Genomic DNA, 55,932 nt, shown 5'->3' with positions numbered 1-55,932 from the left:
TTTCCTTAAAGACGAACGACTATGTGTGGAGGCGCTCGGATGACGACGCAACTCAAGGACGAGGCGCCGCTGGGCCGGATCGTCGTGATCACCTCGGGCAAGGGCGGGGTTGGCAAGACCACCTCTGCCGCCGCGATCTCGGCAGGGCTGGCACAGCAGGGCTACAAGACCGTGGTGATCGACTTCGATGTCGGCCTGCGGAACCTCGACATGATCATGGGATGCGAACGCCGCGTGGTGTTCGACTTCATCAACGTGATCCAGGGCGATGCCCGGCTGAAGCAGGCGCTGATCAAGGACAAGCGCCTTGATACGCTGTTCATCCTGCCGACGTCGCAGACCCGCGACAAGGACGCGCTGACGCAGGAAGGCGTCGAGACGGTGCTGAACGAGCTCAAGGAAGAGTTCGACTACATCATCTGCGACAGCCCGGCAGGCATCGAGCGCGGCGCCCAGCTGGCGATGTATTTCGCCGACGAGGCGGTTGTGGTGACCAACCCCGAGGTGTCCTCGGTGCGCGACAGCGACCGCGTGCTTGGCCTTCTCAGCAGCAAGACCCAGCGCGCCGAGAAGGGCGACAGCGATCCGGTCAAGGCGCGCGTCCTGCTGACCCGTCACGATCAGGGCCGCATCGACCGCGGCGAGATGATGACCGTCGACGACGTGCTCGAGATCCTCGCCGTGCCGCTTCTGGGGATCATCCCCGAGAGTCAGGCGGTGCTGCGGGCGTCGAACGTCGGCACGCCGGTGATCCTCGACGAGCCGTCCTCGGCCCAGACCGCCTACAAGGACGCGGTGTCGCGCCTGCTTGGCGAGGAGATCGAGATGCGCATCGAGAGCGAGCGCAAGCCGGGCCTGTTCCAGCGGCTGTTCGGACGGTCGGCATGAGCCTGTTCGGTTTCTCTCTCAACCGCCGCCGTCCCAAGACGGCCCAGACCGCGCGGGATCGCTTGCAGCTTCTGCTGGCGCATGAACGCGGGCAGGGCTCGGGCACGCCCGACTACCTGCCGCAGCTGCAGAACGACCTGATCGCGGTGATCCGGAAATATATCGACGTCGCCGATGACGAGGTCGATATCCGGATGGAGCGCGACGACGACGTCTCCAGCCTCGAGATCAACATCGATCTCCCCTCGGCCGAGGAGAAGGCGGACAAACCCGCCAAGAAGCGCTGAGATCAGATCTTCGAACCGCCCGCGTCGCAGCCCGACGCGGGCGGTTTTTCTTTCGCGCCCCACGAACGGACTGCCCTGCTCAGGGCGCCAGATCGATCAGGCTGATGCCCCCGAGCACGAGGGCGGCAAGGAACAGCGTCTCGGCCACGATCAGGGCGATGGCGCCGCCGCCGACCTGGATGATGTTGCGCAGGTCGGTCTTCATGCCCACCGCGGCGATGGCCGCGAGCAGCGCCCAGCTCGAGATCCGCGCCAGCACCTGGCCGAGGCCCGCGGGGATGAGTTCGAAGGAGTTCAGCGCCGCCAGCACCAGAAAGCCAAGCACGAAACCCGGGATGAGCGGCGGGCGCTTGCCCCCGGTCACGGCGCCGCGCGGCTGCGAGAGCGCGATCACCACCACCACGGGGGCGAGGAAGGAGACCCGGATGAGCTTGACCAGCGTCGAGGTCTCGCCGGCGGTCTCGGAGATCGAGAAGCCCGCGCCCACCACCTGCGCCACGTCATGCACGGTGCCGCCGATGAAGGCCCCGGCGGTGAGATCGTCAAAGCCCAGCGAGCGGGTGAGGATCGGGTAGAGGATCATCGCCGCGGTCGAGAGCACGGTGACGCCGAGCACGGTGAACAGCAGGTCTCGTTCCGAGCGCTCGTCTTTTGGCAGGACCGCCGCGATCGCCATCGCCGCCGAGGCGCCGCAGATCGCCACAGCGCCAGCGGTCAGCACGGCGAAGCGGCTGCGCTGACCGATCAGCCGCGCCAGCCCGATGCCGAAGAGGATCGTGAGACCCACCCCCGCCACCAGTAGCGCGATCATGCTCCAGCCGAGCGACAGCAGCATCTCGACGCTGATCCGTGCGCCCAGCACCGCCACGCCGAAGCGCAGAACGGTGCGGGCGGTGAAGGAGATGCCGGGGGCGGTGGGGCCCTCGTCGCCCAGGAAGTTGAGCGCGATGCCGAAGAGAAGCGCCATCAGCATCGCCGGGGCACCGTAATGCTCGGCCACGAATTGCGCCGCGAGCGCCACGAGGATCGAAACCATGACCCCGGGAAAATGGTCCTTGAGGCGGCCGGCCAGACGCGGGCCGGACGTCAGGGCTCCAAAGCTCTCGCGCATGGGGTCAGCCGGGCCGGTCGATCATGTCGGCAGCATCGATCCCGGCCACCTCGACCGGCTTTTTCATCGCGTCGCGGCGGAAGGGCTCGCCCAGTTCCTGGTTGATCATCGCCTCGATCAGCGTGGTGGTACCGGTCTCCATCTGCTCCCGGATGGCGGTGTTCAGCGCTTGGGTGAGCTCCTCCATCGTGCGCGCGACCACGCCCTTCAGGCCGCAGGCCTTGGCGATGCCGGCATAGCTCACCTGCGTGTCGAGCTCGGTGCCGACGAAATTGTCGTCGAACCATAGCGTCGAGTTCCGCTTCTCGGCGCCCCACTGGTAGTTGCGAAAGACGATCTGGGTGATCGCCGGCCATTCGCCGCGGCCAATGGCGGTGAGTTCGTTGACCGCGATGCCAAAGGCGCCGTCGCCGGCAAAGCCCACCACCGGCACGTCGGGGCAGCCGATCTTGGCGCCGACGATGGCCGGCAAGCCATAGCCGCAGGGGCCGAAGAGGCCGGGAGCGAGGTATTTCCGCCCCGCCTCGAAGGCCGGGTAGGCGTTGCCGATGGCGCAGTTGTTGCCGATGTCCGACGAGATGATCGCGTCGGTGGGCAGGGCGGACTGGATCGCGCGCCACGCCATGCGCGGGCTCATCCAGTCGGGCTTGTCGGCGCGGGCGCGCTGGTTCCACGTCGTGCCGGGGTCGTCGTCCTCGTGGTCCATCGACGAAAGCTGCTGCGCCCATTTCGACTTCGTCTCGGCGATCCGCGCTTTTCGGGCCTCGCGGCCTGTGTCGCCGGCGCTGTCCGACAGCTGCGCGAGGATGCCGCGGGCGACCTTGGTGGCATCGCCCACGATGCCCACGCTGACCGTCTTGGTCAGGCCGATGCGGTCTGGGTTGATGTCGACCTGGATGATCTTGGCATCCTGCGGCCAGTAATCGATGCCATAGCCGGGCAGGGTGGAGAACGGGTTCAGGCGGGTGCCGAGGCAGAGCACCACGTCGGCCCCGGCGATCAGCTCCATGCCGGCCTTGGACCCGTTGTAGCCCAGCGGGCCGGCAAACAGCGGATGCGAGCCGGGGAAGGCGTCGTTGTGCTGGTAGCCGACGCAGACCGGCGCATCGAGGCGCTCGGCCAGCGCCATCGAGGCACGAATGCCGCCGTCGCTCAGCACCACGCCTGCGCCGTTCAGGATCACAGGGGTCTTTGCCTCGGAGAGCAGCGCCGCGGCGCGGCTGACCGAGCTCTCGCCGCCGGGGGACAGCTCGAACTCCATCGGCTCGGGCAGCTCGATATCGACGACCTGGGTCCACATGTCGCGCGGAATGTTGAGCTGGGCCGGCGCCGAGAGCCGCTGGGCCTTGGCGATCACGCGGGTCAGCACCTCGGCCACACGCGTCGGATCACGGACCTCTTCCTGGTAGGCGACCATGTCCTCGAAGAGCTTCATCTGCTCGACTTCCTGGAAGCCGCCCTGACCAATTGTCTTGTTCGCGGCCTGCGGCGTGACCAGCAGGAGCGGCGTGTGGTTCCAGTAGGCGGTCTTCACCGCGGTGACGAAATTGGTGATGCCGGGGCCGTTCTGGGCGATCATCATCGACATCTTGCCGGTGGCGCGGGTGTAGCCGTCGGCCATCATGCCCGCCGAGCCTTCGTGCGCGCAGTCCCAGAAGGTGATGCCGGCCTTCGGAAACAGGTCCGAGATCGGCATCATGGCCGAGCCGATAATGCCGAAGGCATGGCGAATGCCGTGCCGCTGCAGAACCTTCACGAAGGCTTCCTCGGTTGTCATCTTCATGCGCGTCGCTCCCCCCGGGCGTTGGACGGTGAACCGTCATCTCTCTGTCTGGTACGGTGTCTCAGATCGCGAGATCCGGGAAAGGTCAGCCATCCCGGACCTTGGACCCGCCGCATCTCGTGCTCAACAAGCCGGGACGCGCGGAAAATGATACTCCTCGTCTCATTTGGTAGTCAGTCGCTCTGGACGCGTCAACGCGCCTTGCGCAGGGGCCGCACACCGCCGGAGGCTCGGCTTGACTTGCGAGAGGGCACATTCGGGGCAAGGCAGGTCGCGGTGGTGCGAACGGGAAAAATCCCATGGATTGAAAGGGATGGGCGAAGGGGCGCCTGAAGCGCGCGGTTGTCGCCGAACTGGCCCGCGTCCGAGAGCCGGCCCGCGCTCGCAGTATGAGCACCCGCAAGGGCCGGGGCGCGGTCTCGTCAGTACAGGTCCACCCGGTGTGCTTGGCTGTCAGTCCGGCTGACGAAAAGCTGTTGCGGCTCGGAATGGTTCCATGACATTGACGCGGCCCGCCGTGGCCTTTCGTAGCGCTTCCGGTGTCTTGATTGATTTTGATAGGAGGCCCACAGTTGCCAGGACAGCCCGAGAACGAGAGGCGATCGTGCCAGACATGCTGACAATCACAAGCGGGGGCGACCTGCGCACCCTGCTTCAGGACGCCGATCTCGGGAAGCTGCACCTTGCGCTCGACGAGGGCGAGGGCACGTCCGCCTTCGCGTTGCTCGACACGTTCGACGCGCAGGTCGCGGCGGCGGGTCTGCTGCTGGTACTGACGGATGCGGGGCTGCACCTGCTGGGCGGGACCGAGGCACTGGTGCAGGAGCGCGCCGAGCCCGACTTCATCGCGCAGATGCCCGCCGGCCCGGTGACCAAGCGCCTGTCCGGCATCGTCTCGCCGCTGCGCACGTTGATGACCGTGGCCGAAGGCACGCTCTCGCGGCACGGGCTGCGGGTGCTCGACGACAACGAGAAGACCCACCTGCGCGGCACGCTCTGGGTGCTCGACGCTGGCAAGGCGGGGGCGGTCTCGGTCTCGGCGCTGACGCCGTTGCGCGGCTATGACAAGACGCTCGGCAAGGTCAAGGCGGCGCTGTCCGCGGCGGCCGGCAAGGGCAAGGTCGGCACCATGCTCGAGGCCAGCGCCGCGCTGCGCGGCGAGGATCCGGCGCTGATCGGCAAGACCCGCATCGTGATGTCGGCGGATGAAAAGGCCTTCAAGGCCGCCAATGACATCATCCGCGCCCAGCTTGTCGCCGCCCGGCGGCAGGAAGACGGCATCGGTGCCGATCTCGACAGCGAGTTCCTGCATGAATACCGCGTCGCCCTGCGCCGCGTCCGCTCGGTGATCTCGCTGTTCAAGGGCGTCTACGACGAGAAGCAGACTGCCGATCTCAAGGCCCGGTTCGGCGCCATCATGGCGCGCACCGGCCGGCTGCGCGATCTCGACGTCTACCTGATCGAGCGTGACCGCTATCTCGCGCTGGTGCCCGAAGGTTTCCGGCCCGGCATCGGCAAGCTCTTTGACATGTTCGCCGCACAGCGCGACCTCGAGCACGCCAAGCTGACCGCCTATCTCGACAGCAAGGCCTACGAGAAGGAAATGGCCAGGCTCGAGAAGCTGTTCGACAAGACCAAGGCGCTGTCGAAAGGGCCCGAGGCCAACCGCCACGCGCTCGACTACGCCAAGGCACTGATCTGGAAGCGCTACCGCAAGGTCTGCAAGATCGCCCGAGGCATCGACGAAGCGACGCCGGACGAGCAGGTTCATGAGCTGCGCATCGAGTGCAAGAAGCTGCGCTACCTGATGGAGTTCTTCGCGCCCCTGTTCGGCGATGCCGAGGTGCGCAAGCTGATCAAGGCGCTGAAGAAGCTTCAGGACAACCTTGGCAACTTCAACGACTACTCGGTGCAGCAGGCCGCCCTCCAGGAGCAGGCCGATGCGCTCGCCGGCAGCTCTGAGCCGGACACGGTCGAGATCGCCACCGGCATTGGTGGCCTGGTCACCGTGCTCCACAACAAGCAGCTCGAAGAGCGCGCCCGCGTCACCGCCTCCTTCGCGGCGTTCGACAGCGAGGAGACGCAGGCGCAGTTCCGCACGCTCTTCAAACCCGAAGGAGAGGCGAAGAAATGAAGATCGTCGCGTGCTATTCCAACAAGGGCGGCGTCGGCAAGACCGCCAGCGCGGTGAACATCGCCTACGGGCTGGCCAAGGCCGGCCAGCGCGTGCTGCTCTGCGATCTTGATCCGCAGGGGGCCTCGGGCTTCTACTTTCGCGTCAAGCCGTCGAAGAAGTTGACCGACGAGCGGTTCTTCACCGATGTGAAGCGCTTCACCAGCGCCATCCGGGGTAGCGATTTCGACAATCTCGATATCCTGCCCGCGAACATGAGCTTTCGGGATTTCGACGTCTTCCTGTCGCGCATGAAGAACTCGCGCTCGCGGCTGAAGAAGGCGCTGAAAAGCGTCGACAAGGATTACGACGTGGTGCTGCTCGATTGCCCGCCGAATATCTCGACCTTGTCGGAGAACGTGTTCAAGAGCGCCGACGCGATCCTCGTGCCGGTGATCCCGACGACCCTGTCCGAGCGGACCTTCGAGCAGCTTCTCGCCTTCTTCGACGAGAATGGGCTGCCGAAGAAGAAGATCCTCGGCTTCTTCTCTATGGTGCAGGGCACCAAGAAGCTGCATTCCGAGACCGTCGCGGCCATGCGCAAGGAATACGGCAAGCGGCTGCTCGACGTCGCGGTGCCGTTCAGCTCCGAGGTCGAGAAAATGGGCGTGCATCGCGCGCCGGTGGGCACCTTTGCCCGGAACAACGCGGCAGTGAAGGGATATGACCTGCTGTGCAAGGAACTGCTGGAGCGTCTATGACCGACAACCCCGTTGAAATCGAACGCAAGTTTCTGGTGGCGGAGCTGCCATCGCTGGACGGCGTCGACAGCAAGAAGATCCGGCAGGGCTATGTCACGGAGCCGTCGGACTCGGTGCAGGTGCGACTGCGCCAGAAGGGCAAGAAGTTCTTCATCACGGTGAAGGGCAAGGGCAAGATGATGCGCTCCGAGCGCGAGAGCGAGATCGACGCCGCCACGTTCGACCGGCTCTGGCCCGCCACAGGTGACCGCTGCATCGCCAAGACCCGGTGGACCGGTCTGCTCGAGGACGGGCGCACCTTCGAGCTCGACCTGTTCGACGACCGCGACCTGCGTCTGGTCGAGGTGGAGTTCCAGAGCGTCGAAGAGGCCGAGGCCTTCGTGCCGCCGGCGTGGTTCGGCGAGGATGTGACCGGCAACCCGTCTTATTCCAACAACGTGCTGGCCAGCGGCGGGGTCGGGGTCGCCTGAGTGCTCCGCGGCCCCCGGAATGGGCTGTCGAAAACGACAAGCGCCGCGATGGTCCCATCGCGGCGCTTTCTTGTTCTCGGGCAGGTTTGCTCTGCGCAGCCTCACTCGGTGGGGCTGAGGCCCCTCAGGACATCGTCCTTGCCCAGCTGGCCGACGAGTTGGCCGTTTTCAGTGACGCCCACCGGTGCGTCGCTGCCCAGAAGCGTGTCGAAGCCATCGCGCACGAGGCTGTCGGCCTCGATGGTGCGGCTCGGGCTGGTGGTCAGCGGGGTCATCAGGTCCCGCGCCCGCAGAACGCCGAGCGGGTTCATATGCTGCACGAACTCTGCCACGTACTCGTTGCGCGGATCGGTGAAGATGTCCTGCGGCGCGCCGCTCTGGACGATCCGGCCGCCCTCCATGATCGAGATGTGGTTGCCGAGCTTGAAGGCCTCGTCGAGATCGTGGCTGACGAACAGGATGGTGCGCTTGAGCCGCTCCTGCAGTTCGAGAAGCTCGTCCTGCAGCTTGGTGCGGATCAGCGGGTCGAGGGCCGAGAACGGCTCGTCCATCAGCAGGATCGGCGCCTGCGTGGCGAAGGCACGGGCCAGGCCCACGCGCTGCTGCATGCCGCCCGAGAGCTCGCTGACCTTGTTGTCGGCCCAGTCGGCCAGACCGACCAGCGCGAGCTGCTCCTCGACGCGGTCACGCGCCTCCTTGCCCTTCATGCCCGAAAGCTCGAGGCCAAGGCCCACATTCTCGCGCACCGAGCGCCACGGCAGCAGGCCGAACTGCTGGAAGACCATGGCGACGTTGTGCATGCGGATCCGCCGCAAGGTGGCGGCGTCGCAATGGGTGACGTCGACCATCCGGTCGCCGTCATTGACCTCGACCTTGCCGCGCACCACCGGGTTGAGCCCGTTGACCGCGCGCAAAAGCGTCGACTTGCCCGAGCCCGAAAGGCCCATGAGCACGTGGATCTCGCCCTGCTGGACCTCGAGGTTGCAGTTGTGCACGCCCAGAACCTGGTCCGTCGCGGTCTGGATTTCGGCGCGGTCCTTGCCCTCGTCCATCAGGGGCAGGGCGCGCTTTGGGCGATCGCCGAAGACGATCGAGACGTTGTCGATATTGACGGCGGTGCTCATTTGCGGCCTCCGACGTTGAGGATGCGGTCGAGCATGATGGCGACCACCACGATGACGAAGCCGGATTCAAAGCCGAGCGCCGTGTTCACCTGGTTGAGCGCGCGAACGACCGGCACCCCGAGTCCGTCTGCACCGACCAGCGCCGCGACGACGACCATGGAGAGCGACAGCATGATGGTCTGGTTCAGACCGGCCATGATCTGCGGCACCGCGTAGGGCAGTTCGACCTTGTAGAGCGTCTGGGTCGGCGTGGCACCGAAGGCGGTGGCCGCCTCGAGCAGCGCCTTGGGCGTCGAGGAGACGCCGAGATAGGTCAGGCGGATCGGCGCGGGCAGCACGAAGATCACCGTGGCGATCAGGCCCGGCACCATGCCGATGCCAAAGAACACGATGGCCGGGATCAGGTAGACAAAGGTGGGCAGGGTCTGCATCAGGTCGAGAATCGGGCGCAGGTAGGTATAGACCTTGGGCCGGTGCGCCGCGTAGATGCCGATCGGCACCCCGATGGCCATGCAGACGAGGCAGGACGAGAGCACCAGCGTCAGGCTTTCGGTGGTCTCCTCCCAGTAATCCTGATTGAGGATGAAGAGGAAGCCCGCGAACACGAACAGCGCGGTCTTCCAGTTGCGCTGCAGCGCGTAGGTGACGGCGACGAAGGTCAGGATGACGATGAGCTCGGGCGGCTCCTGCAGGATCCAGAGGATCGCGTCGATCATCGCTTCCATGAAGGTGGAGAGGGCATCAAGGACAACTTCTCCGTTGTCCCGAACCCATTCGAAGACGGCACTGGCCGCGTCGCCTACGGGAATCTTGTAATCGGTCAGCCACTGCACGGCGCCGGGTCCCCCTTGGGTTTTATTTTTTGAAATTTGCGAGGCCCGTCAGAGGGCCGGGGCAGGGGCGTCGCCCGCGCGCGGTCGCGCGGACGACGCAAAGGCCTTACATCCCCAGATGGCCTTTCACCGCGGCGACCGCATCGCCACCGTCAACGGTGGTCACACCGTCGAGCCAGGTGTCGAGAACGTCGACGTTGTCTTTCAGCCACGCTTCGGTGGCATCGGCCGGGTCGGCGCCATCGTCGAGGATCTGACCCATGATCATGTTTTCCATGTCGAGGGTGAAATCCATGTTCGAGAACAGCGTGCCGAGGTTCGGGCACTCTTCCGAGAACCCGGCGCGGGTCACGGTGTGCACCACGCCTTCGCCACCGAAGAAGTCCTCGCCGCCCGGCAGGTACTTCAGGTCGAAGTTGGCGTTCATCGGGTGCGGTTCCCAGCCAAGGAAGACGACGGGCTCCTCGTCCTTGTAGTAGCGGGCGACCTGCGCCAGCATGCCCTGCTCGGAGCTTTCGACCACGTCGAACTCGCCAAGGCCGAACTTGTCTTCCTCGGTCAGGCTCACGAGATAGGCGTTGCCCTCGTTGCCCGGCTCGATGCCGTAGATCTTCTCGTCGAGCTCGTCGGCGAACTTGGCGATGTCGGCATAGCTCTGCAGGCCGGCCTCATAGGCGTAGGTCGGGGTCGCGAGCGTGTACTTGGTGCCCTCGAGGTTGACGTTGATCTGCTCGATCTCGCCGCTGTCGAGATAGGGCTGGATGGCGCCGCTCTGGGCCGGCATCCAGTTGCCGAGGAACACGTCCACGTCATCGCTTTCCAGCGAGGCGAAGGTCACCGGCACCGACAGGACCTTCACGTCAACTTCGTAGCCGAGGCCCTCGAGCACGTGCTTGGCGGCAGCGGTGGTGGTGGTGATGTCGGTCCAGCCCACGTCGGACATCGAGACGGCGTCGCAGTCGGCAAAGGCCGCGCCCGCGCCCGCGGCAGTGAGTGCGATGGCCGAGATTGCTGTGCGGAGTTTCATGTAGTTTCCCCTGTGCTTTTGGTTGCGCGTTTTATTGATTGACCAGTCAAACAGTGCCTGATTATCTGAGCATTGCAACCCTTTTTCTGAGAAAGGCCCGCGATGTCCGCGCAGGCACACCGTCGAACGCAACTTATCGAGGCAACGATTCACGAGATCGGTGCGACCGGTACGTTGTCGGTCACCGTTGGCCAGATCGCCAAGCGCGCAGGCGTGTCTCCGGCGCTGGCGTTTCACTATTTCGGCGACAAGGATCGACTGTTTCTGGCCTCGATGCGGCACATCCTCTCGTCCTACGGGGAGGATGTGCGCGCCGCCCTGACAGGGGTCGAATCGCCCCGTGAACGGCTCGAGGCGGTGATTCGTGCCAGCTTCAGCGAGTCGAACTTCCGCCACGACGTGATCGCGGCATGGCTGAATTTCTACGTTCTCGCCCATCGCTCCTCCGAGGCCCAGCGGCTTCTGGTGGTCTATCACAGACGGTTGCACTCGAACCTGACACGTGACTTGCGGCCGCTCGCGGGCGACGCCGCAGCGCCCGGGATCGCCCGACGCATAGCGGCGCTGATCGACGGGATCTACCTGCGCTACGCGCATTTCCCCTCCAACGAGCCCGAGCAGAACGCCTCGGCCCACGTGCTCGCCGCACTGGACAACGAATTGAAGGCTCTCGCATGACCCGACCGAACATCCTCATCCTGATGGTGGACCAGCTCAACGGCACCTTCTTCCCGGACGGTCCCGCCGACTGGCTGCACACCCCGAACCTCAAGAAGCTGGCGGCCCGCTCTGTGCGCTTCCGCAACTGCTACACCGCCTCGCCGCTCTGCGCGCCCGGGCGGGCGAGCTTCATGTCGGGCGAGCTGCCCTCGGTCACCGGCGTCTATGACAACGCGGCCGAGTTCCCCTCCGATTTGCCGACCTACGCCCACCATCTTCGCCGGGCAGGGTATCACACCTGCCTGTCGGGCAAGATGCATTTTGTCGGTCCCGACCAGATGCACGGCTTCGAGGAGCGCCTGACCACCGACATCTACCCGGCCGATTTCGGCTGGACGCCCGACTACCGCAAGCCCGGCGAGCGCATCGACTGGTGGTATCACAACATGGGCTCGGTCACCGGCTCGGGCGTGGCCGAGATCTCGAACCAGATGGAATATGACGACGAGGTCGCCTACCACGCCACCCGCAAGGTCTATGACCTCGGCCGCCGCAAGGATGACCGCCCGTGGTGCCTGACGGTGAGCTTCACCCACCCGCACGACCCCTATGTTGCGCGGCGCAAGTACTGGGATCTCTACGAGGATTGCGAGCACCTGCTGCCCGAGGTGGGTGATCTCGGCTACGAGAACCAGGACAAGCACTCGAAGCGCATCTTCGACGCCAATGACTGGCGCAGCTTCGACATCACCGAGGAAGACATCCGCCGGTCGCGTCAGGCCTATTTCGCCAACATCTCCTATCTCGACGACAAGATCGGCGAGATCCTGGAGGCGCTGGAAGGCACCCGGCAGGATCAGGACACCATCATCCTCTTCGTCTCCGATCACGGCGACATGCTGGGTGAGCGCGGGTTGTGGTTCAAGATGAGCTTCTTCGAAGGCTCCTCGCGCGTGCCGATGATGATCTCGGCCCCGGGGCTCGAGCCCGGTCTCTGCGAGATGCCGGTCAGCAATATCGACGTCTGTCCGACGGTCTGCGATCTCGCCGGCGTCAGCATGGACGAGGTTATGCCCTGGACCGCCGGCGAGACGCTGGTGCCTGTCGCCAAGGGCGCGCCGCGCGGGCCGGTGGCGATCGAGTACGCCGCCGAGGCGTCCTATGCGCCGCTCGTCGCGCTGCGCGAGGGCGACTGGAAATACACCCGCTGCAGCCTCGATCCCGAGCAGCTTTTCGATCTCGCGAACGACCCGCACGAACTGACCAACCTCGCAGAGGATCCGGCCCATGCCGATACGCTGGCCCGGTTCCGCGCCATGGCCGACGCGCGCTGGGATCTCGAGCGCTTCGATGCCGAGGTCCGCAAGAGCCAGGCCAAGCGCTGGGTGGTCTACGAGAGCCTGCGCAACGGCGCCTACTACCCGTGGGACTACCAGCCGCTGCAGAAGGCCAGCGACCGCTTCATGCGCAACCACATGGATTTGAACGTGGTCGAGGAAAACGCCCGCTACCCGCGCGGCGAATGACCTGACGACAAGGAAAGACCGATGACTTACGAAATTCAGCCCGCCGGGAGCCACTATATCGGCGGCGCCTATGTCGAGGACACCGCCGGCGCCGAGATCCCGGTGATCTACGCCGCCACCGGCGAGCGCATCGCCACGCTGCACGCCGCAACGCCCGCCATCGTCGAGCAGGCGCTCGTTGCCGCCGAGAAGGCGCAGGCCGAATGGGCCAAGCTCTCCCCGCGCGAGCGGGGCCGGGTGCTGACCCGCGCCGCGGCGATCATGCGCGAGCGCAACCACGACCTGTCGGTTCTGGAAACCTACGACACCGGCAAGCCGCTGCAGGAAACACTGGTGGCCGACGCCACCTCCGGTTCGGACGCGCTCGAGTATTTCGGCGGCCTTGCCGCCAGCCTCACCGGTGAGCATATCCCGCTCGGCGAGGACTGGGTCTACACGATCCGCGAGCCGCTCGGCGTCTGCGTCGGCATCGGCGCGTGGAACTACCCCACGCAGATCGCCTGCTGGAAGGCCGCCCCGGCGCTGGCCTGTGGCAACGCGATGGTGTTCAAGCCCTCCGAAACCACCCCGCTCTGCGCCCTCAAGGTGGCCGAGATCCTGACCGAGGCCGGCGCGCCGGCGGGCCTGTTCAACGTCGTGCAGGGCATGGGCGAGGTCGGCGCCTCGCTGGTCACCGACAGCCGCGTTGCCAAGGTCTCGCTTACCGGCTCGGTGCCGACCGGGCGCAAGGTCTATGCCGCCGCCGCAGATGGCATGAAGCACGTCACCATGGAGCTTGGCGGCAAGTCCCCGATGCTGGTCTTCGATGACGCCGATATCGACAACGCCGTGGGTGGCGCGATCCTCGGCAACTTCTATTCCTCCGGCCAGATCTGCTCGAACGGCACCCGCGTCTTCGTGCAGAAGGGCATCAAGGAGGCTTTCCTCGCCCGCTTGAGCGAGCGCCTGAAGGGCGCGGTGATCGGCGATCCGCTCGACGAGGCGACGAGCTTCGGCCCGATGGTCTCCGAGCAGCAGATGACCATCGTGCAGGGCTTCATCGAGAAGGGCGTGGCCGAGGGCGCTCGCCTTGTCGCCGGTGGCAAACGCATCGATCGCGACGGATGGTATCTTGAGCCCACGGTGTTTGCCGATGTCACCGACGACATGACCATCGCCCGGGAAGAGATCTTTGGCCCGGTGATGAGCGTGCTCGATTTCGACACCGAGGAAGAGGCCATCGCCCGTGCCAACGCCACCGAGTACGGTCTGTCCGCCGGGGTCTTCACCTCCGATCTCAGCCGCGGTCATCGGGTGATCGGCCAGCTGAAGGCGGGCAGCTGCTTCATCAACTCCTACAACGACGCACCGGTCGAGGCGCCGTTCGGCGGCGTGAAGATGTCAGGCGTCGGCCGTGAGAACTCCAAGGCCGCGATCGAGCACTGGAGCCAGATGAAATCCGTCTATGTCCGCATGGGCGACGTGGAGGCACCGTTCTGATGCAAGCCGAATACGTCATTGTCGGCGCTGGCAGCGCCGGCTGCGCCATGGCCTACAGGCTGGCCGAGGCGGGCAAGCGGGTGCTGGTGATCGAGCATGGCGGCACCGATGCCGGCCCGCTGATCCAGATGCCCGGCGCGCTCAGCTACCCGATGAACATGAAGCGCTACGACTGGGGCTTCCAGTCCGAGCCCGAACCGTATCTCGGCGGCCGCCGCCTCGCCACGCCGCGCGGCAAGGTGATCGGCGGCTCGTCCTCGATCAACGGCATGATCTACGTGCGGGGCCATGCGCGCGATTTCGATCACTGGCGCGATCAGGGGGCAGATGGCTGGGGCTATGCCGATGTGCTGCCCTATTACCAGCGGCAGGAAAACTGGCACGATGGCGGCCACGGTGGCGACCCGGCGTGGCGCGGCACCGATGGCCCGCTGCATGTCAGCCGAGGGCGGCGCGACAACCCGCTGACACAGGCCTTCGTCGAGGCCGGCCGCGAGGCGGGCTACCCGGTTACCCCCGATTACAACGGCCACCAGCAGGAGGGCTTCGGCCCATATGACATGACGGTCTGGCAGGGCGAGCGCTTCTCGGCGGCCAAGGCCTATCTGCGCCCGGCGCTCAAGCGCGAGAACTGCGATCTGGTGCGCGCTTTCGCGCGTCGCGTGGTGATCGAGGAGGGCCGGGCGGTCGGCGTCGAGGTCGAGCGTGGCGGCAAGATCGAGGTCATCCGCGCCGAGGCCGAGGTGATCCTCGCGGCGTCGTCGCTGAACTCGCCCAAGCTCTTGATGCTCTCTGGCATCGGCCCGGCGGCGCATCTGGCCGAGCACGGCATCGAACTGGTCGCAGACCGCCCCGGCGTGGGCCAGAACCTGCAGGACCATCTCGAGCTCTATATTCAGGCGGCGGCGAGCCAGCCGGTGAGCCTGTTCAAGTACTGGAACCTGCTCGGCAAGGCCTATGTCGGCGCGCGCTGGCTGTTCTCCAAGACCGGGCCGGGGGCCTCGAACCAATTCGAGAGTGCGGGCTTCATCCGCTCCGAGGCAGGCGTCGACTATCCCGACATCCAGTACCACTTCCTGCCCATCGCGGTGCGTTACGACGGCCAGGTGGCCGCCGAGGGGCACGGCTTTCAGGCCCATGTCGGCCCGATGCGCAGCCCCTCGCGCGGCGAGGTCACCCTGCGCTCGTCGGACCCGAAGGACGCGCCGCGCATTCTGTTCAACTACATGGCGCACGAGAAAGACTGGTCGGATTTCCGCAAATGCATCCGCCTAACGCGCGAGATCTTTGCGCAGGACGCGTTCAAGCCCTACTACAAGCACGAAATCCAGCCGGGCGCGGAGGTTCAGAGCGATGACGAGCTGAACGATTTCATCCGCCAGCATGTCGAAAGCGCCTATCACCCCTGCGGCACGGCCCGCATCGGGCGACGCGACGACCCGATGGCGGTGGTCGATCCCGAGACCCGGGTGATCGGTGTCGAGCGGCTACGGCTCGCCGACAGCTCGATCTTTCCGCGCATCACCAACGGCAACCTCAACGCGCCGTCGATCATGGTGGGCGAGAAGGCCAGCGATCACATTCTCGGCCGCACGCCGTTGCCGCCGAAGAACGATGCGCCATGGATCAACCCGAACTGGGAAAACGCGCAGCGCTGAGCGCAGGGCGCCAAGATTTTTCGTACGAAAAATCTTGGCGCAAAGAAAATTCGCAGAATTTTCTTCGGCGCGCCGTTCAGGCGGTCTTCTCGTAGGGGATCTGGCGCGCCAGCCAGCAGCCGAGCCGCGCGCCACTGACCGAGCCATCCTCGCGGCGGGTCACGATCAGTGTCCAGTCGCCGGGGGCAGGGGCGTCCATCGCCCGGCGTGTCGCCAGCCGCCAGACATCCCTCGCCAGCGGCGCCATGCGCTCGAAACGGCCCGTGCCGAGCAGCCCGTCGAACCGGGCATAGACGCCACCGTCGCGCGCCTCGATCTGCATCTCCGCCTCGAGCTCTTCCGAGCGGTAGCGCCCGGCGATCTCGCGGCCATCGGCGGTGTCGATCGGCACCAGAGGCGTGAGCGCCCGGATGGTGTTCTCGCCCGGGCGCGCCATCGCGAGCCCCGCGCCATCGCGGGTGATCCTGACACCGGCGGCTGCAAGCGCGCCGTCCTGGCCAGCCTCGGTCGGCTGCGGTCCGACCGCGTAGCCCAGCTCGACCGTACGCCGCCCGGTCTTGAGCGTGGCGGTCAGCCCGCGCGCCTCGTCGAGCCAGAGCCCATCCCACTCCTCGGCGATGAAGGTCGGCTCGGACGCAGGCGTGCCCATCGCCGCGCGTGCCACCATCTCTGCCGCGCCGTGGGCGTCGGCCTCGTGGTTGAACAGCACCACCACCGAAAGCCGCTCCGAGCGCGCGTTGAGCCGGTGGGCCCGGAACCCGCGCAGCGCGCCGGCATGGCCGGTGAAGGCCACGCCGCCGATGGTTTCGTGTGACAGCCCGTAGCCATATTGCGCCGGTGTGCCGTCGACGAAGCGAGGCGGCTCGGAGAGCCGGCGGTAGAGGCTCTGCGGGTCCTCGCGTTCGGCGTCGATCCACGCCTCATAGGCCAGCATGTCATCGAGCGACGACGAGATGCCGGCATCGCCGATCCAGAAGATGCCATTGTCGGCGGGGAAGAAACCGGTGGCGTCGCTGCCCTCGTATCCGATCACGCCGTCTTCCGGCTGTCGCGTGTCCGAGGTCAGCACCGCCGTCGTCATCCCCGCAGGCTCCCAGATATGGCGGCGGTAGAGATCGGGCAGGGCCTGTCCGGTCTCGCTCTCGATGATCTCGGAAATGATGCGGAAATTGCAGTTGCAGTAGGAATACTCGCTTCCGGGAGTGAAATGCCCGGTCTTCATCCGGGCAAGCAGCGGCAGCGCGTGCTCGCGGGCAAAGGTCTGCTCGGCCAGCCCGCCTTGCAGCACGGTCAGTGCCCAGTAGTCGCGAAGCCCGGACTGGTTGTCGCAAAGCTGGCGCAGGGTCGGCATCGGGCCTTCGTAGCGCGGCAGGAACTCGGCAACGCGGGCGTCGTACTGCTCGGGTTCGCCGAGGGCCGCCAGCAGCACGCCGCAGGTGAACTGCTTCGAGATCGAGCAGATCGGCATCCGGGTCGCGACGGTGAGCGGAGCGCCTGCGTCGAGATCGGCGTACCCCCAGGCGCGGCTGGCGACGATCTTGCCGTCCTTCACCACGCCAACAAGGCCGCCGGGGCCGGGAAAGGCCTTGGGCAGGGCGTCGAGCGTGGTTTCGAGCGCGGCAAGGTCGATGGCTGTCATGGCAAGAGGTCCTTGGGATCGGTCATTCGGCCGTGGAAACGGGCCGTTTTGTGGGAGATGCGCCAAGGCGTAGCGAAGCGGATGATGACGTGGAAGCCATGGCGCCGGAAAACGGCTCTTGCGCCCGGACGTGGGTGAAAAACCGGGCACTGGGCGGGGCCCAAGAAAATTCGCAGAATTTTCTTGTCACGTCTTGCCCGGTGGCTCAGTCGAGCGAGACCAGAACTTCGGCCACGCGCTGCGCGTCATATTTCTTGTCGTCCGAGCGGCGCAGGGGCAGGCGGATGCAGGGGATGCCGAAGCGCTCCGTCACCGCGGCGCAGTCGCTCTTGGGCACCGCGCTGTCGCAGATCACGTGGGTGAGGAAGCGTGCCGGCTTCAGCGTCTCGCCGGCATCGGCCCGCAGCGGGGCCAGAAGCGCCGCCACCTGATCGGCGAGCCCGTGGCCAAGCGCTTCCGGGTCGCGGCCAAGGCTCGGCAGGTAGACCTTGGGCACATTCCGTGCGGCGATGGCGGTGCCGGTGCCAGCGGGCAGCAGGTTGGCGATGACGCTGGAATAGAGGCTGCCCGGAGGGTAGCAGATCAACTCTGCCTGACCGATGAGCTTACGGTTGCGCTTCGGCAGCGTCACCTCGGACGGGGCAAGCTCCTGCGCGCCGTCGCTCAGGAAACAGCGCCGGATCGGGCTGTCGAGCGGCGCAACCTCCTTGCCGCTGATCGCGCGCTGGCCGATCACGCGCCGCCCGTCCGCGAGTTCGGCGCCGAGCTGCAGGTTGGCATCGACCGCTGCGCGCACGGTGCCGCGCACGTCGACCATCTTGGACATCAGGAACAGCACCGGCTCGAGCGCGCGCTCGTTGCGCAGGTAGCCCCCCGCAAGGATCAGGTTGCCGATGCTGGCGTGGCGATAGTCGAAGCCCTCTGGCACGGCCTCGGCAAAGGCGCGCAGGGTGGTGCGGATGAGCTTGCGCATCGGCTGAGAGATGGCGGAAATCAGCGGGTGCCTGCCCGCGACCATTTCGTCCACCTCGGCGCGCAGCGCCGCCTGCGGGGCATCGGACGGCAGCCGATGGTTGAACAGCGCGTAGATGTCGGGCTGGCCCAGCACGGTTTCGTCGGCCAGCGCCATCAGCCGGCTGCGCAGGTCGCCCACTGCCGGCATACCGAAGGCTTCGCGCAGGACCTGGCTGCTGCCGCCGCTGTCGAAGGGCGTGATCAGGTGGACCGAGTTGAAGGTATAGCGCTTGAGCTGCCGCGAGATCCCATTGAGCGCGCTGCCGCCGCTGAAGAACAGCAGGCGCGGCCCGAGATGCGGCGCGCTGCGCGCCCGGGCAACGCGGAGATCGTCGGGCAGCGTGATCTCGCGCTCGATCCGTATCGCTGTCATCGTCGCTGTCCTTGCCCGTCGTCCGCGTCTTTCAATACGCCAGCAGTCGGGCCCTGTCACCCACCGCCAACGGTCTCTGATGCGGGACGTTCGGGAGAGCGGCCGCGAGACGAGAGGGAAAGCCCGGGCAGGGCGCGGCGAGGCGACTGGACACAGGCTCGGTGCTTTGCGAAGTCACAACCAAAGCGGGATAATTTTGCACCGCTTCGCATGGCGCGAGGATCCGTCACCTTCTTAGGATCGTGTTTCGGGCGTAGGCTTATTCCATTGTTGAAGCACCGATGCCGGTGCCGACTCGCGCATTCCGAGGGTGAGACCATGCAACAGACCGTTTCCAAATTCCTCTCCGCCAGTGCCGCCGCCGCTGCCCTGATGCCTGCCGCGGTTGCCGCGCAGGACGCCGACGAACTGGCCCGTCAGCTCGCCAACCCGATTGCCAACCTCTACAGCCTGCCGTTCCAGCTCAATTACGACGAAGGCTATGGCGCCGATGGCGAGGGCAGCCGCTACACGCTGAACATCCAGCCGGTGATCCCGATCTCGCTCACGGATGACTGGAACCTTGTGTCGCGGACCATCATCCCTGCCATCAGCCAGACCGATGTCGTCCCGGGCTCGACGCAGAAAGGCTATGGCGACATCGTCCAGAGCTTCTTCTTCTCGCCCAAGGAACCGACCGCCGGCGGGTTGATCTGGGGCGTCGGTCCGGTCTTCCTGCTGCCCACCGGTTCGGAGGAGTTCAGCGCCGACCAATTCGGTGCGGGCTTGACCGCGGTTGCCCTGAAGCAAGCCGGCCCGTGGACGTTCGGCAGCCTGATCAACCACATCTGGGATGTCGGCGGCGAAGATGATGGCACCGATATCGACACCACCTTCTTCCAGCCGTTCGCGACCTACGGGTTCAGCGGAGGCTGGTCGGCGACGCTCAATTCCGAGCTGAGCTATGACTGGATCAGCGAACAAGCCTCGGTGCCGATCAACTTCAACGTCGCGAAGGTCACGACCATCGGCGACACGCCGGTCAGCATCGGCGCAGGTGTGCGCTACTGGGCCGACTCGCCCGAGAACGGGCCCGATGGCTGGGGGGCGCGGTTCACCGTCACCTTCATGTATCCGAAGTAACGATCAGCGTTCGGGGCGCGCGCCGGTGAGCGCCGCGCGCAGTTCTGACATCGCATCTTGAGCCTTGCGCGCCGCCTGAGCCAGTTCGGCGGCGATATCGGCAATCAGCTTGTCGTCCTTGGCGCGCGGCAACATGCGCGAGCTCGACTGGCTGACGGTGGCGATATTGGCCATCGCGTGCAGGGTCTCGTTCAGCGACTCGAGAAGGCCCGTCTGGTCGCTCTCGCGCTCTTGTTCGGCGCGTTCGGTAACATCGACCGACAGGGCGAGAACCGAGCGGACGCCGTCTTCACCACGCTCGAGCGGCAGGATCTCGATCTCCCAGACGGTGCGCGCCCCGGAGCCGAAGAAGTCGCCGGTGAAGGCGCTCGGGCGCCCATCGAAAGCCGCCGCAAGCGCGTCCTGCGCCTTGACGGCCTCGCGCCCCTCCCAGAAGTCGACCCAGACCTTGCCGCAGATATCCCCGCTCTCGACGCCTAGCATCTCGAGTCCGCGACGGTTGATGCCGACGACCTTTCCGTCGCGGTCGATGACCTTGGCGCAGACGGCCGAGCGTTCCGCCAGATGGCCCTGCATCAGCGCGAGGGCTTGCAAGCTCACCTGTTCAGCACTGAGAATCATCCGGACGCTCCTCGACACAACTTTGACGCGTGCGAGTATAGGCGATTTTGACGGCTCTGCCGAATAACAATTTGGTCTTGCTGGAAGATTTCAGGCGCCGCTCATGGCTTGCCGCAGCGCCTCCTCTAGCGAGGTCGAGGTGAACGGCTTCTGCACGATGGTGCAGGGCGGGTAGGTGGCGACCAGTTCCTCGGCCGAGCCGTAGCCGGTGGCGAGCACGAAAGGCACGCCGGTCTCGTGCAGGCGGCGAGCCACTGGCAGCGATTGCTCCTCGCCCAGATTGACGTCGAGGATCGCGAAGTCGACCGCGTTGTGGTCGAGCCAACGCAGCGCCTCGGGCACCGACGAGAGGATCTCGACCTTGGAGGCGCCGAGATCCTCGAGCGAGGCGGCCGCATCCATCGCGATGATCAGAGAGTCTTCGAGCACCATGCCCTGACCCGAGAGCCGGAGCGCGCCGACGGTTTCGGCCGCGCGGGCAGGGGGCGGCGCCGCGGTTGTGCCGTGCTCGGCCACGACCTGCGAGATCACCGTCGGCGGCAGGCGGAAATGCGCCTCGAGCCCGGTGACCTTGTAGGACACCTCGGCATCACCCCTGAGTTCATGCGGGATCGAGCCCTCGATGATGGTGGTGCCGAAGCCGCGCCGCTTGGGCGGGGTCACCGGCGGGCCGCCGCGCTCGGCCCAGTCGATCAGCAACCCGCCGCTGCTGTCCTCGGTGAGCTGCACCTCGACGGTGCCGCTCTGGTCGCAGAGCGCGCCGTACTTGATCGAGTTGGTGGCCATCTCGTGCAGCACCAACGCCATCGTCGTGTAGGCGTTGGGGGCGATCATCGCGTCGGGTCCGGTGATCTGCACGCGCGCCGATTTGTCCGAGGCATAGGCGGCGAACTCGCACTGGATCAGGCTCTTGAGCGAGGTTGGCTCCCACTGTTCCGAGGTGAGCTGATCATGGGCGCGGGCCAGCGATTGGATGCGGCCGTCGAGATTGGCGGTGAAGCCCTCGAGCGTGTCCGACGAGGCGCGCGACTGCGACAGCAGCCCGCGCATCAGGTTGAGGATGTTGCGCACCCGGTGGTTCAACTCCGAGATCAGCAGCTGCTGTTGCTCCTGCGCGCGCTTGCGCTCGGTCTCGGAGGCGTCGAGCACCTTGAGATAGACTTCGAGCAGGATGGTGCGCAGCTTGTTCGCCGCGTGTTCCTGCTCCAGCGACCAGGGCTGGCTGCGGCCCTCGACCGTCTCGCGCCAGGTCTCGAAGCTCTGGCGCGGGGTGAGGCGGTGACCATTGGGGCCGACGTTCACCGGCTTGGTGGGATCGCCCGCCCAGGCAACGGTTTCCTGGATCTGCTTGCGGAACAGCACGAGGTAGTCGCGCGGGCGCTTTGAGATCGGGATCGCCATCAGCCCGGCGGCGCGTTGCGGGTAGTCGCGCGCGGACTCGAGATAGCGGCCGATATGGTCGGTGTGGAACACGCCGGCGCCGATCGAACGGTCGAGGAAGCGGGCGATGCCGCGAAACTCTTCCTCGCTGGGCACGGTGCCGGTGGCGTGGAACGCGTCGTTCTCGAACAGCACGACCCCGTCATGGGGGATCACAGATGCGATGTCCTCGGAGATCGACAGCAGGCCATCGGCGACCTGTCTGCCATCAGCCATGTGGCCCATCAGGAGGGTTTGCAGGCGGCTGGTCTCGTCCTCGACCTTCTTGCGCTGCTGGTCCTCGAAGCGCGACAGCTCGTAGGAGAACATGTGCGCGAACATCTCGAGCGCGGTGCGGCGCTCGTACTCGATGTAGCGCGGGCTGTGATGGTGGCAGGCGAAGAGGCCCCAGAGCTCGCCATCCTTCATGATCGAGACCGACATCGAGGCCTCGACCCCCATGTTCTTCAGGTACTCGATATGGATCGGCGAGACCGAGCGCGTCACCGCCAGCGACAGGTCGAGCGGCTGGCCGTCGAGGGTGGTGCCCGGCAGGATCGGGCTGCCGGGATCGTTCACGTCCGAGATCAGCCGCAGCAGAGCGCGCTTGTAGAGCGCACGGGCCTGCACCGGGATATCGGAGGCGGGAAACATCAGCCCGTCATATTTCGACTGCCCGTCCTTGCGCACCTCTGCCACCACCTTGCCCGACTGGTCGGGCTGGAACTGGTAGACCATGACGCTGTCGAAGCCACAGAGCCCCTGCAGGCCGCGCGCCGCGGCGCGAGTCAGCGAGCGCAGGTCGCGGTTTCGGCTGAGCGCAGAGATCTGCGGATAGACCTCGGCCAGCATGTCGCGGCCGCGGGTGGCGACCTTGGGTTCGAACTCGATGATCAGGTGGCGGCCCGAGCCGTGGACCGAAACGTCGAAGGCCTTGCCGCTGGCCTGCATCGTCACGTTGAACAGCCGCAGCACGCCATCCTGAAGCTCGACCACGCGCAGGTTCTGGCGGATGCGGTCGAAGCCGTCCGACACGATCAGCTCGTGCAGCGGGCGGCCGAGCGCCGCCTCGGCGGGTATGCCGAGGATCGCTTCCAGGTTCTCCGATGCATGCTGCACGATCCAGTCCGTCGACAGCGCCAGCAAAGCACCATAGGACTGCACCCGTCCAAGCTGATGGATGGGCTCGCGGTCGCAATCGGTGAGATCCACGGTCCGCTGCGGGGCAGGGAACGGCGGCGTTGTCGTCATATGATCGGGTCTTTCGTCTTCATGCCTGGGTAAGGGCCGCGCGTGCAAAGATCGCGAAGCCTGCCTTGGTGTCTTGAACGACCGTTGCGGCGCGGTCGGAGCCCACGTCAATGTTGTTGAGCTCGGCGCAGTGGCGCTGCCAGAGCTCCGGCATCGTGCCGATAAGGAAATACTGCGGGATCGCCTCGCGCTGGTGGTCTGCGAAGAGCCGGCGGCGCATGGTTTCGGTCCCCAGCCGCGAGCCCAGCACAAGGTAGTCGATGGCCACGCCATCAAGGCTTTCGTCCGCGCTCTTGATCGCGGGTGCGATCACGCCGCGGTTCTCGAGGTCGAAGCGCAGCCGGCCGACAAGCTCGGTCAGCAAGAGCCCGGACAGCATCCGCTCGGCCTCCACCGGGCGGCTCGCCAGCAGTGCGCCGAGGGCGGCGTATTGGGTGGCGAGGAACCAGGACAGGTGGCGTTCGGGCGCGGTCATGAAGGGCGCGAACTGCGCTTCGAGCGCGTCGTGCTCGGATTTCGTGTCCCGCCGAATGGCATGGCGGAAGGTCGGCGCGCAGTCGGCAAGACGCTCTGCGCTCGGAGCTGTCGTGGTCAAGTTCTGGTTGCCTTCAAGATACCTGTCGTCCCAAGTGCTTTAAACGCAAGGAAGACCGATAGGTTCCCGAAAAAGATTAACGACTTGTGAATTCCTGCTCTGCCGAGTTTCTACCAAGCCGGCATGAGCGTTCTGCATGTCGGGGTTTCGTATCTGTACATTGTTCTGTTGTCCTTGCGCCCCGATATGAGGGGCACCAAGGCGATGCGCTGCTCCGTTGCGAGCCCGCCACGCCGCATCCAGACATTTCGGACCGAAAGGACAGACACATGGCTCATGTGACCGAACATTCCGTACATGACGGGCTTGCCGCCCAGTTCCACAACGCCGTCGCCGCGGTGAGGCACTGGAACGCGCGCCGCAACGAATATGCCCGCATCCATGACGAGCTTGCCACCTATAGCGACCGCGAGCTTGCCGATATCAACCTGACCCGCTCGCAGATCCCCGAAATCGCCCGCGCCGCCGCCCGCGCGGTCTGAGCGGTGCGGAGGCGCCAGAGCGGCGCGCTCCGTTCCCGCAGGCTCAGGCGGCGCTTTCCAGCAGCCGCTTGCCGGCCCGAGCGATGACCAGCTCCTCATTGGTGGGCACCACGAGGATCCGCGCCCGGCTCATTTCGGTGGAGATCAGGGTGCCGTTGCGGGCGTTGCGCTCGCGGTCCAGCTCCAGCCCGATCCAACCCATTCCCTCGCAGACCCGCTCGCGGATCAGCCGCGAATTCTCTCCGATGCCGCCGCAGAAGACCAGCGCGTCGAGCCCGCCGAGCGCGGCGGCCAGTCCGCCCAGCTCACGACGGATGCGGAAGACGAAATAGTCGATCGCCTCGTTGGCCTCGACGGTGCCCGCGGCCTCGAGCGTGCGCATGTCGTTCGACAGGCCAGACAGCCCCAAAAGACCGGATTTCGAGTAGAAGAGCTGGCGCACCTCGTCGATGCTCTTGCCCTCCTGCTGCACCAGATAGAAGATCACGCCCGGGTCGATCTGGCCCGTTCTGGTGCCCATCGGAAGCCCGTCGAGGGCGGTGAAGCCCATGGTCGAGGCGATGGAATGCCCGCCGATCATGCCGCACATCGAGGCGCCGTTGCCCAGATGCGCCACGATCACCCGCCCGTCATGCACCAGGGGCGCCAGCCGCTTCAGCTCGCCCGAGATGTAATCATAGCTCAGCCCGTGGAAGCCGTAGCGCCGCACGCCCTTGTCGTAATACTCGCGCGGCAGGGCGAAGACGTCGTTCACCTTGGGGTGGCTGCGGTGGAAGGCGGTGTCGAAGCAGGCCACCTGCAGCGCGTCGGGGAAGGCGGCCATGGCGGCCTCGACGCCCGCGAGGTTGTGCGGCTGGTGGATCGGCGCGAAGGGAGAGAAGCGGCGCAGCTCCTCGAGAACTTCGGCGGTGATCTCAACCGGCTCGGCATAGACCGGGCCGCCATGCACCACGCGGTGGCCGACCACGGAGGCCTTGGCGTTGGGAAATTTCTGTCGCAGCTCGCTGAGCGCGGTGTTGAGGGCGCTGACATGATCGCGCGCCTCGGCGGCGGTCAGGTCACGCTTGAGGGACGGGGCGGCGGCGCCGAAATCGGCCTTCAGCCGAGGCGTGGAGCCGATCGAGTCCACCAGCCCCGAGGCCAGTTCCACCGGCGCGCCGGAGATGTCGTAGAGGGCGAACTTGAGCGAGGACGAGCCCGCGTTCAGCGTCAGGGCGACGGGGGTCTTGGTCATGGCAGCGGGCGCCTTTCTGTCTGGTCCGGGGGCGTCAGGGGCCGGCATGGCGCAGAGATCTCGCCGCGGGCGCCCAGCGTTACCGGCATCTTATCCGTCGGGGATGTGGCGACCACCCCGTTTTTTGAGAGGCTGCCATGCCTTAGCCGCCGTTGCTCATCTGTCGCCGCAGGGCTTGGTTGCTCAGGCAATGATCGAGTATCCGCCATCGATCTCGTGCACGCCGCCGGTCAGGTTGCGGGCCTGAGGTGAGGCGAGGAAGGCCGCCATGCCGCCCACGTCCTCGATGCTCGCCAGCACGTGCATCGGAGCGCGCGCGGCGGCGGCGTTGAGCATCTCGTCGAAATGGCTGATGCCGCTGGCGGCGCGGGTCTTGAGCGGGCCGGGAGAGAGCGCGTGCACCGAGATGCCCTTCTCGCCGAGCTCGGCGGCAGTGTAGCGCACGGCGCTTTCCAGCGCCGCCTTCACCGGCCCCATCATGTTGTAATCCTTCACCACCCGCACCGAGCCGAAGAACGACACGGTGAGGCAGGTGCCGCCCTCGTGCATCAACGGCTCGGCCAGCCGGATCATGCGCAGGAAGGAATGCACCGAAACATCCATCGCCATGGTGAAGCCCTCGGCCGAGCAGTCGACGACGCGGCCATGCAGGTCGTCGCGCGGCGCGAAGGCGATGGAGTGCAGCAGCGTGTCGAGCCGGCCCCAGCGGGCGGTGATCTCGTCGAACACCGCCTCGAGCTGGCCGGGCTGGCTCACGTCGAGCGGCAGGATGATCTCGGCGCCCAGCTCCTCGGCAAGGGGGCGCACATGCGGCTCGGCCTTGGCGTTGAGATAGGTGATCGCGAGATCGGCGCCCTGTTCGCGCAAAGCCTTGGCGCAGCCCCAGGCGATGGAATGCTCGTTGGCGATGCCGACGATGAGCGCCTTCTGTCCTTCTAGTGAAAATAACATGTTACGTCTCCAGATGCGCCTGCCACTCTGCCGCAAGCTGTGCGTGCTGTCGGTATCAAAGCAATGACAAAAAGGCGGATTTCGCTGCGCTGCGGCAATTCGCGCCGTGGCGGCGACAATTTCAGCGTGTCGTGAACGTGGGCCCATGTCCGAAGCGCTTCGGGGAAATCGTGATCGGCAGTGGCCTTGGTAACTGATGCGTGAAAGCCGGTTCCGCGCTATGATTCCCGCATAACGAGCAGGACAGTGCAGGCAGGATACAGGCATCATGAACGACAAACCCTTCGCGGGTCGCGTCACCGCCGCGGCCCTCTTCCTCGCAGCAGCAGCGGCGCTTGCCGCCTGCGGCAGCGCGCCCCCGTCATCGCAGGATTTCGCCACCTCCGGCGTCAGCCAGATGTCGATCCGGGCCAACCGGGCCGAGGGCATCCCGGTGCGCTTCGGCGACACCAAGCCGCACGCCTGGGGCGCGCGCAGCCCGGCGAGCTACCCGGTGCACGGGCTCGACGCGGCGCGCTACCAGGGGCGCATCGATTTCCGTGAGGCGCGGCAGGCCGGCATCAGCTTCGCCTGGCTCAAGGCCACCGAGGGCGGCGACATGGTCGATCCGGCCTTTGCCGAGAACGCCGCCGAGGCGCGCCGCGCGGGCGTGCCGGTGGGGGCGTATCACTTCTACTATTTCTGCCGCCCGGCGCATGAGCAGGCGGCGTGGTTCATCGAAAACGTGCCGAAGGTGCGGGGCGATCTGCCCCCGATCCTCGACATGGAGTGGAACCACCTCTCGCCGACCTGCACGCTGCGCCCGCCGGCGGCGGAGGTGCGGGCTTCGATCCGTGAGTTCAGCCGCATCGTCGCGCGCCATTACGGCACCGCGCCGCTGATCTACACGACGCCGGACTTCTATGAGCGCAACGATCTGGGATCGCTGCGCGGGGTGGAGTTCTGGCTGCGCTCGGTCAAGGCGCACCCGAACGAGCGCTACCCGAACGAGCGCTGGAGCTTCTGGCAGTATTCCGGCACCGGGCTGGTGCCCGGGGTGGGTAGCCCGGTGGATCTCAACGCCTTTGGTGGCAGCCGGCAGGCCTGGCAGGTCTGGCTGTCGCAGCGCAGTCAGGGCTGACGATCCGGGGGAGGGCGGGGCGCCACGTCAGGCGCTTCGCGCTTGCCCGCGGGGATGCAGGTGATACCTCTGTCGGCAATCCACTGACAGAGCGAGGACGCCTCATGACCGACAGCCCCATCGACCCGACCCTAGTGCAGCGTCTTGCGGATGTGGCGGTGCGCACCGGCCTCAACCTTCAGCCGGGGCAGGAGCTGGTGCTGACAGCACCGATCGACGCGGCGCCGCTGGTGCGCGCCGTGGCCGCCGCCGCCTACGAGGCCGGCGCCAGCCTCGTGACGCCGATCTTCGCCGATCCGGGCGTGTCTCTGGCGCGCTATGGCAAGGCCGGCGATGAGAGCTTCGACACCGCCGCAGGCTGGCTCTACGAGGGCATGGCCGAGGCCTTCAAGCGCGGCGCCGCGCGCATGGCCATCGTTGGCGAAGACCCGATGCTGCTGGCCGAGCAGGACGCCGCCAAGGTCTCGCGCGCGGGCAAGGCGAACTCCGCCGCCTACAAGCCGGCGCTCGAGAAGATCGCCAATTTCGAAATCAACTGGTCGATCTGCGCCTGGCCGGGGCAGGCATGGGCGCAGCGCATGTTCCCCGATCTCGCCCCGTCCGAGGCGCAGGCCAAGCTGGCCGAGGCGATCTTTGCCGCCTCGCGCGTCGACCGCGACGATCCCGTGGCCGCCTGGGCCGAGCACAATGCGACGCTGCGCACCCGCACCGAGTGGCTGAACGAACAGCGCTTCTCGGCGCTGCATTTCAAGAGCCCGGGCACCGACCTGACCGTGGGCCTCGCCGATGATCACGAGTGGCATGGCGGTGCGTCCGAGGCACAGAACGGCGTGGTCTGCAATCCGAACATTCCCACCGAGGAGGTGTTCACCACGCCGCACGCGCACCGCGTCGACGGCACCGTGCGCTCGACCAAGCCGCTGTCGCATCAGGGCAGCCTGATCGACGGCATCGAGGTGACCTTCAAGGATGGCCGCATCATCGAGGCCAAGGCCGAAAAGGGTGGCGACATCCTGCGCGAGCTGATTGCTACCGACGAGGGTGCGGCACGGCTGGGCGAGGTGGCGCTGGTGCCGCACAGTTCGCCGATCTCGCAGTCGGGGCTGCTGTTCTACAACACCCTCTTCGACGAGAACGCCGCCTGCCACATTGCGCTCGGCCAGTGCTATTCCAAGTGCTTCCTCGACGGCGCCAGCCTGTCGGCGGAAGAGGTGGCCGAGAAGGGCGGCAATGCCAGCCTGATCCATGTCGACTGGATGATCGGTGGCGCAGATACCGACATCGACGGTATCACGCCCGACGGCACCCGCGTGCCGGTGTTCCGCGGCGGCGAGTGGGCCTGACCTCATCTTGCGAGACTAGGAAAAACGGCCCCGGTGCTGGAGAGCACCGGGGCCGTCCCGTGCCGGAGCGGGCTCCGGGAGGCGTCAGGCCGGCTCCAGCGCGTCTTCGGGCACGGCGGCGCCGGTCATGTAGGCCACCGCGTCGGACATGGTGTGGTTCTTCGGGTCGATGACGCAGAGGCGCTTGCCGAGGCGGTGGATGTGCACCCGGTCAGCAACCTCGAACACATGCGGCATGTTGTGCGAGATCAGGATGATCGGGATTCCGCGCGAGCGCACCTCCTGGATCAGGTCGAGCACCCGGCGGCTTTCCTTCACGCCGAGCGCTGCGGTGGGCTCGTCGAGGATCACCACCTTGGAGCCGAAGGCGGCGGCGCGGGCCACGGCCACGCCCTGACGCTGACCGCCCGAGAGCGTCTCGACCGGCTGGTGGATGTTCTGGATCGTCATCAGACCCAGCTCGGCCAGCTTCTGGCGCGAGAACTCCTCCATCGCCTTCTTGTCGAGCTTGCGGAAGAGCTTGCCCATGATGCCGTCCATGCGGATCTCGCGCCCCATGAACATGTTGTCGGCAATCGACAGGGCGGGGGACATGGCGAGCGTCTGGTAGACCGTCTCGATGCCGTAGCCGCGGGCGTCGTTGGGGCTCTGGAAGGCGACCGGCTTGCCATCGAGCTTGATCTCGCCGGCGTCGGGAATGATGGCCCCCGACAGTGCCTTGATCAGGGTCGACTTGCCGGCGCCGTTGTCGCCGATCACCGCGAGGATCTCTCCCGGCATCAACTCGAAGTCGCAGTGGTCGAGGGCGGTCACGCGGCCATAGCGCTTCACGAGTCCGCGGGCTTGGAGAACAGGCTGGGTCATGCGGTCACCTTTCTGATCCACTGGTCGACGGTCACGGCGGCGATGATCAGCACACCGATAAGGAGGTAGGTCCATTGCGGGTCGGCCCCGGCCATGCGCAGGCCGAGCTCGAACACGCCGACGATCAGCGCGCCGAAGAAGGCGCCGAGGATCGAGCCGCGCCCGCCGAAGAGCGAGATGCCCCCGATCACCACGGCGGTGATCGCCTGGATGTTGCCGATGACGCCCGTGGTGGCGGAAGGCGAGACCGAGCCGAAGCGTCCGATCATCACCCAGCCGGCGAGGCCGCAGATGAAGCCCACCAGCATGTAGACCGACATCAGCGTCTTGTGGCGGTCGACACCGGCGAGCTGCGCGGCCTCCGGGTCGTCGCCCACGGCATAGACGTGGCGGCCCCAGGCGGTGGAGCGCAGCGCATAGGCAAGGATCAGCACGGTGCCGAGCATCACCACCACGCCCAGCGTGATCACCGCGCCGCCGATGGTGAACTTGGTGCCGAGGAATTGCAGTGCCGGGGCGAGCTCCTCGATCTCTTGCGAGCGCAGGGTCTCGTTGCGGGAATAGAGGTAGTTCACCGCCAGCACGATCTGCCACATGCCGAGCGTGACGATGAAGGGCGGCAGCTTGACCTTGCTCACAAGCCAGCCGTTCATCGCGCCGATGGCGGTGCCGCAGGCAAGGCCGATGGGGATTGCGAGCGGGGCGGGGATGCCGTAGCGAAAAGTCACCTGGCCCATGATCACCGAGCACAGGACCGCCACGGCGCCGACCGAGAGGTCGATGCCGGCGGTCAGGATGATCAGCGCCTGCGCCGCGGCCAGCACGCCGACGATCTGCACTTGCTGCAGGATCAGCGTCAGCGCGAAGGGCGAGAAGAACTTCGAGCCCAGCACGATGCCGAAGACCACCAGCGCCGAGATCAGCACGATCAGCGGCACCAGCGCGGGCGTGCTGTGCAGCGCATCGTGGAAGCGGCCCATGAGACCTTTGTGGGTGGTCTCGAACTCGGCGAATTTCTCTTCGCCTCGGGTCTTCACCACGTCTTCGTAACTGTCGGTGTTCGCCATGGTGCCATCCTCCGGTGGCGGGCGCATCTCGCGCGCCCGCGTTTGGCAGTTGAAGGGGAAGGGGGCCGGCCCTCAGTCGGGGGAGAGGGCCGGCCGTTCGGGGCGGTTCAGCCCCAGCAGAGGTTCAGGCCCTCTTCGACCGAGATCGACTCCACGCCGTCGGCGGGCTGGTCGGTCACCAGCGCGACGCCGGTATCGAAGAAGTCCTTGCCCTCGGTGGCTTCGGGCTTGGTGCCGTCCTTGGCATAGGCGGCGATCGCCTCGATGCCCTTGGAGGCCATCAGCAGCGGGTATTGCTGCGAGGTTGCGCCGATCACGCCGTCGGCGATGTTCTGCACACCCGGGCAGCCGCCATCGACCGAGACGATGAGCACGTCGTTCTCGCGCCCGATGGCCTTGAGCGCCTCGTAGGCGCCGGCGGCAGCGGGCTCGTTGATGGTGTAGACCACGTTGATCATCGGATCCGATGCCAGCAGGTTCTCCATCGCCTTGCGGCCGCCTTCCTCGTTGCCTTGGGTCACGTCATGGCCCGCGATGCGCGGGTCGTCCTCGTCGCCCCACTGGTTGGGGTCCTTGATGTCGATGCCGAAGCCTTCCATGAAGCCCTGGTCGCGCAGCACGCCCACGGTGGGCTGCGACACGTCGAGATCGAGGAAGCCGACGCGTGCATCGGCGGCGCCATCGCCAAGCTTGGCCGCGGCCCACTGGCCGATCAGCACGCCGGCCTTGTAGTTGTCGGTGGCAAAGGTCATGTCCGCCGCCTCGATCGGGTCGAGGGGTGTGTCGAGCGCGATCACCAGGATGCCCGCGTCACGCGCCTGCTCGATCACCGGCACGATGGCCGAGGTGCTGGACGGCGTGATCAGGATACCGCTGGCGCCGTTGGCGATGCAGGTCTCGACCGCCGCCACCTGCGTTTCGTTGTCGCCGTCGACCTTGCCGGCATAGCTGTTTAGCGAGATGCCGAGCTCTTCGGCCTTGGCCTCGGCGCCTTCGCGCATCTTCACGAAGAACGGGTTGGTGTCGGTCTTGGTGATCAGGCACGCGCTGACCTCCTGCGCAGCCGCGCCAAGCGTGGATGCGGCAAGCGCGAGGGCGCTGATCGACAGCAATTTCATGGTGGTCTTCATCTAGTCGGTCCTCCTCCCGAAGCGGCGCCGATGTCGCTTGGCACCGCTGAACTCTCCGCCCTCCGACGGATTGGCGTTAGGGATAACAGCGATTCCGGGATCCGGTCAATAAATAATTCGAATTGATTTATTAACCTGCCGAGCGTAGATTTCGGCATGGCAGGAGGACAGGACATGGATGGGAGCGAGATCCACAGGCTCAGCAACGGGGCCAACCTGACGGGCGTGCGCGCGCACAACGAGCGGCTGATCCTTTCGATGATCCAGCGCAACGGTGCACTGCCCGGAAGCGACCTCGCCAAGCACACGGGCCTTTCGGCGCAGACCGTCTCGAACATCCTGCGCAAGCTCGAGGCCGAGGGGTTCCTGCTGCGCGGTGAGCCGCAGCGTGGCAGGGTGGGAAAGCCCTCGGTGCCAATGGCGCTCGATCCCGACGCGGCGCTGACCTTCGGGCTGAAGATCGGGCGGCGCTCGGCGGATCTGGTGGTGATGAACATCATGGGCGAGGTGCTCGACGCGTCGCAGATGACCTATCGCTACCCGATGCCCGACCTGATCTTCGGCTATCTCGACCGCGAGATGCAGCGGCTCGGCGCGGGGCTCACGCCTTACCAGCGCGAGCGCCTCTGCGGCATCGGCATCGCTGCACCCTCCGAGATCTGGAGCTGGACCGAGGTGCTGGGCGCACCGCAGGATTTCACCGTCTGGCGTGACATCGATTTCGTCGAGGAGGTGGGGCGGATCAGCCCGCTGCCGCTTTTCGTCGAGAACGATGGCACCGCTGCCTGCCGGGCCGAGCACATCTTCGGGCGGGGGCGCGAGTTCACCGATTACGCCCATGTCTTCATCGGATCGTTCATCGGCGGAGGGGTGGTGCTGAACTCCGGCGTCGCGGCGGGCGCGCATCACAATGCCGGTGCCTTCGGCTCGCTGCGGGTGCCGGGGCCGGAGGGCGGCGAAGTACAGTTGATTGACGCGGCCTCGCTCTACCTGCTCGAGGCGGCCATCGTGGAGGCCGGCGGCGACGCGGCGGCGATGTGGGAGATGCCGCAGGACTGGCGCGACTACGAGCCGATGCTGAGCGAATGGATCGATGCCACCGGGAAGGCGCTGGCCCATGCCACGCGCTCGATCGGCTCGGTGATGGATTTCGAGGCCATCCTGATCGACGGTGCGTTCCCGGCGGACGTACGCCACCGGCTGGTCGAACGCACCCGCGAGGAGCTCGAAAAACTCGACACGCGGGGCATGGTGCCGCCACGCCCCGAGGCGGCGCTGGTCGGCGCGAATGCACGGGCACTGGGCGCCGGCTGTGCGCCGATCTACGCGCAGTACTTCTTCCAGTAGGGGGCGCCTCAGGCGAACCCGAGCAGCCAGAGCATCAAGGGGATTGTGAGCACCGCCGCCAGCGTCTGCAGCGTCACGAGCCCCGCCATGAGCGTGCCGTCGCCGCCAAGCTGTCGGGTCAGCACGTAGGCGGTGGGGGCGGTGGGGATCGCCATGAACACCACCAGCACCAGCGCCTCGACCCCGTCCAGCCCGAAGATCATGGCGACCCCCGCGCCGAGCGCCGGCATCGCCATGAGCCGCAGCAGCGAGGGGCCCGCCAGCGCCGCCACGTCGCTTCGGATCGCCTTGGGCTGAAGTGCCGCGCCGACGCAGAGCAGGCCCAGCGGCAGGCTGGCCTGCGCGAGAAACTCCAGCACCCGCTTTGAGCCGAAGGGCAGGCCGGTCCCTGCCAGCGCCAGCGCGATGCCCACGACGCAGCCCAGGATCAGCGGATTCCGGGCCATGGTCTTCAAGAGCGGCAGCGGGTGGCGCAGAACGCTGGCCTCCGAGAGCGCGATGATCGAGAGCACGTTGACCAGCGGCACCCCCACGGCCAGCAGCACCGCCGCGCGCTCAAGCCCCTCGGTGCCAGCAAGGCTCGCGGTGATGGCAAGGCCGAGATAGGTGTTGAAGCGCACCACGCCCTGAAGCGCCGGGCCGAAGCGGGCCGCGGGGGCCTTCATCACGGTGTTGCGCAGGAGGGTCATCACCAGCGCCGCAATGCAGGTCGTGGCCACCATCGCGCCGCCAAGCCGCAGGATCGCCGGGTCACGCACCGGCGCATCGACGAGGTTGGCCACGAGCAGTGCCGGGAACAGCACGAAATAGTTTATCCGCTCTGCGGCGGGCCAGAAGGCCCGGTCGGGAAAGCCCGCCCGTGCGAGCAGGAACCCAAGGCAGATCAAAGCGAAGAGCGGCCAGATCGTGAGGAGGAGCAAGGCGGAAATCCCGTCGCGGTTGAGGCGTTTGGTGCTTCGCCTCTACAGGAGCGGTGCGCGCGAGACCAGTGGCGGGCGGCTACTCGAGCTCCTGCAGCCGCTCGCGGAGCGCCTCGACCTCTTCGAGGTAGGTCTGCCCGGCCTCGCCAAGCGCCCGCCGGGTCTCGACCGCGAGCAGGCGCAACACCGCCAGCGCGCCGGAATACGCATCGGAATACTGCGCCGTCTCGACCTGGCAATCGATGGTCCAGGTGGCGTGGGCCGGTGCCTCGCGGATGGTCTTGTCGGTGATCAGCAGGATGCGTGCGCCGCGCCTTGAGATCTCCTGCACCACCGAGGTGAAGCCTGCGGGTCGCCGGCGCAGGCCGATCACCACCGCCAGGTCGCCCTTGTCCAACAGCGCGATGCCCTCGGCCTGGGTCTGGCCCGGCAGCAGCAGCGGCGAGACGGCGCGGCGGATCTGGCCGAGCTGGGCGGTGACGTATTGTGCGAGGAAATGGCTGTTGCGATAGCCCAGCGTGCGGATGCGCGGGGCGGTGGCCATGGCCTCGACGATCTCGCGCAGGGTGACCGGGTTGAGCCGGGTGAGGGTGCTTTCCAGCACTGTGACCTCGCTCTGGAGCAGGTCCGAGATGCGCTTGCTCGCGGGCGTGGCGCTGCCGGTATAGAGCGGCGAGCCGGTCTCGCGCAGGCGTCGCGCCTGCCGCTTCGCCTGTTCGAAGCTCTCGTAGCCCAGCCGCCGGAAGAACCGGCTCACCGTGGCGTTCGAGACCCCGGCCGCCGCCGCCAGCTCGGTCGCCGTCAGCATCGCAAGCTCGCCGGGATTGCCGAGCAGGACGTCGGCGATGCGGCGTTCCCCGTCCGGCAGGCTGCCATAGGCCTCGTGCACGCGGCGGGAGATCGGGGCCGAGCCGGCGTCTGCTGTCTTCGTAGGCATTGCGATGGGCGTCTCACGGGTTTTGGATATGAAAATAGTTTTTCACTATTGTCAGAAATAAGAAAGAGGATTTTCGATTGGGAGGTCGCAACGCAAACGAGTCGGGGGCAGCGTGTCGCAAATTTCAGCCAGGGCGAGGAATCTGAGCCTGCGGGTGAACTGGCTCGTGGAGCGTGTCTGCGTGGCGCTTCTGGTGCTGCTGGTGCTCGACGTCTGGCTTGGCGTGCTGGTGCGCTACGTGATCCCGCTGCCGCTCACCTTCACCGAAGAGCTGGCGCGTTACCTGATGATCTGGATGGCGCTGCTGGCTGTGTCCTCCGGCATCGCGCACCGCGAGCATATCGGCGTCGAATTCATCTTCTCGCGCCTGCCGGCGCCGGTGCGGCGCTGGCTGGCCATCGCCTTCGACGTGATCGCCTTCGCTTTCTTCGCAGCGCTGTTCTTCTACGGCATCGGTTTCGCGGTGAAGGGCTTCTCGCGGCTCACGATGATCTACCAGATCCCCAAGGGCTGGCCGTTCATGGGGGTGCCTCTGGCGGCCCTGATGGCCTGCCTGCAACTGCTTCTGGTGGGCATTCACGATGCCTTTGCCGAGCGCGCGCCGAAGAGCACCGGCGCGAGCCTTCCCCCGATGGACGAGGAGATCTGAGCATGGGTGCGTTGATGGTCGCGGTCGCGTTTTTCGGGCTTCTCGCCTTCGGCCTGCCGGTGGGCTTTGCCATCGGCGTCGCAGGCGTGGTGGGCATCATCGATATGGGGCCGCGCTTCATGCAGATGGTGCCGGACCGGATGTTTGCCGGGCTCGACCTGTTTCCCTTCCTCGCCATGCCGTTCTTCATCCTCGCCGGCGAGATCATGAATCGCTCGGGGATCACCATGGGGCTGGTGCGGCTGGCCGACGCGCTGGTCGGCTGGATGCGCGGCGGCATGGCCCATTCCAACATGGTGGCCAGCGTGATGTTCGCGGGCCTCACCGGCTCGGCCACCGCCGACAGCGCCGCTTTCGGCAACACGCTGGTGCCGGCGATGGTCAAGGGGGGCTACTCGCGGCCCTATGCCTGCGCGGTGACGGCCGCCGGCTCGATCATCGGACCGACCATCCCGCCCTCGACGCTGGCGATCATCTACGGCTCGATCATGGGCGTCTCGATCGCCGGGCTGTTTGCCGCCGGCATCCTCCCGGGGCTGCTGATCTGCGCCATCTGCATGACCGTGATCGCGCTCACCGCGCGCCGCAAGGGCCTGCCCAAGGGCGAAGGGCGTCCGAGCCTGAGGCTCGTGGGCGCCGCGCTCAAGGAGGGCTTTCTCGCCGCGCTGCTTCCGGTCTTCATCCTCGGGGCCATCTTGGGCGGATTCGCCACCCCCACCGAGGCGGCGGCCATCGCCGTGGCCTACGCGCTCGTGGTCGGCGGGCTGGTCTACCGGGCGCTGAGCTGGCGCGATCTCTACGAGGTCGCGGTGCGCACCACGCGGATCACCGGGGTGATCTTCCTGATCATCGCCTCAGCCTCGATCCTTGGCTGGTGGATGACCTTCAACCGCATCCCGCAGGCCATCGCCGAGGGCATGCTCAGCATCTCCGACAACCCGATGGTGATCATCGGCCTGATCCTGCTGCTGCTGCTGGTCATCGGGCTGGTGATGGACATCAACGCCACGCTGATCATTCTCGCCCCGGTGCTGGCGCCGCTCACGGTGCAGATCGGGATGGAGCCGGTGCATGCGGGCATCATGATCATCCTCGCGCTCAACATCTCGCTGATGACACCCCCGGTGGGCGCCTGCCTCTTCGTGCTGGCCTCGGTCACCGGCGAGAAGGTCGAGGCGATCACCCGCGAGCTCTGGCCGTTCATCCTTGCCGAAGTGACCATCCTTCTGGTCGTCGCCTACTGGTCCGACCTCACGCTTTTCATACCAAGACTGCTCGGGCTCTGAACCCGCGCGATTTCCAACCAAGGGAGCCAACACATGAAGTTTCTTGCAACCACCGCCATCGCGGCGCTCATGGCGACCGGCGCCATGGCGCAGGACGTCACCATCCGCCTCGCGCACCTGAACCCCGAGGATCCGTTTGCCTCGCATTCCGGCGCCATGGGCGCGGTGTTCAAAAGCCTCGTTGAGTCGAACTCGAATGGCCGCATCGAGGTGCAGCTGTTCCCCAACGGTCAGCTCGGCAAGGACAACGAAGTGATCGAGCAGGTGCGCTCGGGCCTCGTTGAATCGACCATCTCGTCCTCGGGCGGCATGGCGCAGCATTACCCGCTGGTCGGCGTGTTCGACATTCCCTTCGCCTTCCCGAATATCGGCGTCGCCTCCAAGGTGATCGACACTGACAGCAGCTTCGGCGAGGCCTTCGTCGCCGACCTTGAGGAGAAGACTGGGCTCGAGGTGCTGGGTCTGCTCGATAGCGGCGGTTTCTTCGCCTTCACCGACAGCGTCCGCCCGATCGCCTCGGTCGAGGACATGGACGGGCTCAAGATCCGCACCATGACGCTGCCGACCCACGAGGCGATGATCTCGTCGCTGGGCGGCCAGCCGACCCCGCTGCCCTGGGCCGAGGTCTACACCGCGCTGCAGACCGGCGTCGCCGACGGCCAGATGAACCCGGTGCCGATCATCGCCTTCGCCAAGTTCGACGAGGTGCAGCAGTATCTCTCGATCACCAACCACCTGATCACCCCCTACATCTGGACGATGAACGCCGAGTTCCTTGGCTCGCTGTCGGAAGAGGATCAGTACTTGGTGAAATGGGCTGCCGATGTCGCCACCGACGCGGGCCGCTCGATGAGCCGGGTGATCGAGGCTTCCGAGAAGGGCCTGCCGGCGCTCGCCGCCAAGATGGAGGTGAACGTCGTCACCCCCGAGGAGCAGGCCAAGTTCGCCGAGGCCGCCCAGCCCGCCGTGCGCGCGCTGATCGAGGAAAATTACGGCGCCGAGGGCACCGCGATGCTCGAGGCCATGCTGTCGTCGATCGAGGAGGAGAAGACCGACTTCTGATCGACAAACCCTCTGCCGGGGCGTGCTGTCCCTTTCGCGTCCCGGCAGAAACGCGCATCCTGAGGATGACATGAAAGACCCCAAGGACCACCGATGACACCCGATCTCACGCGCGGCGCAGGCACCGATGCCGCTTTCACTTTGTGCCTTAACCCACTCGCGGAGCATGACAAACCCTGGACGGCGGAGCAGGATGCGATCCTGTCCGACGCGGGGCTTGCGCTGGCGCGTGAGACGATATCGGGATGGCCCGGCCACGCCGAGACCAAGCTGCACGCGCTGCCGGCGCTGGCGGCAAGGCTCGGCGTGGCAGAGCTGCGCTACAAGGACGAGGCCACGCGCTTCGGCCTTGGCAGCTTCAAGGCGCTGGGCGGGGCCTACGCAGTGGCGCGGCTGCTGGCCCGCAAAATCGGTGAGGCGCTGGGCCGCGAGGTCTCGATGGCCGAGGTGACGCAGGTCGCCCACCCGGACGAGGCCGCCAAGATCACGGTTTGCTGCGCCACCGACGGCAACCATGGCCGCTCGGTCGCGTGGGGGGCGCAGAATTTCGGCTGCGCCTGCGTGATCTTCATCCATGCCACGGTCTCGGAGGGGCGCAAGGCCGCCATCGAGGCCTATGGCGCCGAGGTGCGCCGCTGTGCGGGCAATTACGACGACAGCGTGCGCGAGGCGCAGGAGACCGCCACCCGAGAGGGCTGGTTCGTGGTCTCCGACACCTCCTACGAGGGTTACATGGAGATCCCCAAGGACGTGATGCAGGGCTACGAGGTGATGGCGGCCGAGGCCTATGATGCGCTCTCCGAGCCGCCCACCCACGTGTTCCTGCAGACCGGCGTCGGCGGCATGGCCGCGGCAGTGGCGGCGCAGGCGGTGCGCCGCTACGGCGCGGCGCGGCCGACCATCGTGCTCTGTGATCCCGATCAGTCGGCCTGCTGGCTCGAGACCATGCGCGCGGGCACGCCCACGGCGGTCGAGGGCGATCTCGACACGCTGATGGCGGGGCTGGCCTGCGGCGAGGTCTCGGCGCTGGCCTGGGAGATCCTGCGCGATCACGGCGACGCGGTGATGGCTCTGACCGATGCCTCGGCGGTGGCCGAGATGAAGCGGCTGGCCCATCCCGAGGGCGGCGATCCGGCGATCGTGGCGGGGGAATCCGCCGTCGCGGGCCTCGCGGGCCTTGCCGCCGCGATGGGCGACGAAGAGGCGCGCGCGGCGCTGGGGCTCGACGCGTCTTCGCGTGTGCTGATCTTCGGCACCGAGGGCGACACCGACGCGGCCCTTTACGAGGAGCTTGTGGGCATGAGCGCCGCCGAGGTCCGCGGGGAGGCCGCATGACGCCCGAGATCGACGGCGCGCGCCTGCTTAGGCGGCTGACGACGCTCGGACAGATCGGAGCGCTCGAGGGCGGCGGCGTGTGCCGGCTTGCACTCACCGACGCCGACAAAGCGGGGCGCGATTGGCTGGTGGCCGAGATGGAGCGGCTGGGGATGGCCGTACATATCGATGCCATCGGCAATATCTGGGGCATCCGCGCCGGGCAGGGCGCGGGTGCCCCGGTGATGGTCGGCTCGCATATCGACTCCGTCGCCACCGGCGGGCTCTATGACGGCGCGCTCGGCGTGCTGGCCGGGCTCGAGATGGTCGAGACGCTGAACGACCGTGGCACTGCCACCGAGGCGCCCATCGCCGTTGCCGCCTTCACCAACGAAGAGGGCGCGCGCTTTGCCCCCGACATGATGGGCTCTGGCGTCTATTGCGGCGCGCTCGATCAGGGCGAGATGCTCGCCGTCACCGCCACCGATGGCATGGGTGTGGTGGGCGAGGAGCTCGACCGCATCGGCTATCGCGGCGGCGACGCGCCGGTGATCCCGGCGGCCTATCTCGAGCTGCATATCGAGCAGGGGCCGGTGCTCGAACAGGAGGGCGTCCGCATCGGCGCGGTCACCGGCGTGCAGGGCATCCACTGGACCGAGTTCACCGTCACCGGTCAGACCAATCACGCCGGCACCACCCCGATGGCGCTGCGCCGCGACGCAGGCCAGGTCGCCATGCGCATCGCCCGCGAGGCCGATGCCATCGCCGCCGGGAACGGCCCGCCGCAGGTCGCCACCGTGGGCGTGTTCGAGCTGTCGCCGGGGCTCGTCAACGTGGTGCCCGAGACCGCGCGACTGACGGTCGATCTGCGCAACACCGACGGCGCCGTGCTCGAGGCCGCCACCGCGCGCCTGACGGCCTTCGCGCAGGCGGTCGCATCCGAGGCAGGCTGTGCGGTCTCGATCCGCGAGATGGCGCGCTTCGCGCCGGTGGTCTTCGACGGGGGGCTCGTCGACAATGTCGAGGCGGCGGCACAGGCGCGTCAGATGAGCGTGAAACGCATGCCCTCGGGCGCCGGTCACGACGCACAGATGTTCGCGCCGCTCTGCCCCACGGCGATGATCTTCGTGCCCTCCGAGAACGGGCTGAGCCACAATATCAAGGAACACAGCGATCCGGACGATCTCGCGTCGGGGGCCCAGCTCCTGCTCGATCTCGTCTGCACGCTGGCAGGAGCTAGAGCATGAGCCGGAAATTTGTCGTCGCGGCAGCGCAGATGGGACCGATCGCAAGGGACGAGCCGCGCGCCTCGGCAGTGTCGCGAATGTGCGCCATGATGCGCAGCGCCCATGCGCGCGGTGCCGCGCTGGTGGTGTTCCCCGAGCTGGCGCTCACCACCTTCTTCCCGCGCTGGTACATGCAGGACACGGCCGAGATCGACCAATGGTTCGAGACCGAGATGCCCAACGGCGAGGTCAAACCGCTCTTCGATCTGGCCCGCGAGCTGAAGATCGGCTTCCACCTGGGCTATGCCGAGCTGACGCCCGAGGGGCGGCATTTCAACACCGCGATCCTCGTTTCGGGCCGGGGCGAGATCGTCGGCAAGTACCGCAAGATCCACCTCCCGGGCCATTTCGAGAACGAGGAATGGCGCCCGTTCCAGCATCTCGAGAAACGCTATTTCGAGAAGGGCGACATGGGCTTCCCGGTCTTTGATGCCTTCGGTGGCAAGCTCGGCATGTGCATCTGCAACGATCGCCGCTGGCCCGAGACCTGGCGCATGCTGGGACTTGGCGGGGCAGAGCTGGTGGTGCTGGGCTACAACACGCCGCTGCATTACCCGCCGGCGCCCGAGCACGATCACCTGCAGTATTTCCACAACGAGTTGTCGGTGCAGGCGGGCTGCTACCAGAACGGGCTCTGGGCGGTGGCGGTTGCCAAGGCCGGCATGGAGGAGGGCAGCGAGCTGATCGGCGGCAGCGTCATCGTGGCGCCCACCGGCGAGATCGTGGCGCGTTGCGTGACCTCGGGCGACGAGGTGATCAGCGCCGAGATCGACCTCGACCGCTGCACCGAGATCCGCGCCAACGTGTTCAACTTCGCCTTGCACCGCGAGCCACAGGATTACGCGCTGATCACGGCGCCGAAATAGGGCGCTTGTGCCGCGGGCATCCGAGCGATGCGCGGCGCCGTCTTGGGGCCGGAGGGGGCAAGGCTGCGCCGCCCGTGCCCGCCATGTCATCAATCCGTTCCGTTTTCGTCCCTGACAGGGTAGACTGCTGCGAAAGACAACAAGAGCAGACAGACAGGAGACAGCCATGCGCGGATCATGGTTCAGGGCGCTTGCGGCAGGCGTGACGGCGGCCCTTCTCATCACCCAACCGGCAGGCGCGGGCCTGCGCGACCGCTTCGAGGTCTTCGGCGTGCCCGACGGCGACATGCTGAAGATGCGCGGCGGGCCGGGCACCGGCTTTGACGTGATCCTCGGCCTGCCCAACGGCACCGTGGTGCGGATTTACGACTGCACCCAGACCGGCAGCACCCGCTGGTGCGAGATCTCGCTCGACAAGGCGCGGGGCCTGCGCGGCTACGCCTCCTGGGCCTACCTGCGCGAGCTCTGAGGACCGGCCGCTTCAAAAAGACAAGGGGCGCCACCGGGGCGCCCCTTTCTCGTTTGCGGGTCTGTCCTGCGCGCGCAGGATCAGCCGCCGAGCCAGCGCGGCACCAGGAGCGTCAGAGCCGGGATCATCAGCAGGATCGCCACCCGGATCACCTCGGCGCCGAGGAACGGCATCACGCCGCGGAACACCGTCGCCATCCTCGTGTTCTGCGCCAGCGAGGCGATGATGAACACGTTGAGCCCCACCGGCGGGGTGATCAGCCCCAGCTCGACTACGATCAGCGCCAATATCCCGAACCAGATCTTCAGGCTGTCATTGTCCATGCCGAAGGCGGCGGTGTCGGCGGTGGCGAAATCGCCGCCGTTGAGCGCGATCAGCGTCGGCCAGAAGAACGGCACCACCACGAGGATCATCGCGAGGCTTTCCATGAAGCAGCCGAGGACCACGAAGATCACCAGCATGATGACCAGTACCAGCATCGGGTCGAGCCCGCTGGTGGCGGCCCATTCGCTCAGCGCCTGCGGCAGGCCGGTGCGGGTGAAGAAGCCTTTCAGCACCTCGGCACCGAACAGGATCAGGTAGATCATGCCGGCGGTGATCGCGGTCGAGCGCACCGCGCGCACCAGACCCGCGAGACCCAGGCCCTCGCCGGTGACCCAGCGCAGGACGAGGCCGTAGACGGTGATCGCGAACACCCCGATCGAGGCGGCGGGCGTCGGGGTGAAGAGGCCGAAGCCGAGGCCGAGGATGATGGAGCCGAAGATCGCCAGCACCGGGATCAGCCGGCGCAGCGCCACGCGGCGCTCGGCGCGCTCCATCGGCTTGGGCTCGGGGGCGAGCGAAGGGTTCAGTTTCACCGAGACCGCGATCACGAGGATGAAGCCCAGCACCGCCATCATGCCGGGGATCACTGCGGCCTGGAACATCTTGAGGATCGAGCCCTCGACGATGATTGCATAGATCACCAGCGCCACCGAGGGCGGGATCAGGATGCCCAGCGTGCCGCCCGCCGCCAGCGCGCCTGAGGCGAGCCGGGGATCGTAGCCGAGCTTGCGGAGCTCGGGCAGGGCGACCTTGCCCATGGTGGCGGCTGTGGCCAGCGACGAGCCGCAGACCGCGCCGAAGCCGCCACAGGCGGCGACAGCCGCCATGGCGACGCCGCCGCGCAGCCGCGACAGCAGCGCCTCGAGCCCCTTGAACAGGTCCGACGAGAGCCGCGCCTCGGCGGCGATGTAGCCCATCAGCACGAAGAGGGGCACCACCGAGAGGTCGTAGTTGGCGACGTTCTCCCACAGCAGCGACTTGAACTGCCGGATATAGGGCACGAAGCGCACGAAGGGCACGAAGAGGCTCAGCACCCAGGTGCCGCCGATGCCCACCACGATCATCGCGATGCCCACGGGCATACGCAGGATCAGCAGCAGGAACAGGACGGCGAGGCCGAGCACGCCGACGGTGATGGGATCAAGCATGGCGCACCTCGCCGCGAATCTGGGCGAGGGCGACGAGGGCCCAGAGGACCATCGACGCGATGCCGGGGATGTAGAACGGCCAGACCGGCCAGTTGAGTACCGAGGTCACGGCGCTGTCGTCGCGGGTCTCGATCATGCCGAACACCATCCAGTAGGCGAGAAACAGCGCCATGCCGGCGGTCAGCAGCAGCCAGACCTTGTCGACGACGCGCTGCACCACCGCCGGCAGCCGCTCCATGAACAGCTCGACCGAGACATGGCCGCGATTGGCCTGGCAGAACGGAAAGAACATCAGCGCCACGCAGCTGATCGCGAGCTGCACGAAATCCTCGTAGCCCGGCAGGCCCGAGACGCCCGAGCCCATCAGCCGTGCAATGCGGTCGAGGATGAAGGCGCTGGTGTTGGTGGTGGTCACAAGGACGATGAGCAGGAGGATGACGCCTCCGAGCAGCGCGAAGATATCGGCTGCACGCCAGAGAATGGCATTCATGAGTGCCTCCCTCGGAAATCACTGTGAGCGGGAGGGGCAGGCGGCCCCTCCCGCGATCTGTTCGGTCGGCGGACGGCTCAGCGCGCGGCGGCAGCTTCTGCCACGGCGGCGCGGGCGCCTTCGACAAGCGCTTCGCCGTCAATGCCTTTCGCGGTCACCTCGTCGATCCATTGCTGGACGACTTTCTCGCTGACCGCGTCGAACTTGGCGCCTTCCTCCTCGGAGAGGACGATGCGCTCGACCCCGGCGGCCTCGAGCGCGGCGATGCCCGGCTCTTCGAAGCCTTCCCACAGCGCGCCGATCTCTGCGGCGACATTCATGCCGGAATTGGCGTCGATGACGGCGCGCAGATCCTCGGGCAGGTCATCGTAGATGTCCTGATTCATCGCCAGCATGAACACCGATGTGCCGAAGCGGTCGCCGTCGGGCAGCTCGGTGGTGGATTTGTCGAGCTCCTGCAGGCTCAGCGCCGGCACGATCTCGAACGGCGTCAGCGCGCCGTCGACCACGCCCTTGGCCATCGCCTCGGGCAGGGTCGGGACCGGCATCCCCACGGGCTCGGCACCCATGCCACTGATCACCCATGCGCCGGTGCGGCTGGGGGTGCGCAGCTTGAGGCCCGCGGCATCCTCGAAGCTCCGGATCGGATCGCCGGCGGAGTGGATCAGGTTGCCGTCATGGCTGTGCATGAACAGGACCTTCACGTCGGTGAAATCCTCGGCAAGCATGTCCATCGAGGCGTTCAGCGCCATCGTGGTGTCGATCGCCGAGCCGGCATGGACCAGCGGCAGTTCGAACACCTCGCTGCGCGGGAACACGCCCGGGGTATAGCCCAGCAGCGTCCAGACGATGTCGGCTGCGCCGTCGCGGACCTGGCCGTAAAGCTCGTTGGGCTTGCCACCCATCGCCATCGACGGCGCGATCTCGATCGCGATGCGGCCCTCGCTCTCGGTTTCGATCTTCTCGGCCCAGGGTTTGAGCATGTCCTTGTGGGCACTCGAGACCGGCGGCAGGAAGTGGTGCATGATCAGCGTCACATCCTGTGCGGTGGCAGCGGTGCCCATGGCCGCGGCAAGCGCGGTCGCGCTGATGAGTTTCGAGAATCTGGTCATCCATTCCTCCATCTGGATGGGTTCGCCCGTTTGAGGCGAATAGTATGTAGGCTTATTATAGCCTGCGAGCGTGTATGAGGGTCAACCTGAATTTTGCGTAGGTCAATGCCATATCAAACACAATGAATGTATTGGGTTTCCCGGTTCGTGACCGCTTTTGCTCGGGGATTGTCGCCCTCGAAGCGACGGATGGACCAGATGAAGGGGGCTGCCGAAACGTCTCCCGCTCGCTTGGCCCGGTCTTGCCGCGGGGGCGTGGCGCAAGCGTGCTTGTCTGGAACCGCGCGCGCTCTGTGCCGTTGTGAGGCATAGCCAAGGGAGCCTGACGATGAGCAAGACGACACAAGGCGCGACGCCCAAGAGCCAGAAAAAGACCGCGCCCGCGAAGGCGCGTGCGACCGCCGCCGAACAGGAAGAGGCGATCGCGCCGGTCAGCAATCTCGAGAGCAGGGTCGAGGCCTATCGCGAACTCTGCGGCGCCTTCGTCAAGTATCCCTGCGTGATGCGCCCTTCGGCGCTCACCGGGTTCGAGCGGCGCCGGCATGTGCGCGACACCATCGTCGAGGATCACGCGGTGCGTATCGACGAAAAGGCCGAAGGCGCGCGGGAGAAATTCGAGGAGCTGGCCGGGTCGCTCTACTCGTTCTTCCGGGGCACTTCGCTGCTGTTCCACCGTGACATGCTGGGCGAGGACGAGCGCATGCCGACGGTTCTGGCACTGGGCGATGTGCACCCGGAGAACTTCGGCATCATGCCGAACGCCGACAATGTGCCGATCTTCGGGGTGAACGATTTCGACGACGTGCTCTACGCGCCTTTCACATGGGATCTGAAACGTGGCGCGACGGGCTTTCTCATCGCCTCGGAAGAGATTGGCGGCCACAAGAAGAAGCTGCGCAAGAAGATCACCTGCGAGTTCCTGAAGGGGTATCGCGAGGGCATCGGCTTTTACGCCCGCCACGACAAGGAGGCGAGCCAGCAGATGCGCGCCGACAACAGCCCCAAGGTTGTGCGGCGCATGTTCAAGAAGGCCGCCAAGAGCCGCAAGGCATGGCTTTGGGATCGCTATCTGAACGAGACCGGCCGCGGCTTCCCCGCGAATGAAGAACTGACCCCGATCTCATCCCGGATCGATGAGTTTCAGGGCTATGTGAACGAGGTCGCCAAGCAGAACGGTATCGCGCCGCAGGGCCGCGCCGGTGAGCTCAGGGTCAAGGACGTGTGCATCCGGCACGGGCAGGGCACCGCCTCTCTCGGCCTGCCGCGCTATTACTGCCTGATCGAGGGGCCGAGCAAGGATGCCACCGACGACCTGATCGTCGAGTTCAAGCGCGCCCGCCGCTCGGCGCTGGAGGGGCTGGTGCCCGAGAACGACTTCTTCGCCGGGCGCGAGGGCGATCGCATCGCGCACGGGCAAGCCGTGCATCTCGCCAACGGCGACGTGTTCTACGGCAGCGTCGAGATCGACGACATGAGCTTCATGTCGCGCGAGCGTGCGCCGTTCCGCGACGACATCGACCTCGACGACCTGTCCGACAAGAGCTGGAAGCACTATGCCCATGCCTGCGGGCTGGCGCTGGCGCAGGCCCACGCCCGCTCGGACGATGCCGGCGAGCTCGATTACCGCATCGAGCCGCGCATCCTCGAGGCGATGGCGCCCGACGAGCTGTTCATGGACGACATCCTGTGCTTCGCGCGATCGGCCGTGAAGCGGCTCAAGACCGATCACCGCTTCTACAAGCGCGATCTCGCGCTCGGCGCCTTCGACATGTCGCAAAAGCGCTACCGCTGAAGTCCCGCCGGCGTCTGGCGCAGATGGGCCGCGCTGGGGCGGGCCGCGATGGGGGCTGTCGTCAGGGCCGGTGCCGGTAGCTTGGCGGCAGCATCGCGCTGTCGTAGGTGCGCTCTTCGATCGGGATGCGCCCGATCATCTCGTCGAGCATCTTCAGCAGGATCTCCTCGGCGCGGTTCTTCACTGCGCGCGGGTTCCAGACCACGTGCACGTCGATGGGCGGCAGATCCTCGTAAGGCGGGGTCTGCCAGAGCTGGCCATCGGCCACGTCGCGCGCGGCGACGTGCACCGGCAGCGGCCCGATGCCGAGCCCGGCGATGATCATCCGCCGCACCTCCTCGAGATTGGATGACGTACCGGTGATGCGCTCGCCAAGCAGAGACTGCGCCCGCATCAGGGTCACCGGTTTCAGAACGTCCTGCAGGCGGTCCGTGTCGAAGCTCACCGTGGTGCAGCCGGCGAGATCGGCCTTGGTCAGCCCTTCGCGCCCGAACAGCGGGTGACGCGGGCCGCAGAACAGGCCGAAGAACTCACGGTAGAGACGGCGGTATTCCAGCCGCGGGCTGCGGTCGCGCACGAGGCAGACAGCGAAGGACGCGCGCTTGGCCGAGACCTCGGTCAGGGCGCTGGCGCTGGAGACCACGTTGATCGACAGGCTCGCCTCCGGGTGCGCCTCGTGGAAATCGGCCAGCAGGCGATCAAAAACCGGGCACACCACGTGGCTGGCCACCGCGATGGTCACATGACCGCGCACCGCGTCGGTCATCTCGCGCATGAGGGTCGAGAGGCGCAGGATCGAGCCGTTGATGTCAAGCGCCTCGCGATACAGCAGCTCTCCGGCTTCGGTCAGGGCGTATTTGCCGGGGCCGCGCTCGATGAGCTTGCGGCCAATCCGATCTTCCAGCCGTTTCAAGGCAGTAGAGACGGAGGGCTGGGTCAGGCGGAGGCGCTCGGCGGCATCGGTCACCGAGCGCGCCTCGGCCAGGACGACGAAGGTGCGCAGCAGATTCCAGTCGAGCTCACGGGTGATGCGGTCGGGATCGTAGGGAGATCCCGGGTCCGGAATGGGATCGCTATCATCGCCTGTCATTGATGGCGCCTATATTCACAATTCTCATTATCTATTTGCTCAATGAAAATCACCTTCCCAAGGTGCCGTCAAATCCGAACTGCCTGACCGCAACCTTACGGGACATCCTCATGTCGATCGAAGCCCGAGAACGGCGCCAGCCCTGGATCCTTCTCTCACCGGCGCTCACCGCGATCACGCTGCTGCTCTTCGTGCCGCTGCTGTTCATCGTGGTCTACAGCTTCTGGCTGCGCACCGCGACGGGGGCGGACCAGTCGGGCTTCTTCCTCGACAACTGGCGCGAGGCGCTGAGCGATCCGTTCTACCGCGACATCCTGCTCTTCACCCTGAAGATCGCGGCGATCACCACGCTGGTCTGCGCCGTGATGGGCTATCCGGCGGCCTATTTCATCGCCCGCTCGCGCGGCAACAAGGCGGTGCTTCTTCTGCTGCTGATGCTGCCCTTCTGGATCAGTTACATCATCCGCACGATGAGCTGGATCAACATCCTCGGGGTCTCGGGCGCGCTCAACACCTTCCTGATCTGGACCGGGGTGATCTCGGAGCCGATCCAGATGCTCTACAACCAGACCACGGTGATCCTCGGGCTGGTGCATTTCCTGCTGCCCTTCATGATCCTCAACGTTTTCGTCAGCCTCGATGGCATCGACGTGACGCTCGAGGACGCCGCCACCTCGCTGGGCGCCACGCGCTGGGAGGCCTTCGTGCAGGTGACCCTGCCGTTGTCTCTGCCGGGCCTCGCCGCCGGTGGGCTGCTCTGCTTCGTGCTGGCGGCGGGCACCTACATCACGCCGCTGGTGCTGGGTGGGCCCACGGACGCGATGTTCGCCAACCTCGTCTACGAGGCGATCATCACCCAGCTCAACTGGCCGTTGGGCTCGGCGCTGAGCCTGATGCTGCTCGCGGTGCTGGGGCTCTTGGTGATGATCTACAACCGCTATCTGGGCATGGCGCAACTGATGAAGGGGCTGGGCTGATGGGATGGCACCTGATCCGCGGCTACGCGCTGCTCGTTTATGTGTTCATGTTCCTGCCGGTGGCCGTGGTGGTGCTGCTGAGCTTCAACGCCTCGCAGTTCGGCAGTTTCCCGATCACCGGCGTCTCGCTGCGCTGGTTCGGCGAGCTGGCGCAGAACGAAGCGATCCTGCGCGCCTTCCGCACCTCGATCATCCTCGGCCTGCTGACGGCGCTGATCTCGACCACGCTGGGGGTGCTCGCGAGCCTCGCGCTGGTGCGCTACCGGGTGCCTGGCGAGAACGTCATCTCGACACTGCTGATCGCACCGATCCTCGTGCCCGAGGTGGTGCTGGCGGTGGCGCTGCTGCTGTTTCTCAACTTCCTCGGCGTGAACAAGAGCTTCGGCCTGCTGCTCTTCGGCCATGTCATCTTCACGCTGCCCTTCGTCATCCTCGTGGTGCAGGCGCGGCTGATGGCCATTCGCCGCGATGTCGAGGAGGCCGCCATGAGCCTCGGCGCCTCGCCGGTGCAGACCTTCTTCCAGATCACCCTGCCGCTGATGCTGCCGGCGGTTCTGGCCGGTGCGCTCTTCGCCTTCACCATCAGCTTCGACGACATCACCGGCACGCTGTTCTGGAAACCCGGCGGGGTCGAGACCGTGCCGACGCAGATCTTTGCCATGCTGCGCAACTCGATCTCTCCCGAGATCAACGCGCTGGGCACGGTGATGATCGTGATGACCGTGGGCCTGCCGCTTCTCGGCGCGGCGGCGGCGCGCATCCTTTCAAAGAAGAGCGGCACCTGAAGCCGCCTCGCCAACGAGACCCAACAAGGAGAGAGACATGACGAAGATCGACAACACCACCCGCTACGAACGCCTGCGCGAGCGCTACATGAACGGCGATATCGACCGCCGCTCGTTCCTCGGGCTGATCGGCGCGGCCGGCGCCGCCTACGGGCTGGTGACACCCTACCGCGCCTTCGCGCAGGACGTGACGCAGGTGCGCTTTGACGGCTGGGGCGGGGTGGTTTCCGAGGCGTTCCGCAAGCACGCCTTCGATCCCTATACCGCCAAGACCGGCATCGAGGTGGTCGACGGCACCTTCGGCGGCGGCGACGAGTATCTCAGCCGGGTCAAGGCGAGCCAGCCGGGCGAGTATAACATCGCCCACCTGTCGGGGGTGTTCGACTATGCGCGCTATGCCGGGCTGGGGCTGACCTCGGAGCTCAACGAGGCCAACATCCCCAACCTCGAGTACGTCATCAAGAAGCTGGTCGATGTCTACCGCCCGATCACCGACGGCAAGATCTCCTGCGTGCCCTACGATTACGGCACCACCGGCATTGCCTATAACCGCAAGTTCATCTCGGACGAAGAGATGCAGGAGAAGGGCGCCAAGGTCCTCATCGACGAGGCCTACAAGGGCAAGATCGCGGGCTGGGGCGACTGGCGCACGCGGATCTGGTTCGGCGCGCTGCAGACCGGGCAGGACCCGAACAACGCCTCCGACATGGACGCCGTCTGGGAGGCGATCCGCGCCCATCGCGACCTGTCGCTGAAATACTGGACCTCGGGCGCCGAGCTGATGTCGCTGCTGGCCGAGGAAGAGATCTATGTCACCGAGGGCTGGTCTGGCCGGATCTACGCGCTGCAGGAGCAGGGGCACGACATCGGCTACATGGATCCGCCCAACGGCTATGGCTGGCAGGAATGCCTCTTCGTGCTCAAGGGCTCGCCGATGGAGGCCTGCGAGGAACTGCTGAACTTCATGCTCGCCCCCGAGACCTCGATCGCCGTGGCCGAAGGGCAGAACTACCCGCCGGCGCTCGACCCTCAGAAGGTCGAACTCGGCGCCAAGATCCCGACGCTTCCGGCCTTCGATCCGACAGGGACGCTCGAGGGGCTGACCTTCGCCGATCCGACCTACTGGAATGGCCACGAGGCGGAGTGGTCGAAGACCTTCGGCCGCGTCCAGAAGGGCTACTGAGCCACCCTGGCGGGGGCGAATGTCGCCCCCGCCAGCTTGATTTCTCCCACTCAGGACGTCTGCGCATGAGCTCCGTCACCCTCCAAAACGTCGTGAAGCGCTTTCACAAGTTCACCGCGGTGCATCAGGTCAATCTCGAGATCCCGGACGGCGCCTTTGTCACGCTGCTGGGGCCGTCGGGTTGCGGCAAGACCACGAACCTGCGGATGATCGCAGGGCTGCTCGATCCGACCGAGGGCGAGATCCTGATCGGCGGCACGCGGGTCAATGACGTGCCGATCCACAAGCGCAACCTCGGCATCGTGTTCCAGAACTACGCGTTGTTTCCGCACAAGACCGTGGCCGAGAACGTCGCCTTCGGTCTGAAATACCGCGATGTGCCCAAGGCCGAGATCCCGGCCCGGGTACAAGCCGCGCTGGAGCTGGTGCAGCTGCCGCATGTGGGCGAGCGCTACCCCAAGGAACTCTCCGGCGGCCAGCAACAGCGCATCGCGCTGGCACGGGCCATCGTCATCGAGCCCGACGTGCTGCTGCTCGACGAGCCGCTCTCGGCGCTCGACGCCAACCTGCGCGAGGACATGCGGGTCGAGCTCAAGCGCATCCAGGAACAGATCGGCGTGACCACCGTCTTCGTCACCCACGACCAGTCCGAGGCGCTCGCCATGTCGGACCAGATCGTGGTGATGAGCGCCGGCCGGATCGAGCAGATGGGCTCGCCCGAGCAGGTCTACAACAATCCCGCCTCCGAGTTCGTGGCGAACTTCCTCGGCGCGTCCAACATGTTGCCCGCCACTTGCACGGCCAACGGGCCCGAGGGCGCGACGCTCGACGTGGCGCCGTTCGGCGCTGTGGCGATCCCGGCGCACAAGGCCGAGCGGCTGACCGGGCAGGGGCCCGCGCAACTCGTCCTGAGGGCCGAGAAGCTGCGTGTCTTGCACCCGGGCGAGACCGGGGAGACCATGCTCACCGCGCCGGCGACGGTCGAGACAGTGGACTACCAGGGCCAGACCGTCCGCTACTTCCTGCGCCTCGGCGAGCGACAGCTTCAGGCGATCAACATGATCGACGACCGACCATTCGAACAAGGCGCCGAGGTGCGGATCGGCTTCCGCGCCAAGGATGCCTCGGCCCTTCCCACGGAGGCACAATGAGCCACCTCTTCTACCAGGGGCACGGGCGCAAACCCGTGCTCGACCAAGCCCGCGGCGTCTATATGTGGGACACCGACGGCAAGCGCTACCTCGACGGCTCGTCCGGCGCGATGGTCTGCAATATCGGCCACTCCAACGCCACCGTGCTGGCGGCGATGCGCGAGCAGATGGAGCGCGCGACCTTCGGCTACCGGCTGCATTTCGAGACCGAGGCCAGCGAGCGCCTTGCTGCCAAGACAGTCGAGAAGATGCCCGAAGGGCTGAACCGCGTGTTCTTCGTCTCGGGCGGCTCCGAAGCGATCGAGAGCGCCATGAAGCTCGCCCGGCAATATGCCGTCGCCGTCGGGCAGGGCAGCCGCTGGAAGGTGATCTCGCGCAGCCCCTCCTATCATGGCTGCACGCTGGGCGCGCTGGCGGTCACCGGCTATCGCTCGCTGACCGAGCCCTTCGCGCCGATGATGCGCGAGATGCCCAAGGTGCCGGCGCCGCGCGCCTATCTCGACGGGCTTGACCCGTCCGATCCCGCGACGGGGAAGCACTACGCCGACATGCTCGAGGCGCAGATCGAGGCCGAGGGGCCCGAGAGCGTGCTCGCTTTCCTGCTCGAGCCGGTGGGCGGCGCGTCGACCGGGGCACTGGTGCCGCCCGAGGGCTACATGCAGCGCATCCGCGAGATCTGCGACCGCTACGGCGTCTTGCTGATCATGGACGAGGTGATGACGGGCGCCGGGCGCACCGGTGCCTTTCTGGGCTGCGAACACTGGAACACACGGCCCGACATCGTGGTGCTGTCAAAGGGCTTTGCCGCCGGTTACGCGCCGCTGGGCGGCATCGTGGCGCCGGAGTGGATGGTCGAGCCGGTGCTGGGGCAGGGCGGTTTCGCCCATGGCTTCACCTATGCCGGCAACCCGCTGGCCTGCGCTGCCGGGGCCGCGGTGCTGGACGAGATCGACCGGCAGGGCCTCGTGGCCAATGCCGCGGCGATGGGCAAGACCCTCCTCGCGCGTCTTCACGCGCTGGCCCAGAAGCACGAGATCATCGGCGATGTCCGGGGCAAGGGGCTGCTGACCGCCTTCGAGTTCATGGCCGACCCGGTCAGGAAGACGCCGCTGCCGAAAGAGCTGCGTGCCTTCGACCGCTTCGTGCAGATCGCCTATGACAACGGGCTGATCGTCTATTCCCGGCGCACCCGCGACGGCGTCGAGGGCGACCACATCCTCGTCTGCCCGCCGCTGATCGTGACCGAGACCCATCTCGACGAGATCGTCGCCGGGCTCGACCTGTCGCTGACGCAGTTCCGGGCCGAGCTGCCCGCTCTGGGCGAGGTGGTCTGAATGTCGAAGATCCTGATCACCTGCGCGCTCACCGGCTCGATCCATACGCCGACCATGTCGCCGCACCTGCCGGTCACTGCCGACGAGATCGTCGAGCAGGGCGTGGCCGCTGCCGAGGCCGGGGCCGCAATCCTGCACCTGCACGCGCGCGACCCTGGAACCGGCAAACCGTCGGCAAGTCCGGAGCTTTTCAACGCCTTCCTGCCCCGGCTGAAGCAGGGCACCGGCGCCGTGCTCAACCTCACCACCGGCGGCAGCGCGGTGATGACGCTCGAAGAGCGGCTGGCCGCGCCCAAGGCGGCGGAGCCAGAGATGTGTTCGCTCAACATGGGCTCGATGAACTTCGCGCTCTACCCGATGGCGGCGCGGATCTCGGAGTGGGAGCACGACTGGGAGCAGCCGTTCCTCGAGAACTCCGACGACCTGATCTTCAAGAACACGCCCCGCGACATCGCCCATGTGCTGACCGAGATGGGCGAGAAGCGCGGCGCACGTTTCGAGTTCGAGTGCTACGACGTGGGCCACCTCTACATGCTGCGACACTTCGTCGATCGCGGGCTGGTGAGCGGGCCGATCTTTTTGCAATTCGTCTTTGGCGTGCTGGGCGGGATCGGGCCGGACCCCGAGAACCTCGATCACATGAAGCGTATCGCCGACAAGCTTTTCGGCGACAGCTACCAGTTCTCGGTGCTCGCCGCCGGGCGTCACCAGATGCCTCTGGCCACCATGGCCGCCGCCATGGGCGGGCACGTCCGGGTGGGGCTCGAGGACAGCCTCACCATTGCACGCGGCACGCTGGCCCGGTCCAATGCCGAGCAGGTCGCCAAGATCCGCCGGATCGTCGAAGAACTGGGCCGCGAGCCCGCCACCCCCGACGAGGCGCGCGCCATGCTGGGCCTCAAGGGCGCGGACAGGACGGCGATATGACTGTTCGGTTCGAGGTCGCGACCGAGGCCCAAGTGCCGCGCCTGCACGCGGCGCTGGCACGGCTCTCGCAGGATCTGGGCGATACCCATCGAGCTGGGGTGGACGAGCTGCGCCGTGCGGGCTTCGGCGCGCATCCGGCCTTTCGCGCCGTGCTCGCCAACGAGGCGGGCGAGACGCTGGGCGTTGCGCTCTACTCGCCGAGCTTCTCGACCGCGCGCGGGGGCGTGGTGGTCTATGTCTCGGATCTCTGGGTCGATGCGCAGACCCGGGGCAGCGGGCTTGGCCCGCGCCTGCTGGCGGCGGTGCTGCGCGATGCGCAGGCGTGTTGGGGGGCGGGGCGGATGAAGCTCAACGTCTACCACGCCACGCCGCGCGCCCGCAGTTTCTACGAGCGTCTCGGCTTCACCCCGGCCGAGGGACAGACCGAGATGCATCTTGATGAAACGGGCTGCGAGGCCCTGAAGGACACCCGATGAAAGCCTTTCTCGACGACCGCCAGTGGCACCACGATCCCAAGCATTTCATGGCCAACGGCAAGGTCTATCCCAGCCCCGAGGAACCGCGCCGGATCGAGGTGCTGAAAGCCGCCGCCGGAGACGCCGGCTGCGCCTTCGAGGCGCCCCGGGATGCCGGGCTCGGCCCCATCGCGGCGCTGCACTCGCCCGAGTACCTGACCTTCCTGCGCAACATCTACACCCGCTGGCAGCGCATTCCCGATGCCGGCCCAGAGGTGATCCCGAACATCCACCCGGCCAACCGCAGCGACGGCTATCCGAAATCCGCCATCGGGCAGGCCGGTTACCATCAGGCCGACACCGCCTGTCCGATCGCCGAGCACACCTTCGAGGCGGCCTACTGGTCGGCGCAGAGCGCCATCGCCGGGGCCGACCTTATCGCGGGCGGCGCGGGGGCGGCCTATGCGCTGTCGCGCCCGCCCGGGCACCACGCCTTCGGTGATCTCGCCGGCGGGTTCTGCTTTCTCAACAATGCCGGCATCGCCGCCGAGCGGCTGCGCGCGGCAGGTCTGCGGCCTGCGATCCTTGATGTGGATGTGCATCACGGCAACGGCACGCAGGGGATCTTCTACGGCCGCGATGACGTTCTGACCGTCTCGCTGCACGCCGATCCGGCGCGCTTCTACCCGTTCTTCTGGGGCCATGTGCAGGAGCGCGGCGAGGGGCGCGGCACCGGTTGCAACCTGAACCTGCCGTTGCCCCGGGGCACCGACGACGTGGCCTACCTCGCGGCGCTGGAGATCGCGCTCGAGCGGATCGGGAGCTTCGGCACCGAGGCGCTGGTCGTGGCGCTGGGGCTTGATGCCTCGATCGACGACCCGTTCAAGGGCTTCGCCGTGACGCAGGACGGCTTCGCGCGCATCGGCGCGGCCATCGCCAAGGCCGGCCTGCCAACGCTCTTCGTGCAGGAGGGGGGCTATCTGAGCCCGTCGCTCGGGGCGAACCTGACACGGACCCTGACCGGCTTTCAGGGCGGCTGATCAGCCGATTTCAAGGAGGGCTGGGCGCAGCGCCTCGGCGCGT

General features: G+C 66.6%; 52 protein-coding genes (1 of these 52 cut by a window edge). 31 read left to right on the top strand and 21 right to left on the bottom strand.

Annotation, left to right across the window (positions count from 1 at the left end):
* The 3 genes in view from minC to minE are tightly spaced (each overlapping or abutting the next) and all read left to right on the top strand, a layout consistent with a single transcriptional unit that may run on beyond the window.
* Positions 1-43, top strand: the final stretch of a protein-coding gene (gene minC, locus JF542_RS18510; protein WP_418789396.1) for a septum site-determining protein MinC. It extends 755 nt beyond the left edge of the window; only the last 43 of its 798 coding nucleotides appear in the window; its start codon lies off the left edge, out of view; it ends in the stop codon at positions 41-43.
* Positions 40-888 carry a septum site-determining protein MinD gene (gene minD, locus JF542_RS18505; RefSeq protein WP_277988622.1) on the top strand — a complete coding sequence of 283 codons (849 nt, stop codon included), beginning with the start codon at positions 40-42 and terminating at the stop codon, positions 886-888. Before minC ends, minD begins: the two co-directional genes overlap by 4 nt.
* Positions 885-1,175, top strand: coding sequence for a cell division topological specificity factor MinE (gene minE / locus JF542_RS18500; protein ID WP_007798750.1), 291 nt, complete (start codon positions 885-887; stop codon positions 1,173-1,175). Before minD ends, minE begins: the two co-directional genes overlap by 4 nt.
* Before the next feature lie 79 nt (positions 1,176-1,254).
* Here the strand turns inward: minE and JF542_RS18495 are convergent, their stop codons facing one another.
* Together JF542_RS18495 and xsc are read right to left on the bottom strand one after the other, a co-directional pair.
* Positions 1,255-2,286, bottom strand: coding sequence for a YeiH family protein (locus JF542_RS18495; RefSeq protein WP_207076927.1), 1,032 nt, complete (start codon positions 2,284-2,286; stop codon positions 1,255-1,257).
* Positions 2,287-2,290: 4 nt separating this feature from the next.
* The gene (gene xsc / locus JF542_RS18490) at positions 2,291-4,069 is read right to left on the bottom strand and encodes a sulfoacetaldehyde acetyltransferase (RefSeq protein WP_207076926.1); all 1,779 of its coding nucleotides are present in this window, start codon (positions 4,067-4,069) and stop codon (positions 2,291-2,293) included.
* Positions 4,070-4,682: 613 nt separating this feature from the next.
* Here xsc and JF542_RS18485 point away from each other — a divergent pair.
* The 3 genes from JF542_RS18485 to JF542_RS18475 are packed head-to-tail and all read left to right on the top strand — an operon-like array spanning position 4,683 to position 7,413.
* Positions 4,683-6,203 (top strand): CHAD domain-containing protein, encoded by a 1,521-nt coding sequence (locus JF542_RS18485; RefSeq protein WP_207076925.1) that lies wholly within the window; start codon positions 4,683-4,685, stop codon positions 6,201-6,203.
* A complete protein-coding gene (locus JF542_RS18480; protein WP_007798763.1) occupies positions 6,200-6,943 on the top strand; it encodes a ParA family protein in 744 nt (247 codons plus the stop codon). The genes JF542_RS18485 and JF542_RS18480 overlap by 4 nt, the downstream gene beginning before the upstream one ends.
* A complete protein-coding gene (locus tag JF542_RS18475; RefSeq protein WP_207076924.1) occupies positions 6,940-7,413 on the top strand; it encodes a CYTH domain-containing protein in 474 nt (157 codons plus the stop codon). Before JF542_RS18480 ends, JF542_RS18475 begins: the two co-directional genes overlap by 4 nt.
* 101 nt (positions 7,414-7,514) lie before the next feature.
* Here JF542_RS18475 and choV read toward each other — a convergent pair whose 3' ends face one another.
* The 3 genes from choV to choX form a co-directional block, all read right to left on the bottom strand.
* Positions 7,515-8,537, bottom strand: coding sequence for a choline ABC transporter ATP-binding protein (gene choV, locus JF542_RS18470; protein WP_007798768.1), 1,023 nt, complete (start codon positions 8,535-8,537; stop codon positions 7,515-7,517).
* Positions 8,534-9,370, bottom strand: a complete 837-nt coding sequence (choW, locus tag JF542_RS18465) for a choline ABC transporter permease subunit (protein ID WP_207076923.1) — start codon at positions 9,368-9,370, stop codon at positions 8,534-8,536. Before choW ends, choV begins: the two co-directional genes overlap by 4 nt.
* A 106-nt stretch (positions 9,371-9,476) precedes the next feature.
* Positions 9,477-10,397 carry a choline ABC transporter substrate-binding protein gene (gene choX / locus JF542_RS18460; protein WP_007798775.1) on the bottom strand — a complete coding sequence of 307 codons (921 nt, stop codon included), beginning with the start codon at positions 10,395-10,397 and terminating at the stop codon, positions 9,477-9,479.
* Between the two features lie 102 nt (positions 10,398-10,499).
* Between choX and betI the strand changes: the two genes are divergently transcribed.
* The 4 genes from betI to betA are packed head-to-tail and all read left to right on the top strand — an operon-like array spanning position 10,500 to position 15,720.
* Complete coding sequence (gene betI, locus JF542_RS18455; RefSeq protein ID WP_007798778.1) at positions 10,500-11,075, top strand: choline-binding transcriptional repressor BetI; 576 nt, start codon at positions 10,500-10,502, stop codon at positions 11,073-11,075.
* Positions 11,072-12,583, top strand: coding sequence for a choline-sulfatase (betC, locus tag JF542_RS18450; protein ID WP_207076922.1), 1,512 nt, complete (start codon positions 11,072-11,074; stop codon positions 12,581-12,583). Before betI ends, betC begins: the two co-directional genes overlap by 4 nt.
* A 21-nt stretch (positions 12,584-12,604) precedes the next feature.
* The gene (gene betB, locus JF542_RS18445; RefSeq protein ID WP_207076921.1) at positions 12,605-14,062 is read left to right on the top strand and encodes a betaine-aldehyde dehydrogenase; all 1,458 of its coding nucleotides are present in this window, start codon (positions 12,605-12,607) and stop codon (positions 14,060-14,062) included.
* A complete protein-coding gene (betA, locus tag JF542_RS18440) occupies positions 14,062-15,720 on the top strand; it encodes a choline dehydrogenase (RefSeq protein WP_207076920.1) in 1,659 nt (552 codons plus the stop codon). Before betB ends, betA begins: the two co-directional genes overlap by 1 nt.
* Before the next feature lie 76 nt (positions 15,721-15,796).
* Here the strand turns inward: betA and JF542_RS18435 are convergent, their stop codons facing one another.
* A complete protein-coding gene (locus JF542_RS18435) occupies positions 15,797-17,359 on the bottom strand; it encodes a D-aminopeptidase (RefSeq protein ID WP_207076919.1) in 1,563 nt (520 codons plus the stop codon).
* Between the two features lie 205 nt (positions 17,360-17,564).
* Entirely contained in the window at positions 17,565-18,746 is a 1,182-nt protein-coding gene (locus tag JF542_RS18430) for a GAK system CofD-like protein (protein WP_207076918.1), read from the bottom strand.
* Positions 18,747-19,064: 318 nt separating this feature from the next.
* Here JF542_RS18430 and JF542_RS18425 point away from each other — a divergent pair, with 318 nt between their 5' ends.
* Positions 19,065-19,868 carry a transporter gene (locus JF542_RS18425; RefSeq protein WP_207076917.1) on the top strand — a complete coding sequence of 268 codons (804 nt, stop codon included), beginning with the start codon at positions 19,065-19,067 and terminating at the stop codon, positions 19,866-19,868.
* A gap of 3 nt (positions 19,869-19,871) precedes the next feature.
* Here the strand turns inward: JF542_RS18425 and JF542_RS18420 are convergent, their stop codons facing one another.
* The 3 genes from JF542_RS18420 to JF542_RS18410 form a co-directional block, all read right to left on the bottom strand.
* Positions 19,872-20,489 (bottom strand): PAS domain-containing protein, encoded by a 618-nt coding sequence (locus tag JF542_RS18420; RefSeq protein ID WP_207076916.1) that lies wholly within the window; start codon positions 20,487-20,489, stop codon positions 19,872-19,874.
* 90 nt (positions 20,490-20,579) lie between these two features.
* On the bottom strand, positions 20,580-23,159 hold the full coding sequence (locus JF542_RS18415; protein ID WP_207076915.1) for an HWE histidine kinase domain-containing protein: 2,580 nt from the start codon (positions 23,157-23,159) through the stop codon (positions 20,580-20,582).
* Positions 23,160-23,178: 19 nt separating this feature from the next.
* Positions 23,179-23,754 (bottom strand): heme oxygenase-like domain-containing protein, encoded by a 576-nt coding sequence (locus JF542_RS18410; protein WP_007798810.1) that lies wholly within the window; start codon positions 23,752-23,754, stop codon positions 23,179-23,181.
* 269 nt (positions 23,755-24,023) lie between these two features.
* Here JF542_RS18410 and JF542_RS18405 point away from each other — a divergent pair, with 269 nt between their 5' ends.
* Complete coding sequence (locus JF542_RS18405; RefSeq protein WP_207076914.1) at positions 24,024-24,236, top strand: DUF1127 domain-containing protein; 213 nt, start codon at positions 24,024-24,026, stop codon at positions 24,234-24,236.
* Between the two features lie 43 nt (positions 24,237-24,279).
* Here the strand turns inward: JF542_RS18405 and JF542_RS18400 are convergent, their stop codons facing one another.
* Entirely contained in the window at positions 24,280-25,470 is a 1,191-nt protein-coding gene (locus JF542_RS18400) for an acetate/propionate family kinase (protein WP_207076913.1), read from the bottom strand.
* Positions 25,471-25,653: 183 nt separating this feature from the next.
* Positions 25,654-26,421 (bottom strand): enoyl-ACP reductase FabI, encoded by a 768-nt coding sequence (gene fabI / locus JF542_RS18395; RefSeq protein WP_207076912.1) that lies wholly within the window; start codon positions 26,419-26,421, stop codon positions 25,654-25,656.
* Between the two features lie 268 nt (positions 26,422-26,689).
* On the opposite strand from fabI, the gene JF542_RS18390 reads away from it, so the two are divergent.
* Positions 26,690-27,541: a glycoside hydrolase family 25 protein gene (locus JF542_RS18390; protein ID WP_207076911.1), complete on the top strand. Its 852-nt coding sequence runs from the start codon at positions 26,690-26,692 to the stop codon at positions 27,539-27,541.
* Positions 27,542-27,645: 104 nt separating this feature from the next.
* Entirely contained in the window at positions 27,646-28,884 is a 1,239-nt protein-coding gene (locus JF542_RS18385; RefSeq protein ID WP_207076910.1) for an aminopeptidase, read from the top strand.
* Positions 28,885-28,968: 84 nt separating this feature from the next.
* On the opposite strand, the gene JF542_RS18380 is transcribed toward JF542_RS18385, so the two are convergent.
* The 3 genes from JF542_RS18380 to JF542_RS18370 all read right to left on the bottom strand — a co-directional run bounded on the left by JF542_RS18380 (position 28,969) and on the right by JF542_RS18370 (position 31,945).
* Complete coding sequence (locus JF542_RS18380) at positions 28,969-29,748, bottom strand: ATP-binding cassette domain-containing protein (protein WP_007798825.1); 780 nt, start codon at positions 29,746-29,748, stop codon at positions 28,969-28,971.
* A complete protein-coding gene (locus tag JF542_RS18375) occupies positions 29,745-30,815 on the bottom strand; it encodes an ABC transporter permease (RefSeq protein ID WP_007798826.1) in 1,071 nt (356 codons plus the stop codon). The genes JF542_RS18380 and JF542_RS18375 overlap by 4 nt, the downstream gene beginning before the upstream one ends.
* A gap of 107 nt (positions 30,816-30,922) precedes the next feature.
* Positions 30,923-31,945, bottom strand: coding sequence for a sugar ABC transporter substrate-binding protein (locus JF542_RS18370; RefSeq protein WP_207076909.1), 1,023 nt, complete (start codon positions 31,943-31,945; stop codon positions 30,923-30,925).
* A 174-nt stretch (positions 31,946-32,119) separates the two neighbouring features.
* On the opposite strand from JF542_RS18370, the gene JF542_RS18365 reads away from it, so the two are divergent.
* Positions 32,120-33,292 (top strand): ROK family transcriptional regulator, encoded by a 1,173-nt coding sequence (locus JF542_RS18365; protein WP_207076908.1) that lies wholly within the window; start codon positions 32,120-32,122, stop codon positions 33,290-33,292.
* An 8-nt stretch (positions 33,293-33,300) separates the two neighbouring features.
* Here the strand turns inward: JF542_RS18365 and JF542_RS18360 are convergent, their stop codons facing one another.
* Together JF542_RS18360 and JF542_RS18355 are read right to left on the bottom strand one after the other, a co-directional pair.
* Positions 33,301-34,212 (bottom strand): AEC family transporter, encoded by a 912-nt coding sequence (locus JF542_RS18360; RefSeq protein WP_207076907.1) that lies wholly within the window; start codon positions 34,210-34,212, stop codon positions 33,301-33,303.
* 79 nt (positions 34,213-34,291) lie between these two features.
* Positions 34,292-35,149, bottom strand: a complete 858-nt coding sequence (locus JF542_RS18355; RefSeq protein WP_207076906.1) for a MurR/RpiR family transcriptional regulator — start codon at positions 35,147-35,149, stop codon at positions 34,292-34,294.
* 154 nt (positions 35,150-35,303) lie between these two features.
* Here JF542_RS18355 and JF542_RS18350 point away from each other — a divergent pair, with 154 nt between their 5' ends.
* From JF542_RS18350 to JF542_RS18320, 7 genes are all read left to right on the top strand, one after another.
* On the top strand, positions 35,304-35,798 hold the full coding sequence (locus JF542_RS18350) for a TRAP transporter small permease (RefSeq protein ID WP_007798860.1): 495 nt from the start codon (positions 35,304-35,306) through the stop codon (positions 35,796-35,798).
* 2 nt (positions 35,799-35,800) lie between these two features.
* Complete coding sequence (locus tag JF542_RS18345) at positions 35,801-37,084, top strand: TRAP transporter large permease (RefSeq protein ID WP_007798858.1); 1,284 nt, start codon at positions 35,801-35,803, stop codon at positions 37,082-37,084.
* Positions 37,085-37,117: 33 nt separating this feature from the next.
* Positions 37,118-38,146, top strand: a complete 1,029-nt coding sequence (locus JF542_RS18340) for a TRAP transporter substrate-binding protein (RefSeq protein ID WP_007798855.1) — start codon at positions 37,118-37,120, stop codon at positions 38,144-38,146.
* A gap of 93 nt (positions 38,147-38,239) precedes the next feature.
* Positions 38,240-39,481 (top strand): diaminopropionate ammonia-lyase, encoded by a 1,242-nt coding sequence (locus JF542_RS18335; protein ID WP_207076904.1) that lies wholly within the window; start codon positions 38,240-38,242, stop codon positions 39,479-39,481.
* Positions 39,478-40,707: a M20 family metallo-hydrolase gene (locus JF542_RS18330; protein ID WP_207076903.1), complete on the top strand. Its 1,230-nt coding sequence runs from the start codon at positions 39,478-39,480 to the stop codon at positions 40,705-40,707. The genes JF542_RS18335 and JF542_RS18330 overlap by 4 nt, the downstream gene beginning before the upstream one ends.
* Complete coding sequence (locus JF542_RS18325; RefSeq protein ID WP_207076902.1) at positions 40,704-41,612, top strand: N-carbamoyl-D-amino-acid hydrolase; 909 nt, start codon at positions 40,704-40,706, stop codon at positions 41,610-41,612. The genes JF542_RS18330 and JF542_RS18325 overlap by 4 nt, the downstream gene beginning before the upstream one ends.
* Before the next feature lie 166 nt (positions 41,613-41,778).
* Positions 41,779-42,081: an SH3 domain-containing protein gene (locus tag JF542_RS18320; protein WP_207076901.1), complete on the top strand. Its 303-nt coding sequence runs from the start codon at positions 41,779-41,781 to the stop codon at positions 42,079-42,081.
* An 80-nt stretch (positions 42,082-42,161) separates the two neighbouring features.
* Here the strand turns inward: JF542_RS18320 and JF542_RS18315 are convergent, their stop codons facing one another.
* The 3 genes from JF542_RS18315 to JF542_RS18305 form a co-directional block, all read right to left on the bottom strand.
* Positions 42,162-43,553 carry a TRAP transporter large permease gene (locus tag JF542_RS18315; RefSeq protein WP_007798836.1) on the bottom strand — a complete coding sequence of 464 codons (1,392 nt, stop codon included), beginning with the start codon at positions 43,551-43,553 and terminating at the stop codon, positions 42,162-42,164.
* Positions 43,546-44,043 (bottom strand): TRAP transporter small permease, encoded by a 498-nt coding sequence (locus tag JF542_RS18310; protein WP_207076900.1) that lies wholly within the window; start codon positions 44,041-44,043, stop codon positions 43,546-43,548. The genes JF542_RS18315 and JF542_RS18310 overlap by 8 nt, the downstream gene beginning before the upstream one ends.
* A 77-nt stretch (positions 44,044-44,120) precedes the next feature.
* Positions 44,121-45,155: a TRAP transporter substrate-binding protein gene (locus JF542_RS18305; RefSeq protein ID WP_242533824.1), complete on the bottom strand. Its 1,035-nt coding sequence runs from the start codon at positions 45,153-45,155 to the stop codon at positions 44,121-44,123.
* Between the two features lie 328 nt (positions 45,156-45,483).
* Here JF542_RS18305 and JF542_RS18300 point away from each other — a divergent pair, with 328 nt between their 5' ends.
* Positions 45,484-46,947 (top strand): DUF2252 domain-containing protein, encoded by a 1,464-nt coding sequence (locus tag JF542_RS18300; protein WP_207076898.1) that lies wholly within the window; start codon positions 45,484-45,486, stop codon positions 46,945-46,947.
* 61 nt (positions 46,948-47,008) lie between these two features.
* Here the strand turns inward: JF542_RS18300 and JF542_RS18295 are convergent, their stop codons facing one another.
* Entirely contained in the window at positions 47,009-48,037 is a 1,029-nt protein-coding gene (locus tag JF542_RS18295) for a LysR family transcriptional regulator (RefSeq protein ID WP_207076897.1), read from the bottom strand.
* Positions 48,038-48,147: 110 nt separating this feature from the next.
* On the opposite strand from JF542_RS18295, the gene JF542_RS18290 reads away from it, so the two are divergent.
* The 8 genes from JF542_RS18290 (at position 48,148) to JF542_RS18255 (ending at position 55,889) form a co-directional block, all read left to right on the top strand.
* Positions 48,148-49,014, top strand: coding sequence for an ABC transporter permease (locus JF542_RS18290; protein WP_007798886.1), 867 nt, complete (start codon positions 48,148-48,150; stop codon positions 49,012-49,014).
* Positions 49,014-49,799 carry an ABC transporter permease gene (locus tag JF542_RS18285; protein ID WP_007798888.1) on the top strand — a complete coding sequence of 262 codons (786 nt, stop codon included), beginning with the start codon at positions 49,014-49,016 and terminating at the stop codon, positions 49,797-49,799. Before JF542_RS18290 ends, JF542_RS18285 begins: the two co-directional genes overlap by 1 nt.
* A 46-nt stretch (positions 49,800-49,845) precedes the next feature.
* Entirely contained in the window at positions 49,846-50,982 is a 1,137-nt protein-coding gene (locus tag JF542_RS18280; protein ID WP_370044593.1) for an extracellular solute-binding protein, read from the top strand.
* A gap of 65 nt (positions 50,983-51,047) precedes the next feature.
* The gene (locus JF542_RS18275) at positions 51,048-52,133 is read left to right on the top strand and encodes an ABC transporter ATP-binding protein (protein WP_207076895.1); all 1,086 of its coding nucleotides are present in this window, start codon (positions 51,048-51,050) and stop codon (positions 52,131-52,133) included.
* Entirely contained in the window at positions 52,130-53,467 is a 1,338-nt protein-coding gene (locus tag JF542_RS18270; protein ID WP_207076894.1) for an aminotransferase family protein, read from the top strand. Before JF542_RS18275 ends, JF542_RS18270 begins: the two co-directional genes overlap by 4 nt.
* Positions 53,468-54,394 (top strand): 3,5-dioxohexanoate:acetyl-CoA acetone transferase, encoded by a 927-nt coding sequence (gene kce / locus JF542_RS18265; protein WP_007798896.1) that lies wholly within the window; start codon positions 53,468-53,470, stop codon positions 54,392-54,394.
* Positions 54,391-54,870, top strand: a complete 480-nt coding sequence (locus tag JF542_RS18260; protein WP_207076893.1) for a GNAT family N-acetyltransferase — start codon at positions 54,391-54,393, stop codon at positions 54,868-54,870. The genes kce and JF542_RS18260 overlap by 4 nt, the downstream gene beginning before the upstream one ends.
* Entirely contained in the window at positions 54,867-55,889 is a 1,023-nt protein-coding gene (locus tag JF542_RS18255) for a histone deacetylase family protein (protein WP_207076892.1), read from the top strand. Before JF542_RS18260 ends, JF542_RS18255 begins: the two co-directional genes overlap by 4 nt.
* Positions 55,890-55,932 lie beyond the last annotated feature (43 nt).

It is taken from the genome of Salipiger bermudensis (genome assembly GCF_017309175.1).
In the GTDB taxonomy this organism is placed as follows: Bacteria; Pseudomonadota; Alphaproteobacteria; order Rhodobacterales; family Rhodobacteraceae; genus Salipiger; species Salipiger bermudensis.
The sequence above is the reverse complement of the archived record's forward strand: the minus strand, read 5'-3'. Positions and strand labels throughout refer to the sequence as shown.

What these genes read in the sequence shown, in the direction of transcription:
- JF542_RS18340 (WP_007798855.1), top strand. Translation starts at nt 37,118, where the DNA reads ATGAAGTTTCTTGCAACCACCGCCATCGCGGCGCTCATGGCGACCGGC.
- JF542_RS18400 (WP_207076913.1), bottom strand. Translation starts at nt 25,470, where the DNA reads ATGACCAAGACCCCCGTCGCCCTGACGCTGAACGCGGGCTCGTCCTCG.
- JF542_RS18315 (WP_007798836.1), bottom strand. Translation starts at nt 43,553, where the DNA reads ATGCTTGATCCCATCACCGTCGGCGTGCTCGGCCTCGCCGTCCTGTTC.
- JF542_RS18320 (WP_207076901.1), top strand. Translation starts at nt 41,779, where the DNA reads ATGCGCGGATCATGGTTCAGGGCGCTTGCGGCAGGCGTGACGGCGGCC.
- minD (WP_277988622.1), top strand. Translation starts at nt 40, where the DNA reads ATGACGACGCAACTCAAGGACGAGGCGCCGCTGGGCCGGATCGTCGTG.
- JF542_RS18415 (WP_207076915.1), bottom strand. Translation starts at nt 23,159, where the DNA reads ATGACGACAACGCCGCCGTTCCCTGCCCCGCAGCGGACCGTGGATCTC.
- JF542_RS18330 (WP_207076903.1), top strand. Translation starts at nt 39,478, where the DNA reads ATGACGCCCGAGATCGACGGCGCGCGCCTGCTTAGGCGGCTGACGACG.
- JF542_RS18485 (WP_207076925.1), top strand. Translation starts at nt 4,683, where the DNA reads ATGCTGACAATCACAAGCGGGGGCGACCTGCGCACCCTGCTTCAGGAC.
- JF542_RS18425 (WP_207076917.1), top strand. Translation starts at nt 19,065, where the DNA reads ATGCAACAGACCGTTTCCAAATTCCTCTCCGCCAGTGCCGCCGCCGCT.
- xsc (WP_207076926.1), bottom strand. Translation starts at nt 4,069, where the DNA reads ATGAAGATGACAACCGAGGAAGCCTTCGTGAAGGTTCTGCAGCGGCAC.
- JF542_RS18390 (WP_207076911.1), top strand. Translation starts at nt 26,690, where the DNA reads ATGAACGACAAACCCTTCGCGGGTCGCGTCACCGCCGCGGCCCTCTTC.
- betI (WP_007798778.1), top strand. Translation starts at nt 10,500, where the DNA reads ATGTCCGCGCAGGCACACCGTCGAACGCAACTTATCGAGGCAACGATT.
- JF542_RS18305 (WP_242533824.1), bottom strand. Translation starts at nt 45,155, where the DNA reads ATGACCAGATTCTCGAAACTCATCAGCGCGACCGCGCTTGCCGCGGCC.
- betB (WP_207076921.1), top strand. Translation starts at nt 12,605, where the DNA reads ATGACTTACGAAATTCAGCCCGCCGGGAGCCACTATATCGGCGGCGCC.
- JF542_RS18275 (WP_207076895.1), top strand. Translation starts at nt 51,048, where the DNA reads ATGAGCTCCGTCACCCTCCAAAACGTCGTGAAGCGCTTTCACAAGTTC.
- JF542_RS18335 (WP_207076904.1), top strand. Translation starts at nt 38,240, where the DNA reads ATGACACCCGATCTCACGCGCGGCGCAGGCACCGATGCCGCTTTCACT.
- choV (WP_007798768.1), bottom strand. Translation starts at nt 8,537, where the DNA reads ATGAGCACCGCCGTCAATATCGACAACGTCTCGATCGTCTTCGGCGAT.
- JF542_RS18260 (WP_207076893.1), top strand. Translation starts at nt 54,391, where the DNA reads ATGACTGTTCGGTTCGAGGTCGCGACCGAGGCCCAAGTGCCGCGCCTG.
- JF542_RS18345 (WP_007798858.1), top strand. Translation starts at nt 35,801, where the DNA reads ATGGGTGCGTTGATGGTCGCGGTCGCGTTTTTCGGGCTTCTCGCCTTC.
- JF542_RS18380 (WP_007798825.1), bottom strand. Translation starts at nt 29,748, where the DNA reads ATGACCCAGCCTGTTCTCCAAGCCCGCGGACTCGTGAAGCGCTATGGC.
- JF542_RS18430 (WP_207076918.1), bottom strand. Translation starts at nt 18,746, where the DNA reads ATGACAGCGATACGGATCGAGCGCGAGATCACGCTGCCCGACGATCTC.
- JF542_RS18290 (WP_007798886.1), top strand. Translation starts at nt 48,148, where the DNA reads ATGTCGATCGAAGCCCGAGAACGGCGCCAGCCCTGGATCCTTCTCTCA.
- JF542_RS18325 (WP_207076902.1), top strand. Translation starts at nt 40,704, where the DNA reads ATGAGCCGGAAATTTGTCGTCGCGGCAGCGCAGATGGGACCGATCGCA.
- JF542_RS18355 (WP_207076906.1), bottom strand. Translation starts at nt 35,149, where the DNA reads ATGCCTACGAAGACAGCAGACGCCGGCTCGGCCCCGATCTCCCGCCGC.
- JF542_RS18495 (WP_207076927.1), bottom strand. Translation starts at nt 2,286, where the DNA reads ATGCGCGAGAGCTTTGGAGCCCTGACGTCCGGCCCGCGTCTGGCCGGC.
- JF542_RS18370 (WP_207076909.1), bottom strand. Translation starts at nt 31,945, where the DNA reads ATGAAGACCACCATGAAATTGCTGTCGATCAGCGCCCTCGCGCTTGCC.
- JF542_RS18285 (WP_007798888.1), top strand. Translation starts at nt 49,014, where the DNA reads ATGGGATGGCACCTGATCCGCGGCTACGCGCTGCTCGTTTATGTGTTC.
- JF542_RS18480 (WP_007798763.1), top strand. Translation starts at nt 6,200, where the DNA reads ATGAAGATCGTCGCGTGCTATTCCAACAAGGGCGGCGTCGGCAAGACC.
- JF542_RS18310 (WP_207076900.1), bottom strand. Translation starts at nt 44,043, where the DNA reads ATGAATGCCATTCTCTGGCGTGCAGCCGATATCTTCGCGCTGCTCGGA.
- JF542_RS18295 (WP_207076897.1), bottom strand. Translation starts at nt 48,037, where the DNA reads ATGACAGGCGATGATAGCGATCCCATTCCGGACCCGGGATCTCCCTAC.
- betA (WP_207076920.1), top strand. Translation starts at nt 14,062, where the DNA reads ATGCAAGCCGAATACGTCATTGTCGGCGCTGGCAGCGCCGGCTGCGCC.
- JF542_RS18270 (WP_207076894.1), top strand. Translation starts at nt 52,130, where the DNA reads ATGAGCCACCTCTTCTACCAGGGGCACGGGCGCAAACCCGTGCTCGAC.
- minE (WP_007798750.1), top strand. Translation starts at nt 885, where the DNA reads ATGAGCCTGTTCGGTTTCTCTCTCAACCGCCGCCGTCCCAAGACGGCC.
- kce (WP_007798896.1), top strand. Translation starts at nt 53,468, where the DNA reads ATGTCGAAGATCCTGATCACCTGCGCGCTCACCGGCTCGATCCATACG.
- betC (WP_207076922.1), top strand. Translation starts at nt 11,072, where the DNA reads ATGACCCGACCGAACATCCTCATCCTGATGGTGGACCAGCTCAACGGC.
- JF542_RS18475 (WP_207076924.1), top strand. Translation starts at nt 6,940, where the DNA reads ATGACCGACAACCCCGTTGAAATCGAACGCAAGTTTCTGGTGGCGGAG.
- fabI (WP_207076912.1), bottom strand. Translation starts at nt 26,421, where the DNA reads ATGTTATTTTCACTAGAAGGACAGAAGGCGCTCATCGTCGGCATCGCC.
- JF542_RS18365 (WP_207076908.1), top strand. Translation starts at nt 32,120, where the DNA reads ATGGATGGGAGCGAGATCCACAGGCTCAGCAACGGGGCCAACCTGACG.
- JF542_RS18385 (WP_207076910.1), top strand. Translation starts at nt 27,646, where the DNA reads ATGACCGACAGCCCCATCGACCCGACCCTAGTGCAGCGTCTTGCGGAT.
- choX (WP_007798775.1), bottom strand. Translation starts at nt 10,397, where the DNA reads ATGAAACTCCGCACAGCAATCTCGGCCATCGCACTCACTGCCGCGGGC.
- JF542_RS18300 (WP_207076898.1), top strand. Translation starts at nt 45,484, where the DNA reads ATGAGCAAGACGACACAAGGCGCGACGCCCAAGAGCCAGAAAAAGACC.
- JF542_RS18420 (WP_207076916.1), bottom strand. Translation starts at nt 20,489, where the DNA reads ATGATTCTCAGTGCTGAACAGGTGAGCTTGCAAGCCCTCGCGCTGATG.
- JF542_RS18435 (WP_207076919.1), bottom strand. Translation starts at nt 17,359, where the DNA reads ATGACAGCCATCGACCTTGCCGCGCTCGAAACCACGCTCGACGCCCTG.
- JF542_RS18255 (WP_207076892.1), top strand. Translation starts at nt 54,867, where the DNA reads ATGAAAGCCTTTCTCGACGACCGCCAGTGGCACCACGATCCCAAGCAT.
- JF542_RS18375 (WP_007798826.1), bottom strand. Translation starts at nt 30,815, where the DNA reads ATGGCGAACACCGACAGTTACGAAGACGTGGTGAAGACCCGAGGCGAA.
- JF542_RS18405 (WP_207076914.1), top strand. Translation starts at nt 24,024, where the DNA reads ATGGCTCATGTGACCGAACATTCCGTACATGACGGGCTTGCCGCCCAG.